39 protein-coding genes are annotated in these 55,812 nt (G+C 56.4%); 19 read left to right on the top strand and 20 right to left on the bottom strand.

Features of this window, described 5'->3' with window-relative positions; all coding sequences use genetic code 11:
* Positions 1–65 precede the first annotated feature (65 nt).
* Positions 66–1,046, top strand: coding sequence for a YdcK family protein (gene ydcK / locus APU11_RS07740; RefSeq protein WP_013096652.1), 981 nt, complete (start codon positions 66–68; stop codon positions 1,044–1,046).
* On the opposite strand, the gene rimL is transcribed toward ydcK, so the two are convergent.
* The 4 genes from rimL to APU11_RS07720 form a co-directional block, all read right to left on the bottom strand.
* Positions 1,041–1,589, bottom strand: coding sequence for a 50S ribosomal protein L7/L12-serine acetyltransferase (gene rimL / locus APU11_RS07735; protein ID WP_045294005.1), 549 nt, complete (start codon positions 1,587–1,589; stop codon positions 1,041–1,043). The two genes, ydcK and rimL, sit on opposite strands and share 6 nt — an antisense overlap.
* A 45-nt stretch (positions 1,590–1,634) precedes the next feature.
* Positions 1,635–3,290, bottom strand: a complete 1,656-nt coding sequence (locus APU11_RS07730; RefSeq protein WP_058651346.1) for a glucan biosynthesis protein — start codon at positions 3,288–3,290, stop codon at positions 1,635–1,637.
* A gap of 243 nt (positions 3,291–3,533) precedes the next feature.
* On the bottom strand, positions 3,534–4,307 hold the full coding sequence (locus APU11_RS07725) for an ABC transporter substrate-binding protein (protein ID WP_014831878.1): 774 nt from the start codon (positions 4,305–4,307) through the stop codon (positions 3,534–3,536).
* Between the two features lie 10 nt (positions 4,308–4,317).
* Positions 4,318–5,487 carry a pyridoxal phosphate-dependent aminotransferase gene (locus tag APU11_RS07720; protein ID WP_040020829.1) on the bottom strand — a complete coding sequence of 390 codons (1,170 nt, stop codon included), beginning with the start codon at positions 5,485–5,487 and terminating at the stop codon, positions 4,318–4,320.
* A 113-nt stretch (positions 5,488–5,600) separates the two neighbouring features.
* On the opposite strand from APU11_RS07720, the gene APU11_RS07715 reads away from it, so the two are divergent.
* Positions 5,601–6,443 (top strand): LysR family transcriptional regulator, encoded by an 843-nt coding sequence (locus tag APU11_RS07715; protein ID WP_058651347.1) that lies wholly within the window; start codon positions 5,601–5,603, stop codon positions 6,441–6,443.
* Here the strand turns inward: APU11_RS07715 and APU11_RS07710 are convergent.
* Both APU11_RS07710 and APU11_RS07705 read right to left on the bottom strand, forming a co-directional pair.
* Positions 6,430–7,935, bottom strand: a complete 1,506-nt coding sequence (locus APU11_RS07710) for a carboxylesterase/lipase family protein (RefSeq protein WP_038980629.1) — start codon at positions 7,933–7,935, stop codon at positions 6,430–6,432. The genes APU11_RS07715 and APU11_RS07710 overlap by 14 nt on opposite strands.
* A 42-nt stretch (positions 7,936–7,977) precedes the next feature.
* Positions 7,978–9,321, bottom strand: coding sequence for a VOC family protein (locus tag APU11_RS07705; RefSeq protein WP_058651348.1), 1,344 nt, complete (start codon positions 9,319–9,321; stop codon positions 7,978–7,980).
* A gap of 528 nt (positions 9,322–9,849) precedes the next feature.
* On the opposite strand from APU11_RS07705, the gene APU11_RS07700 reads away from it, so the two are divergent.
* The 8 genes from APU11_RS07700 to APU11_RS07665 all read left to right on the top strand — a co-directional run bounded on the left by APU11_RS07700 (position 9,850) and on the right by APU11_RS07665 (position 16,381).
* Positions 9,850–10,035 (top strand): general stress protein, encoded by a 186-nt coding sequence (locus APU11_RS07700; RefSeq protein WP_004150795.1) that lies wholly within the window; start codon positions 9,850–9,852, stop codon positions 10,033–10,035.
* A gap of 89 nt (positions 10,036–10,124) precedes the next feature.
* Complete coding sequence (locus APU11_RS07695; RefSeq protein WP_014831873.1) at positions 10,125–10,619, top strand: ferritin-like domain-containing protein; 495 nt, start codon at positions 10,125–10,127, stop codon at positions 10,617–10,619.
* Between the two features lie 23 nt (positions 10,620–10,642).
* Positions 10,643–10,846 carry a hypothetical protein gene (locus APU11_RS07690; RefSeq protein ID WP_013096662.1) on the top strand — a complete coding sequence of 68 codons (204 nt, stop codon included), beginning with the start codon at positions 10,643–10,645 and terminating at the stop codon, positions 10,844–10,846.
* Positions 10,847–10,871: 25 nt separating this feature from the next.
* Positions 10,872–11,378 carry a ferritin-like domain-containing protein gene (locus APU11_RS07685; protein ID WP_013096663.1) on the top strand — a complete coding sequence of 169 codons (507 nt, stop codon included), beginning with the start codon at positions 10,872–10,874 and terminating at the stop codon, positions 11,376–11,378.
* A 15-nt stretch (positions 11,379–11,393) separates the two neighbouring features.
* Positions 11,394–12,266, top strand: coding sequence for a manganese catalase family protein (locus APU11_RS07680; protein WP_020688584.1), 873 nt, complete (start codon positions 11,394–11,396; stop codon positions 12,264–12,266).
* 67 nt (positions 12,267–12,333) lie between these two features.
* A complete protein-coding gene (locus tag APU11_RS07675) occupies positions 12,334–13,737 on the top strand; it encodes a cytochrome ubiquinol oxidase subunit I (protein WP_013096665.1) in 1,404 nt (467 codons plus the stop codon).
* Positions 13,737–14,747: a cytochrome d ubiquinol oxidase subunit II gene (gene cydB / locus APU11_RS07670; RefSeq protein ID WP_029883802.1), complete on the top strand. Its 1,011-nt coding sequence runs from the start codon at positions 13,737–13,739 to the stop codon at positions 14,745–14,747. The genes APU11_RS07675 and cydB overlap by 1 nt, the downstream gene beginning before the upstream one ends.
* Before the next feature lie 8 nt (positions 14,748–14,755).
* Positions 14,756–16,381: an alpha-amylase family protein gene (locus APU11_RS07665; RefSeq protein WP_038419381.1), complete on the top strand. Its 1,626-nt coding sequence runs from the start codon at positions 14,756–14,758 to the stop codon at positions 16,379–16,381.
* Here APU11_RS07665 and APU11_RS07660 read toward each other — a convergent pair whose 3' ends face one another.
* From APU11_RS07660 to APU11_RS07645, 4 genes are read right to left on the bottom strand one after another with little or no spacing between them, the layout of a single operon-like run.
* A complete protein-coding gene (locus APU11_RS07660) occupies positions 16,382–17,368 on the bottom strand; it encodes an SDR family oxidoreductase (protein WP_020688581.1) in 987 nt (328 codons plus the stop codon). It lies immediately after the preceding gene.
* A gap of 17 nt (positions 17,369–17,385) precedes the next feature.
* Entirely contained in the window at positions 17,386–17,892 is a 507-nt protein-coding gene (locus tag APU11_RS07655; RefSeq protein ID WP_028027876.1) for a 2-oxo-tetronate isomerase, read from the bottom strand.
* Between the two features lie 11 nt (positions 17,893–17,903).
* Complete coding sequence (locus tag APU11_RS07650; protein WP_013096670.1) at positions 17,904–18,350, bottom strand: YetF domain-containing protein; 447 nt, start codon at positions 18,348–18,350, stop codon at positions 17,904–17,906.
* Between the two features lie 9 nt (positions 18,351–18,359).
* Entirely contained in the window at positions 18,360–18,863 is a 504-nt protein-coding gene (locus APU11_RS07645; RefSeq protein ID WP_058651349.1) for a hypothetical protein, read from the bottom strand.
* A gap of 138 nt (positions 18,864–19,001) precedes the next feature.
* Between APU11_RS07645 and APU11_RS07640 the strand changes: the two genes are divergently transcribed.
* The 4 genes from APU11_RS07640 (at position 19,002) to APU11_RS07625 (ending at position 24,078) form a co-directional block, all read left to right on the top strand.
* Positions 19,002–19,391: a YdeI family stress tolerance OB fold protein gene (locus tag APU11_RS07640; protein ID WP_013096672.1), complete on the top strand. Its 390-nt coding sequence runs from the start codon at positions 19,002–19,004 to the stop codon at positions 19,389–19,391.
* Between the two features lie 62 nt (positions 19,392–19,453).
* Positions 19,454–20,338: an SDR family oxidoreductase gene (locus tag APU11_RS07635; RefSeq protein ID WP_013096673.1), complete on the top strand. Its 885-nt coding sequence runs from the start codon at positions 19,454–19,456 to the stop codon at positions 20,336–20,338.
* A 165-nt stretch (positions 20,339–20,503) separates the two neighbouring features.
* Positions 20,504–21,427, top strand: coding sequence for a LysR substrate-binding domain-containing protein (locus APU11_RS07630; RefSeq protein ID WP_014831860.1), 924 nt, complete (start codon positions 20,504–20,506; stop codon positions 21,425–21,427).
* Positions 21,428–21,693: 266 nt separating this feature from the next.
* Positions 21,694–24,078, top strand: coding sequence for a glucose/quinate/shikimate family membrane-bound PQQ-dependent dehydrogenase (locus APU11_RS07625; RefSeq protein WP_058651350.1), 2,385 nt, complete (start codon positions 21,694–21,696; stop codon positions 24,076–24,078).
* 81 nt (positions 24,079–24,159) lie between these two features.
* Here the strand turns inward: APU11_RS07625 and APU11_RS07620 are convergent, their stop codons facing one another.
* From APU11_RS07620 to APU11_RS07610, 3 genes are all read right to left on the bottom strand, one after another.
* Positions 24,160–25,851 (bottom strand): methyl-accepting chemotaxis protein, encoded by a 1,692-nt coding sequence (locus tag APU11_RS07620; RefSeq protein ID WP_060578377.1) that lies wholly within the window; start codon positions 25,849–25,851, stop codon positions 24,160–24,162.
* Between the two features lie 160 nt (positions 25,852–26,011).
* Positions 26,012–27,130, bottom strand: coding sequence for an S-(hydroxymethyl)glutathione dehydrogenase/class III alcohol dehydrogenase (locus APU11_RS07615; protein WP_023619503.1), 1,119 nt, complete (start codon positions 27,128–27,130; stop codon positions 26,012–26,014).
* 31 nt (positions 27,131–27,161) lie between these two features.
* Complete coding sequence (locus tag APU11_RS07610; RefSeq protein ID WP_013096678.1) at positions 27,162–27,437, bottom strand: metal/formaldehyde-sensitive transcriptional repressor; 276 nt, start codon at positions 27,435–27,437, stop codon at positions 27,162–27,164.
* 560 nt (positions 27,438–27,997) lie between these two features.
* Here APU11_RS07610 and iraM point away from each other — a divergent pair.
* Positions 27,998–28,381, top strand: a complete 384-nt coding sequence (gene iraM, locus APU11_RS26635; protein WP_306295019.1) for an anti-adapter protein IraM — start codon at positions 27,998–28,000, stop codon at positions 28,379–28,381.
* Positions 28,382–28,628: 247 nt separating this feature from the next.
* Here the strand turns inward: iraM and APU11_RS07600 are convergent, their stop codons facing one another.
* On the bottom strand, positions 28,629–28,916 hold the full coding sequence (locus APU11_RS07600; RefSeq protein WP_058651351.1) for a hypothetical protein: 288 nt from the start codon (positions 28,914–28,916) through the stop codon (positions 28,629–28,631).
* Between the two features lie 72 nt (positions 28,917–28,988).
* Positions 28,989–29,918 (bottom strand): LysR family transcriptional regulator, encoded by a 930-nt coding sequence (locus APU11_RS07595; protein WP_058651352.1) that lies wholly within the window; start codon positions 29,916–29,918, stop codon positions 28,989–28,991.
* Between the two features lie 82 nt (positions 29,919–30,000).
* On the opposite strand from APU11_RS07595, the gene APU11_RS07590 reads away from it, so the two are divergent.
* The 3 genes from APU11_RS07590 to APU11_RS07580 all read left to right on the top strand — a co-directional run bounded on the left by APU11_RS07590 (position 30,001) and on the right by APU11_RS07580 (position 31,608).
* A complete protein-coding gene (locus APU11_RS07590; RefSeq protein ID WP_029883812.1) occupies positions 30,001–30,477 on the top strand; it encodes a GNAT family N-acetyltransferase in 477 nt (158 codons plus the stop codon).
* Positions 30,478–30,560: 83 nt separating this feature from the next.
* A complete protein-coding gene (locus tag APU11_RS07585) occupies positions 30,561–31,229 on the top strand; it encodes an epoxyqueuosine reductase QueH (protein ID WP_058651353.1) in 669 nt (222 codons plus the stop codon).
* A gap of 106 nt (positions 31,230–31,335) precedes the next feature.
* A complete protein-coding gene (locus APU11_RS07580) occupies positions 31,336–31,608 on the top strand; it encodes a CsbD family protein (RefSeq protein WP_060578376.1) in 273 nt (90 codons plus the stop codon).
* 27 nt (positions 31,609–31,635) lie between these two features.
* Here APU11_RS07580 and APU11_RS07575 read toward each other — a convergent pair whose 3' ends face one another.
* On the bottom strand, positions 31,636–33,099 hold the full coding sequence (locus tag APU11_RS07575; protein ID WP_058651354.1) for an EAL domain-containing protein: 1,464 nt from the start codon (positions 33,097–33,099) through the stop codon (positions 31,636–31,638).
* A 327-nt stretch (positions 33,100–33,426) separates the two neighbouring features.
* Between APU11_RS07575 and APU11_RS07570 the strand changes: the two genes are divergently transcribed.
* Positions 33,427–34,311, top strand: coding sequence for a hypothetical protein (locus tag APU11_RS07570; protein WP_060578378.1), 885 nt, complete (start codon positions 33,427–33,429; stop codon positions 34,309–34,311).
* Positions 34,312–34,351: 40 nt separating this feature from the next.
* Here APU11_RS07570 and APU11_RS07565 read toward each other — a convergent pair whose 3' ends face one another.
* The 4 genes from APU11_RS07565 to APU11_RS07550 all read right to left on the bottom strand — a co-directional run bounded on the left by APU11_RS07565 (position 34,352) and on the right by APU11_RS07550 (position 55,443).
* On the bottom strand, positions 34,352–35,527 hold the full coding sequence (locus APU11_RS07565) for an HlyD family type I secretion periplasmic adaptor subunit (protein WP_013096690.1): 1,176 nt from the start codon (positions 35,525–35,527) through the stop codon (positions 34,352–34,354).
* On the bottom strand, positions 35,524–37,704 hold the full coding sequence (locus APU11_RS07560; RefSeq protein WP_060578375.1) for a type I secretion system permease/ATPase: 2,181 nt from the start codon (positions 37,702–37,704) through the stop codon (positions 35,524–35,526). Before APU11_RS07560 ends, APU11_RS07565 begins: the two co-directional genes overlap by 4 nt.
* Positions 37,705–37,775: 71 nt before the next feature.
* Positions 37,776–53,984, bottom strand: coding sequence for an Ig-like domain-containing protein (locus APU11_RS07555; protein WP_060578374.1), 16,209 nt, complete (start codon positions 53,982–53,984; stop codon positions 37,776–37,778).
* Between the two features lie 121 nt (positions 53,985–54,105).
* The gene (locus APU11_RS07550; RefSeq protein WP_058650330.1) at positions 54,106–55,443 is read right to left on the bottom strand and encodes a TolC family outer membrane protein; all 1,338 of its coding nucleotides are present in this window, start codon (positions 55,441–55,443) and stop codon (positions 54,106–54,108) included.
* Positions 55,444–55,812 lie beyond the last annotated feature (369 nt).

Here is a 55,812-nt window from a genome sequence, read left to right as displayed (position 1 = left end):
TGCCAGCACAACGCAAAGCTGAAAGTTTGCTACGTTTAGTGAAGACGCTTACCAGGGATAACACGATGAAAAAGTATCGGCTCAGCGATGAAACCCGGCTCTGGCACTGGAAAAACGGCGAAACGCCCCACTCGGCTACGTTAAAACAGATTATCGCCACGACAGATTTTAATGACGTCGCCGCCGGGACGAAAGGCGGCTGGATTGAAGATGAACGCGCCTTGTCTCAGGAGGGGAACTGCTGGATCTACGACGAAAACAGCGTGGTCTTCGCCGGTGCGACCGTCTCCGGTAATGCCCGTCTGACCCTGCCGTGCGTCGTCAGCGACCATGCCCATATTAGCGGCAACAGCTGGCTGGACGGGGCAAACGTGAGCCATGGGGCGCGAATAAGTGACAACGTCACCATCCAGAACTCCACCGTACGGGGGGAATGCCATATTTTTGGTGATGCCCGGGTGCTGCATAACAGCATGATTATCGCCGCCAAAGGCTTAACCCCAGACCAGGAGCAGATCCTTAAAATCTACGACAACGCGACCGTCAGCCAGTCGCGCGTGGTGCATCAGGCGCAAATCTACGGCGAGGCCATCGTCAATTATGCGTTTATCGAGCACCGTGCCGAGGTGTTCGACAAGGCCATTCTTGAAGGGAACGATATCAATAACGTCTGGGTCTGCGACTGCGCAAAAGTGTACGGCAACGCGCGCCTGATTGCCGGATTCGACGACGATGCCATCCCTACCGTGCGCTACAGCTCTCAGGTGGCTGAGAATGCGGTGGTGGAAGGCAACTGCGTAATTAAGCACCACGTGCTGATTGGCGGTCAGGCGTGGCTACGCGGGGGGCCGATCATGATTGATGATAAGGTCGTGATTCAGGGGCGGGCGCGGATCAGCGGCGACGTACTGATTGAGCACCACGTTGAAATCACCGACGATGCCGTCATTGAGGCTTTCGACGGCGACAGCATTCATCTGCGCGGCGAAAAAGTGGTTAATGGCGAGAGTCGAATCACCCGCACGCCTCTGCTGGGCGCGCTATAGGGGGAAAACTCTGCCGTAAAGGTTCACATCGTCATAACGGCCATTGAGGTATTCCGCTTCCCGCAGGCACCCTTCCAGGGTAAAGCCGTTGCGACGCGCAACGTTGTTGCTGTTCTGATTCGCCACCCGGCACTTGATCACAAAACGGCGGATCTCGCCCCGCTCAACGTAGTAGCGCATAAATGCCTGCAAGGCGCAGGAGAGGATCCCCTTCCCCTGATGCGCTTCATCGAGCCAATAGCCGATGTAGCCCGTTTTATTAACCGGCTCAATGGAATTGAACGACAGCACGCCCACCAGTTCGTCCGCCTGAAAAATAAGAAACATTTTCGCGTAGCCGCGCTGATGTAGCATGTGGTTGCTTTGCACGTTACGTCGGGTGTCTTCTTCCGTTCCCACGTGCTGCGCCCAATCAAACGCGGTTTGCAGAAAGGTGCGGTTTTTGACAACGAGGTTGTGCAGATCGGCGGTGTAGCGCTCTTCGACGGCGCGAAGTTCGATAGCGTCTGATACAGGGATAATTTCGAATTTTGCTGCGGTCATTGCCCCTCACCCTAACCCTCTCCCACAGGGAGAGGGAATCGATCGTTAACGCATTACCCGGTCGTCAACGTAATTACGTTTGTCCGGCGCTGGCGGGAAATACTGATAAAGCCAGGTTTCACTGATGGCATCGCCCTGACAGCGCAGGAACAGGCGCATATCCACCGGCTCCGTCGAATCGGACGTTGGGTACCAGTCAAACAGAATGCGGTATCCGTCAAACGGCTCAACGTAGAGGATTTCCACCTGCTTCGCTTCACCGCTGGAGAGCGTGATCACCGGCTCAATCCCCTTCGGCGCGGCCGCTTTCAGATCGCCGCCGACAAAGTCGATGGCGAAGCGGCGGGCCCACACTTTCGGGTAGTGTTCACCTGGCGCCCAGCCTTCCGGGAAGCCGCCCATACCGGTACGCGTCGCGAAGACGTTGGCCAGCGGGGAACGTACCGGCGGCATGGCGCTCCAGTACAGGCGATATTTGAAGTCCAGCTCATCGCCCGCTTTGACCGCTTTTTCCGGCTGCCAGAAGCAAACCACGTTATCCAGCGTTTCACCTGTGGTCGGGATCTCCATCAGGCCAACCGCACCTTTACCCCAGTCGTTACGCGGCTCCACCCACAGGCTTGGGCGTTTGTTATACCAGCCCATCACGTCCTGATAGTGGGAGAAATCCCGGTCAAGCTGCAGCAAACCAAACCCTTTCGGGTTTTTATCGATAAAGGCATTGAACTGCAATTTCTGCGGGTTGTTCAGCGGACGGCAGATCCACTCGCCGTTACCGCGCCACATGGCCAGACGGTCGGAGTCATGGATCTGCGGATGAATGGTGTCGCACATACGGCGCTCGTTATTGCCGCAGCTGAACATACTGGTCATCGGCGCGATACCGAGCTGTTTGATGTCCTTACGCGCATAGAGATGGTTTTCTACTTCCATGATCACCTGGCTCTTCTCGCAGTGGATCACGAACTTATAGGCACCGGTAATGCTTGGGCTGTCCAGCAGCGTATAGACGGTAAAGGTGGTATCGCCCGGTTTGACGGTTTCAAACCAGAAGGCCGTGAAATCAGGAAACTCTTCCGGCGTGTCGGTAAAGGTGTCCACCGCCAGACCACGCGCCGACAGGCCGTACTGGTAAGTGTCATCTACCGCACGGAAATAGCTCGCGCCGAGGAAAGAGACAATATCGCGACGCGCCAGCTCAGGCGCTTTGAAGGCGCGGAAGCCGGCAAAACCGAGGTCGCTCTGCCCTTCCAGCTGTTTGGTATCTACCCCGGTATCCCCGTAGCTGAAGAGCTCCGGGCGGAAGTGGATCTCACGCGCCTGAGAGGTCGACTGGTCCAGGGAGAACATCCGCACGCGGCGGCGGAAGCCCATCCCCATGTGGAAGAACTGCACGTCAAGCTGACGGCCTTCAATGTTGTTCCACAGGGACTGCTTTTCATCGTACCGGATGGCGTTATAGGCCTGCGGCGTCATGGTTGCCAGCGTTTCCGGCAGCGGACGCGGCGCACCACCCCACGGGGTTTTCGCCAGGTCATGGGCCATGGATTGCAGTACGGAGAAGTCAAAACGACGGCTCTGGCCATCGGCGATGTCAGAGTCAGCGGCATAGGCCGCTCTGGAGAACAGTGAAGCAAGGCCAGAAGTGCCGCTCAGGGCTGCCATTGCCAGCGAACCTTGTAAAAAACGTCTGCGATTCATGCCTGGAAAAACGTCCTTATGGTCGTGTGAATGTGTTTCGCGCTCGGCGAAATGACGGCAAGAAAGAACGCACAGCCTAAACAAAAACGGTTAAGAATCCAATTGTTGGCCGGTGATTATATGAGCAAAGTGAGAAATATTTTCTGTCGACCAGAACGGCCCGAAAGTGGTGTAAAGAAAGCCTGGAAAGTGTGAAGAAAAATGCCCCGGTGCGACATCGACAACCGGGGCGAAATGAGGTGGTTATTTTACGCTGACATCGATACCCGGGAAGTACTTATCAGCGAGTTTTGCGATCGTGCCGTCGGCACGAACTTTATCAATCGCGGCATCAAGCTGCTTTTTGGTGGCCTCATCCCCTTTGCGCAGCCCAAAGCCGATCCCGCTGCCGAGGATGGTATCGTCAGACACCGGTTTGCCGATAAAGCCAAACCCTTTCCCCTGCGGCTTGCTCAGGAACCCTGCCTGCCCGGCCGCGGACATCACCAGCGAGGCGTCGATGCGGCCATTCAGCAAATCGCCCCACGCCATATTCTGATCTTTATACGACACTACCGTGACACCCTGCTTTTCCCAGTGCTCTTTGGCATAGGTTTCCTGAATGGAACCCTGCAACACGCCAATGGTTTTGCCCTTAAGCCCTTCAGGTGTCGCCTCTACTGCGGTTCCGGCCTTGCCGACTAACTGCGAGGGGATGCGGTAGATAGGTTGGGTAAAATCGATACTTTTGCGCCGCTGTTCGGTGATGTTCATCGCCGAGTTGATGGCATCAAATTTTTTCGCCACCAGCCCCGGAATCAACGCATCAAAGGATGTTTCCACCCAGGTGCATTTCAGCGCTGCGGCTTTGCAAATGGCATTCCCCAATTCAACGTCAAACCCTTCCAGCTCGCCGGAGGCATTGCGGCTCTCAAACGGTGGATATTCCGCTTCCAGTCCGTACCGCAGTTCGGTGGCCGCGAATGACGAAAACGTACACAGCAGTCCCATGCCGACAACTAACGCGCGTAATTTCATCTCAAACTCCTTAGCGTGGTTTAACCCGACACAGGGCCTGGGCACCTGCCCGTAACGTCGCCTCATCTTTGGCAAAAGAGAGACGAATCAATTTATTGTCCGTACCATCCGTATAGAAAGCGGACAGCGGAATGGTCGCGACACCGCACTCAACGATCAGCCGTTTCACCATCTCGCTGTCGGGCTCGTCGCTGAACGGGCTGTAATCCGCCAGCAGGAAGAACGAGCCCGCGCTCGGCAGCAGTTTAAACGGCGACTCAGCCAGCAGAGTTTGCAGCAGATCGCGCTTGCGCTGATAAAACGTCGCCAGCGACAGCCAGGTTTGCGGATCGGTCATATGTTCGGCAAACGCATGCTGCATTGGCGTATCGGCAGAAAACATCAAAAATTGATGCACTTTACAAATCTCTTCCATCAGTGCCGCCGGTGCAACACAGTACCCCACGCGCCATCCGGTAACGTGATAGGTTTTTCCGAAGGAAGAGATAATGACGCTACGCTCCGCCAGCTGCGGATGTGTGGCCATACCGTGGTGCGGCTCATCGTCAAAAACGACGTGCTCGTACACTTCGTCAGACAAAATAATGATATCGGTATTGCGCGTCACGGCCACCAGCTGCTGCAGGTCATTCGCGGAGAACACCTGCCCGCTTGGATTATGTGGCGTGTTGATGATGATCATACGCGTTTTGGGGGTGATGGCCGCGCGGACCTCATCCCAGTTCACGGCAAAATCCGGCACCGTGAGTTTGATGGCGACCGGGGTGGCGCCCTGAAGGCGAACAATCGGCGCGTAGCTATCAAATGACGGTTCGAAGTAGATCACCTCATCGCCCGGATGCACCAGCCCGCTGATGGCGGAATAGAGCCCCTGACTGGCACTGGCGGTAACCAGCACCTCGCGCCCCGGGTCATACGTGGTGCCGTAAAGGGTGGCAATTTTCTCCGCGATACGCTCTTTCAAAGGCTGCAGGCCGGTCATCGCGGCATACTGGTTATGCCCTGCCTCCATTGCGCGGGTTACGCCCGCAATCAGTTTCGGGTCGCAGGAAAAATTCGGTGCGCCCTGAGAAAGATTGATGGCGTTGTGCTGAGCAGAAAGCTGGCCGATTACGGTAAAAATGGTGGTACCCACATCCGGTAATTTGGAACGGGTTTGTACCGCGGTCTTCAGGGTCATCATTTATCCTTCTCATGGAGATTGCATAACTATTCAAACAACAACGCCGTTGCCGGGACAATCGAATTGTTGTCATAATAGCCATGAGAAAAATGCATAGCTGAGGTGTTTTTATGTCGCGCCGTTCGCTCCCGCTCAATGCCATCGACGCCTTCCTGGTGACCGCGCGTCACCTGAATCTCACCCATGCCGCCAGAGAGCTTTGTCTGACTCAGGGGGCCGTGAGCCGTAAAATCGCCGCTCTGGAAGCGTGGTTTGGCTTTCCGCTTTTTGAACGCCACGCGCGCGGATTACGCCTCTCTTCCCAGGGTAGCGCCCTGCTGCCGGAGCTACAATCCGCTTTCGAACAGATGCTGAACGTGGCCGATCGGGCCCGCACCCAGCATACGGTGATCCGGCTGAAAGCGCCTACCTGCGCCATGCGCTGGCTGGTGCCGCGCCTGCTGGAGGTAGAGCGCGAGCAGCCCGATCTGCAAATCGCGTTGACCACCACCACCGATCATAACGTCAACTTTAAAACCGAATCCTACGACGCCGCCATCGTGTTTGGCACGCACATGAGCGCGGGCGATCTGCTGTTCGAAGAGGCGTTAACTCCGGTGCTCAGCCCGCTGCGGGCAGCGACCGGACTGGGTTCATTGACCTTTCTTCACCCGACACGGGATAAAACCGACTGGTCACTGTGGCTGGCGAAACAGGATGAGCCGGGCGTTGTTATGCACAAAAATCAACACTTCGACACGATGGATCTCGCCATTACGGCGGCCATTCAGGGGCTGGGCGTCGCCATCGCCGATGAAACGCTGGTGGAAGAGGACATCCGCGCAGGAAGGCTGGTGCGGCCTTTTGCGACCAGTATCAAAACCGGTGCGAGCTACCGGCTGGTGCTGCGCGAAGCGCCAGGCACGGAAAACGGCCTGGCCGCATTTCGTGCCTGTTTGCTTAATCGAGGTTAACGTGGTGCTTCATCACCCGTTTAAAGAGGCTCATGCGGGCGCGCATAAAGCGGTTTTCAAGCTTAAAACCTGCATGCTTATTCACACCAATGCGTAACAGGACGTCACGCCCTTTACGGCAGGCTGGCCAGTGCGTCGGCCCAGGCAGGCTGTCACGATGCCCCGCATCGCGGGCAAAACTCACCCAATAGTCGGCCACGTGGGCGGCGAACTGTAAATCACGCGCGTTCACATACTGCCGTGAAGGTTCCACTTCTCCTAGCGTATCAAACACATACGGCACCTCGTTGCCGTGCCAGGCACCGTTGATATAGGTGGCGTGCTCCGCTTCGGCCACATAGTCAAACCAGTAGCGCCAGCACGGCGCGCCGACGCGCTGCTGGGCCTGCATCACCACATAGCCCATGGTGGTGAACGCCATATCCCGGCACACCTGCCTTCCCAGCTCTTCATCGCCTTTCACGCCTGGATAGAGCAGCTTGATCAGCCCCAGACCAAAGCGCCGCTCCCGGCGGAGCTTCTGAATTTGTCCGGCGAGATCGATGCCAAACACCGCCATTACGCTCGCCTCGTCGCTGTTGGAGCCAATCATGATGGGGACAGGCTGCTGACGGGCGGCGAAGAATACGTCCAGCATCGGCTCCGGGAGAACACAATCTCCGGCAACAGGGGCCGGGGCGATATTCAGCGGTGCCGTTAACGGCCAGAACGACTCAGGTGGAATAGCACGCAACTGCTCCGCTGTCGCGTTCTCCAGCCCAAAATGCGCGGCCAGCGCTTCCCCTTTTCGCAGGGCCTGCTCGCGCGGGGTATCCGGCAAGGTATAGCCACTTTGCACAATCGCTTTATGAAATAACCCTTTCGCCAGCGGCGAGGCCAGCAGCGACAACACGCTGCGTGCGCCAGCTGATTCACCAAACAGCGTGACGTTTTCGGGATTGCCGCCAAACGCGGCGATATTGTCCCGCACCCATTCGAGAGCGGCGATCTGATCCAGCAGGGCAAAATTATGCACCACGCGATCTTCTTCCCCCTCCAGCGCAGGATGGGCGAAAAAGCCGAGATGACCAAGACGGTAATTGAGGGTGACCACCACCACGCCGCGTTCCGCCAGCGCCCTGCCGTTATAGGGCGGTAACCCACCCGCGCCGAGCGTGAACCCACCACCGTGCAGCCAGACCATCACCGGCAGCGGCTCAACGCGGTCAACGGGCGACCACACATTAAGATAAAGACAATCCTCTGAAAACTGTCCGGGATCCCCGCCGCCCAGCTCCTGGCAATATTCGCTGCTTTGCCAGCTTGAGGCGGAAAACGCCGTTGCCGTGCGAACCCCATCCCAGCGTTCGGGCGGTCGCGGTGAGCGCCAGCGCCAGTTGCCAACGGGCGGTGCGGCGTAGGGAATGCCGTACCACGCCTGAACAGTATTATCCGTAAAACCAGCCAGTGCGCCGTAGCGCGTTTCAACCACAGGGGCGGAGGGATATTGCATAACTACCTTCTTTTTCCATCACACCCCTGAAGAGTAACGATTTCAGAGCAAACCGCAACGCTGTTTGCTGCGGGTTTCCGCCTCCTCGTACAGTGCGAACTCGTCATAGACCGGGCAGCCCAGCGCCGCTTCGAAGGCATCCCGGCTGGCGTTACCGTGGCTGCGCGCCTGGGTTTCATTCCCGAGATTGGACTGGAAAATCCCTGCGGCGCTGACCGGCAGGAAATCTTCATAGGTGATCGGCTGGGCAACCACCCACCCGCGTTCAATTAACGGCTGCGGATCGTCGCCCGGACGAAACGCATGACGATGCGCTTCACCCGCTGGCGTCAGGCGATAGCGGAAATACGCCAGCTCCTGTCGGCGCATCATAAGCTCGCTGTCCGGGAAGGCGCTGAACACTTCACGCAGATGAAGCTGATGGGTCAGGTTGTCTTTGCCGGTGCCGGACTCGGCGAGCAAACTGTCATAAAGCTCGCGACCTTTCGGCGTCAACGCCACCCCGCGCTGTTCAATTTCACCAAAGCGCGCGGTATGGGTGCCTTTATGTTCCCCGGCAAACAGCACTGGCTCTTCCAGCGCCTTGAAGCTGGTCTGACGCAATAACACCGGCACCTCGCGGCGCGGCGGCCCTTCAATCAGAATTTTGGGTTCAATGCCGTACTTCGGCATCAGCTCCTGCACCCGGTCAATATCCAGCGTGCGTGGCGTAAGGTGGTTGATGTGGCATCCCGGGAAACAGACCACATCCGCAATCAGGCGATGCTCATTATGCAGCGCCAGATAGGTCTCCTGATCGACCGTCGCATGACGGTGCCAGCGGAAGGTTTCTAACGCTTCCTGAACAAACTCCCGCGCCTGCGCCTCGGTGAACGCCCCTTCTTTTTCATGCAGTTCGATGAGCGCCAGGCAGCGCGGCGTAAAGATGTTGCGGTGAGAGAGGATCTCCGCCGCCCGCTCGCGGAGGGCAACGTTCTCAATCAACTCAAGGCGCAGCAGTGAGGTAAAGATACGAAACGGGTTACGGCACAGCGCCGCATCATCCACCGGGCGAAATGCCGTCGAGTGAACCGGAACGCCCGCCTGAGAGAGATCGTAGTAGCTGACCGGGTACATGCCCATGATGGCAAACATACGACGTAAAGTAGAAAGCTCTTTTGCGGTGCCCACGCGGATAGCCCCGTGACGCTCCACATTCAGGCGCGCCAGCGCATCTGCATTCGCCAGTTGTTCATGTAAGAGTGGATTGTTTTCCAGAACCGCCAGGTTTACGTCCGCGACGAGCTCAAGCAAGGTGCCGTACTGCGGAACTTCCTGCTGGTACATCGCCGACATAGCCTGCGAAAAATGTTCCCGAATATCATCAGCCGTGATGGTGTTCGCCATGGTGTCATGCCTCCAGTGAATATTACCTGGAGTGTAGAGAAACCCGTTCCTTCCGGGGGGAAGAATTTACGATTTGTGATCTTACGACGACAGTGGTCAAACCGTGTGCTGCCCGAACCTGTCGCGGCCGTACCAGGCCCCCTTCCTTTCCCCCCGGCCCGTCGTCCAGGAGTTTCCTTATAATTAATGATTATTCTGTTTTCTAGCTATAAAGGAGTAATTTTGGAGACCATCCCGGCTAAAAATTGAACGAAATTGTGGCGCTACAATTTTTATCCTCACCTTTCAGGTTTTTAGCGGCAACTTAGGATTAATCCGAGCATTTTTTTACAAGTCCTTCCCACTCATCCATATTTTTTCGCCAAACGAAGCGTAAACCCACCAATATTTTTAAATAACGCAACCGTGAATGGCGAAACGCATTTGACGCATGCCGCACAGCGTCTAAAGTTATTACTCGAACGACGAGTGATACGGAATATTTCTGTATCGTACTGACATAACCAATATATGACTATGAGGTTTAATATGGCAGAGCATCGTGGTGGTTCCGGTAATTTCGCTGAAGACCGTGAAAAAGCATCAGAAGCTGGACGTAAAGGCGGCCAGCACAGCGGCGGTAATTTCAAAAACGATCCGCAACGCGCATCTGAAGCAGGTAAGAAAGGGGGTCAGAATAGTCACGGCGGAGGCCGTAAATCTGATAACTCCTGATTTTATTAAGCTGTCTCAGTAATATCAGAGAGCATGCTGCGGGCCGAAAGGCTCGCAGTTCCCTTAACGTTTTAACCGGAGCAAAATATATGAATATGAAAAGTATCGAGGATGTTTTTATTCATCTACTATCTGATACCTACAGCGCGGAAAAACAGCTCACCCGAGCCCTGAGCAAACTCGCCCGTGCCGCCTCCAGTGAAAAGCTCAGCGCGGCCTTCACCGCCCACCTTGAGGAGACGCAGGGTCAGATTGAGCGTATCGACCAGATCATCGAACAGGAAGACGGTATTAAGCTTAAGCGAATGAAATGTGTGGCAATGGAAGGCTTAATTGAAGAGGCCAATGAGGTCATCGAAAGCACAGAAAAGAATGAAGTCCGTGATGCTGCATTAATTGCTGCAGCGCAAAAAGTGGAACATTACGAAATTGCCAGTTACGGTACCCTTGCCACATTAGCAGAACAACTTGGCTATAAAAAAGCCGTTAAACTTCTTGCCGAAACACTGGAAGAAGAAAAAGAAACCGATCTTAAACTCACCGACCTGGCCGTAGGAAATATTAACCAAAAAGCGCAAAAATGACGCTATAACACAGGTTAAATATAATGAGCATCAGTCCCAGGACAATTAAACGGTGCCATTTAACGGCAGCTATAATATGGTTCATCCTTGCTATTCCTTCCGTAATATGGTGGAAGAATAGCGTACTATGGGTCATTATCATCAGTATTTACGCCAATATTGTCGGCCATTTATCTGGCTACAGTGCCGCACGTGCCGATCAGGCTGCTGAAAGTGAGACCAAATAAGCGAACCTATAATGAGGAACGAAATATGAATCACGTAGAACACTACCATGACTGGCTACGCGATGCCCATGCAATGGAAAAGCAAGCCGAATCAATGCTGGAATCGATGGCCAGCCGTATTGAAAATTATCCTGATGTTCGCGCCCGTATTGAGCAGCACCTTAATGAGACAAAACGGCAAATCACATTGCTGGAGGAAATCCTCGATCGTAATGATATTTCTCGTTCGGTTTTAAAAGACTCGATGAGCAAAATGGCTGCGCTCGGCCAGTCCATCGGCGGCATGTTCCCGTCCGATGAGATTGTTAAAGGCTCCATCAGCGGCTATGTTTTCGAACAGTTCGAAATTGCCTGCTACACCTCCCTGCTGGCCGCGGCCAAAAAAGCGGGCGACACCGCCTCTGTACCCGCCATTGAAACCATTCTCGCCGAAGAGCGCGAGATGGCCGACTGGCTAATTCGTCATATTCCGCAAACGACGGAACAGTTCCTGCTGCGTTCTGATGCATCAGGTGTCGAAGCGAAAAAATAAACCACAGGAGAGTGTATGTTTCGACACGTCAAACAGCTGCAATACACGGTTCGCGTTGCTGAACCGAATCCCGGCCTCGCCAATCTTCTGCTGGAACAATTTGGCGGGCCGCAGGGTGAACTGGCGGCCGCCTGCCGCTACTTCACCCAGGGCCTGAGTGATGACGATCCTGGCCGTAAAGATATGCTGATGGATATCGCGACCGAAGAGTTGAGCCACCTCGAAATCATCGGGACGCTGGTCGGCATGCTGAATAAAGGGGCCAAAGGCGCGCTGGCGGAAGGGGTAGAGAACGAAGCCGAGCTGTACCGTTCCATGACCGAAAACGGCAACGACAGCCATATCACCTCCCTGCTCTACGGCGGCGGTACCCCGCTCACCAACTCCGCGGGTGTGCCCTGGACAGCGGCCTATGTTGATACCATTGGTGAACCCACGGCGGATCTGCGCTCGAACGTGGCCGCAGAGGCGCGGGCAAAAATCATCTATGAGCGTCTGATCAACGTGACAGACGATCCCGGGGTGAAAGATGCACTGGCGTTTCTGATGACGCGAGAGGCGGCGCACCAGCTCTCCTTCGAGAAGGCGCTTCAGTCTATTCGCAATAATTTCCCGCCGGGGAAATTGCCGCCAATCGAGGAATTCACCAACAAGTACTACAATATGTCTGAAGGTGGCGAGGTCCGCGGAAGCTGGAACAGCGATAAGCATTTCGACTACGTTGAGGCCCCCCAACCTGCGGTTGACGGTGGAGACGGGAGTGCAAGCGTGACGCTCTCGACCGAACAGGCTACGCTCGTCAAGGCGATGTCTGCTCGCACAAAATCCGATCCGAACGCCGACCCGTTAACAGGTGCCGAGCTAGGCGCCGGTAAGAAAAAACCGTAACCGGTTTTGCCAGGCAGCTCCCGCTGCCTGGTAATTCTCGTGCCCCATCGTTCCAGAGGTACGGACCATGTTCGAACTCGACGCGTTTCATCTGGCGAGAATTCAGTTCGCTTTTACCGTCTCGTTTCATATTCTCTTCCCGGCGATCACCATCGGGCTTGCCAGCTATCTGGTGGTGCTCGAAGGGATGTGGCTGCGTACCAAAAACGACGTCTGGCGCTCCCTGTACCATTTCTGGCTCAAAATATTTGCCGTCAACTTTGGTATGGGCGTTGTGTCCGGGCTGGTCATGGCCTATCAGTTCGGCACCAACTGGAGCGGGTTCTCTCAGTTTGCAGGTAGCATCACCGGGCCATTGCTGACCTACGAGGTATTAACCGCTTTCTTCCTGGAGGCCGGTTTTCTCGGCGTAATGCTGTTCGGCTGGAACAAGGTTGGACCGGGACTGCACTTCTTCGCAACCTGCATGGTGGCGCTGGGTACGCTAATGTCCACCTTCTGGATCCTCGCCTCTAACAGCTGGATGCACACTCCGCAGGGCTTCACCATTGAGAACGGTCAGGTGATCCCTGAAGACTGGCTGGCCGTCATCTTCAACCCCTCTTTCCCGTACCGACTGATTCACATGTCCATCGCCGCGTTCCTGTGCAGCGCACTGTTTGTGGGCGCGTCGGGAGCCTGGCACCTGCTGCGCGGCAACGACACGCCCGCCATTCGCAAAATGTTCTCGATGGCTATGTGGATGGCCCTGCTGGTCGCCCCCATTCAGGCCGTAGTCGGGGATATGCATGGCCTGAACACGCTTGAACATCAGCCTGCCAAAATCGCCGCCATCGAGGGGCACTGGGAAAATCCGCCAGGGGAAGCCACCCCGCTGCTGCTGTTTGGTCTGCCGGATATGGAAGAGGAGCGCACCAAATACGGGCTTGAGATCCCGGCCCTCGGCAGCCTGATCCTGACCCACAGTCTGGATAAACAGGTCCCCGCGCTGAAAGATTTCCCGAAAGAAGATCGCCCTAATTCCACCATCGTCTTCTGGTCGTTCCGCATTATGGTTGGTATGGGGCTGTTGATGATCGCCCTCGGCGTCCTGAGCCTGTGGCTACGCTATCGCCACCGGCTGTATCACTCGCGCCCGTTCCACTGGTTTGCCCTCTGTATGGGGCCAGCCGGTCTGCTGGCGCTGCTCGCAGGCTGGGTGACCACCGAAGTGGGTCGCCAGCCGTGGGTGGTCTACGGCTATCTGCGCACCATCGACGCGGTCTCTCTGCATAGCACGCTGCAGATGAGCATCAGCCTGCTGGCCTTCATCGTCGTTTATTGCTCGGTGTTTGGCGTGGGCTATGTCTACCTTGTGCGTCTGATTAAGAAAGGACCACAGCCGGTGGACACGCTAACCTCAAACACCTCGGGCACCCCCGCCCGTCCGCTGTCTGCCGCTGAGTCTGTTCCGGAAGAGGAGAGAATCTGATGGGCGTCGATATCTCGGTTATCTGGTTTGCCATCATCGTCTTCGCCACCCTGATGTACATCATCATGGATGGCTTTGATTTGGGGATCGGTCTGCTGTTTAACTTCGTGGGCGATGCTAAAGAGCGCGACGTGATGGTGAACAGCGTGGCCCCCGTCTGGGACGGCAACGAAACCTGGCTGGTGCTGGGCGGCGCAGGGCTCTTTGGCGCCTTTCCGCTGGCCTATGCGGTGATCATTGATGCGCTCACCATTCCGCTTACCGCCATGCTGATCGGTCTTATCTTTCGCGGCGTCGCCTTTGAGTTCCGCTTCAAAGCGACGCCCTCTCACCGCCAGTTCTGGGACTACGCCTTTGCCGGAGGCTCGCTACTCGCCACCTTCAGCCAGGGCGTGGTGGTCGGCGCGGTGATCAACGGTTTTGAAGTGGAAGGCCGACGCTACGTGGGGTCTGCCCTCGACTGGCTGACCCCCTTCAACCTGTTCTGCGGTATCGGGCTGGTGGTGGCCTATACGCTGCTGGGCACCACGTGGCTTATCATGAAAAGCGAAGGTGCACTGCAAAACCGCATGCGCGAACTGACCCGCCACGTGCTGCTGGCGCTGATTGTCGTCATCGCGGTGGTGAGCATCTGGACGCCACTCGGCTGGCAGTACGTGGCCGAGCGCTGGTTTACCCTGCCTAACTTCTTCTGGTTCCTGCCGGTGCCTCTGCTGGTGGGCATATTTAGCCTGTGGATCTGGCGCTTGACCCGCAACCCGGCCAGCCACGCGCGTCCGTTCCTGTTGACGCTTGGGCTTATCTTCCTCGGTTTTAGCGGACTGGGCATCAGCCTGTGGCCGAACATTATTCCGCCGCGCATTAGCCTGTGGGATGCCGCGGCCCCGCCCGCCAGCCAGCTCTTTATGCTGGTGGGGACGTTACTGATTATTCCGGTGATCCTGGTGTACACCGCCTGGAGTTACTACGTCTTTCGGGGAAAAGTTTCTGATACAGAAGGTTACCACTGAGGTGCAGGATGGCAGGATGGCATACACGGGCCATTATTTATCAAATTGATACGGCACTGTTTTACGATTTAAACGGCGATGGCTGCGGAGACATCGCCGGAATAACGGCCAAATTGCGATATATACGCCGCATGGGGGCGACAGTAATCTGGATCACTCCGTTTTACCTTACCCCTTTTCTGGACGAAGGGTATGACGTCAGCGACCACCTGCAGGTCGACCCCCGGTTCGGCAAACTGGCGGATATTATCGCTTTTATTGAGCAGGCACGTGAGCTGGGGATGCAGGTCATTATCGAGCTGTTGATCCAGCATACGTCGGACGCCCACCCCTGGTTTCAGGAGGCCCGGCGCAACCCGAAATCCCCCTTTCGCGACTATTATCTGTGGTCAGATAATGACGATGACGATACGCCTCCGATGTTCCCCGGCGTGGAAAAGAGCATCTGGACATGGGATGACGAGGCAGGTCAATACTACCGGCATATGTTTTATCGCCACGAGCCTGATCTCAACCTCACCTCACCTGCGGTAATTAAAGAGATAGAGAACATTATCCTCTTCTGGCTCAAGCTCGGCGTATCGGGATTCCGTCTGGACGCCGCGTCGCATCTCACCACCCAGGCCGGAAGCGGTGACGAGAAAAAGGGGCTGTGGATCCTGGAGCACTTGCGCCGCCTGATTACCCAACATAACCCGCAGGCGATCCTGCTCGGTGAAGTTGACGTAGAGGTGGAAGCCTACAAAGACTATTTCGGCAATAACGACCGCCTTCATCTGGTGCTTAACTTCTGGCTTAATAAATATTTCTACGTGAGCCTGGCCAGGAAAAGCGCCCGCCCGCTGCGCAATGCGGTGAAGAAAATGATCGTCCCGCCGGACTCCTGCTGCTTTGCCAACTGGCTGCGTAACCACGACGAGCTGGATCTGGAGGGGATCGGTAAAAAGGATAAACAGTTCGTCCTCGACACGTTCGCCCCAGATGAAGAGATGAACGTGTACCAGCGTGGGATCCGCCGTCGCCTGGCGCCGATGCTGAATGGCGACCAGAAGCGGCTGGCACTCTGCCACGCCGTGCTGTTCTCCCTGCCCGGGGTGCCCGTTATGCGCTACGGGGATGAAATCGGCATGGGTGATGATCTGGATTTAGAAGAGCGTTACGCCGTGCGTACGCCCATGCAGTGGGCGCCCTCTCAGGGCGGTGGCTTCTCTGACGCAGACCCGCAGAGCTTTATCGCGCCCATCATTGACCATGGGCCCTATCGTTATCAGAAAATTAACGTGGCGGATTCGCTGTTGCACCGCAACTCGCTGCTGCACCGGATTATCGATATCGCCAACACGCGGTCTGAATTCCCGGAGATTGCCGTGGCGCCGTTTCATCTTATCGCCATCGATAATGATGCAGTGCTGGGAATTTACTACGAGGCTGAAGATCGCAGCATTCTTACCTTTGTTAATTTCAGCGATAAACCGGTGACCTTCACCGCCAGAGGGATCCGCCACGCCACATGGACCGCCTGTCTGGCAGACAAACGCTACGAGGATGCGCTGGTCTGCGGCAAAACCGTTGAGCTGGATATAGGCGGCTACGGCTATCGCTGGTTCTGGACAAACCGTAGCGCGCTGCGCTGACTACTTTTTGCGGCCGCGCATCAGGCGTGTGAGCACAATCCCTGCGACGGCCAGGGAGCCCAGCAGCACTTTCCCGGGCGCGCCAGAGGAGACGGCGCTGGCGCGCGTTTTCGCCTCAGCAGAGAAATGGCCGTGGATTTTGTGCAGGTCGTTGACCGGCTGGTCGAGATAATCCCGCCGGTCTTCTGCGTTCAGGGTGTCGGTCATCTGCCCTTCCCAGGCCTTTTTCACCATCAGACGGTCAAGAAAGCCGGGGAAGAGGAACTGGCCGACAATCGACTGGATGGTACTGCTGCCCACCCACAGCTCGCGCACCGGTTTTTGCGCCACCCTGAAAATGGCACTCGCGGCCACTTCCGGCTCAAACACCGGCGGAACCGGGCGCATCGCCCAGGCAAACTTATTCCGTGCCCATTCAAACTGCGGGGTATTCAGCCCCGGCATCTGGACCATGGCGAGCTGCACCCGGCTGTTCTCATGCATCAGCTCGGTACGCACCGCATCGGTAAAGCCCCGGATCGCGGCTTTGGCGCCGCAGTAGGCGGACTGCAGAGGAATGGAGCGGTAGGCCAGCGCGGAGCCAACCTGAATAATCACGCCCCGATCGCGCGGCACCATCAGTTCCAGCGCGGCACGGGTACCGTTCACGTAGCCAAGGTAGGTGACTTCTGTGACGCGGCGAAATTCATCCGGCGTCATGGTCCGAAACGGCGCCAGCACCGCCCCCATGGCATTATTGACCCACACATCTATCGCCCCAAGGCGATACTCAATTTCGTTGGCGGCATCCACCACCGCCTGACTGTCGGCCACATCCGCCTGCACGGCCAACGCATTGACGCCAAAACGGCGTAGCTCTTCCTGGGTCGAGTGAAGGCTTGTCTCCTCGCGCGCAATAATGCCCACATCGTAGCCCGCTTTTGCAAAGTGCAGCGCCGTGGCTTTCCCCACGCCCGCCGTCCCGCCAGTAATGACCATCACAGCCATAAAACCTCCGCGTTATTTCAGCCCGATAATTTCGTCACTAATTCAGCCAGCGAGTAATGCACCGCTTTTTCCACCACGTCCTGGCAGTCGCCGGAAAAGAGCACCCTGCTCGTTTCCGTCTTTCCGCCGATATTCCAGGCGAAGCACACGGTCCCCGCCGCCGTGCCGTCTTCTCCCCCTTCCGGCCCGGCATAGCCGCTGATGGCGATACTGACATCGGCCTGGGCAATGTCGCGGATGCTGGCCGCCATCTCGGTGACGGTCTGTTCACTGACGGCGGTAAACCGCGCGAGGGTTTCCGGGCTTACGCCCAGGATCCTCTCCTTCGCGCTATCGCTGAAGACGACCAGCCCCACGTCATAAAAATCGGCAGTGTTCTCTTCCGCGCAGAGCGCCACCGAAAGCTTCCCGCCGGTGCAGGATTCTGCGGTTGTTAAGCGAAGCCCGGCATCGATTAACCTGCTCGCCAGTTTTTTGGTCAGTTCAGCCACGGTAATGGTGTTGTCGTGGTATAGATTGCTCATCATCAGGCCTCTCATTTTTTCTCAGGAATAATGGAAATATGGCCATTACGTTCCAGAATGGCATATTTGATTTCGCTTAACTTTGTAATACCATTATTCTGCCGGGCCGAAACCAGAATATCATCACATGAAACATCGACCTTTTTGAGTTTATCTGCTAAGGGCACGCCGTTCTCAACCAGAATTACCGGCGTGCCATCCAGAATATTCTCCACCGGCGAAAAATACTTTTTCATCAGTCCAAAAATAATATCCACAACCACCAGCGTGGTGATGGTTATCATTGCACCCGTGACCGAAAAATCCTCCCCCAGCAGGGCCTGCTGGGTTGCTTCGCTGATAATTAACAGGAGAATAAGGTCAAAGCTGGTCATCTGCAGCAACGCACGTCGTCCGGCCACTTTGAAGACCACCACCAGAAACAGGTAAATTGCCAACGCCCTAAAAACCATATCCATGGCAGCCTCCTAAGGGTAAATAAATTGCCAGAAAGGAATATCCGGCAGGTTGTTTACACGAATGACGTTGTGCCATTTACCGCCTCTGGTCGGGGTAATGAACAGCCAGACCGCAAAATGTGGCGATTTTTCAAGATGATTATAGACAAAATAGAGCGTGTTCCCGCGGCTGTACATGCTGTCTGGCTGCGGCCAGACGCTGCCCGGCTCGTAGGCGTCGCTGCTCTCGCTGGTCATGCTCACGGTGTATTTGCCCTCGTTGTTGACCGGAAAGGTCAGCTGAAGTCGCGACTCCGTTTGCCGACGCGCAAAGCGCTCATAGTTGAGGGTCAGGGATTTTGCAGAATTGGTTTTCTCCGTGTCACTCACTATCCCACTTGTAAACAGACCAGCAATCGCCGCGATGATAATACTCAGTAACACAATAAATCCGACCTGGCGAAATGCATATTCAAACCTCAGCAAGCGATAACTCTCATTTATCCCGGGTAACTTTTCATTTTTATCATTCATGGTAGCTATCACCGTTTCGCTTATTTACCAAACGTTCTGTTTTGTATGGCGAATGTTTTTAAGACTTATCACATTTGCCACATAAAGGAATAGCAACAATACTTAATAAGTCAAGACACCTTAAATGAAGGATATCAGATGAAATTATCACTTATTTCCGCTTTTTTAATATTTATGGTGCCAACCGCATGGGCTGATAATAACGGCGGGTTACAAAAGGGTGAAGCACCGCCTCCTCCGCATGCACTGGATAGCGGTTATCGCGGCACGGATGATGCCCGTATTATGACCATCGACCAGGCGAAACAAATGCATGATGGCGCGACCATTTCACTGCGCGGCAACCTTATTGACGGTAGCGGCGATAAGTATGTATTTCAGGATAAATCCGGAAAAATCGACGTTATTATCCCAAAAGCAGTTTTTGACGGCAGAACAGTCAAACCAGACCAGATGATCAGCATTAACGGTTCGCTTGATAAAAAGTCATCGCCTTCCGTGGTGCGTGTCGATCATCTGCAGAAATAACTCAGCGAAGCGTTAACGCTGTATTTTCATCCTAACTCACCTATTGGCTTAAGGAGTCAGCTATGAGTGATACTCAACAACGTACGAACGCTTATCCGCAACCCCCTTTCCCGGAACAGCCGCAGACGCCACCAGGACTGGCTTCTGAGATGCAACCTGTTCCCGATCACGGGGAAACGAGCTATAAAGGCCACGGCCGTCTGGCGGGCAAAAAAGCGCTGATTACCGGCGGTGACTCCGGTATCGGCCGCGCGGTGGCCATTGCCTACGCCCGTGAAGGCGCCGATGTCGCCATTAATTATCTGCCTGAAGAAGAGAAAGACGCCGCAGAGGTTATCGACCTTATCAAGGCCGAAGGACGCAACGCCGTCGCGCTGCCAGGGGATGTCCGGGATGAAACCTTCTGCCAGAACCTGGTGGAAGAAGCGGTGGCTAAACTTGGCGGGCTGGACATTCTGGTGAATAACGCCGGTCGCCAGCAGTATCGGGAATCGCTGGAAGAACTCACTACCGAAGATTTCGATGCCACGTTTAAAACCAACGTTTATGCCCCGTTCTGGATCACCAAAGCGGCGCTTCGCCATCTGAAAGCCCCTGCGGCAATTATTAACACCTCCTCGGTGCAGGCGGTAAAACCCAGCCCTGTCCTGCTGGACTATGCCCAGACCAAAGCCTGTCTGGCGGTGTTTACCAAATCCCTTGCCAAACAACTGGGGCCGAAGGGCATTCGCGTTAATGCCGTGGCTCCCGGGCCTTACTGGACGGTGCTGCAATCCAGCGGCGGCCAGCCGATGGAGAAAGTGAAGCAGTTTGGGGGTGACACACCGCTGGGCCGTCCGGGCCAGCCGGTGGAGATTGCACCTTTATACGTCACGCTGGCGTCAGATGAGTGTTCCTTTACGACCGGCCAGGTATGGTGTTCCGACGGCGGTGATGGCGTGATTTAACGTTTCCCTGCCCGAATGTGCAATAAATGAACAAGGACGTTCAGCTCCCCGCCAAAAACATGTTGTAACTCAAACAGATCAAATGTTAAAAATATTTTGCTATCAAGTTATCAAAATTAAACAACTTAGCTTGTCACCCGCATCGCTCTGTTTTTAACATCGCCTATGGAAAAAAATGGTCTGTTCAGTCAGCGCATTCGCTTGCGCCATTTGCATACATTTGTGGCCGTCGCTCAACAGGGAACGCTGGGGCGTGCGGCTGAAACCCTTAACCTAAGCCAGCCTGCTCTCTCAAAAACGCTTAACGAGCTGGAACAACTGACCGGTGCCCGTCTGTTCGATCGCGGCCGTCTGGGCGCACAACTGACCCTGGTCGGCGAGCAGTTTCTGACCCATGCAGTAAAAGTGCTTGATGCGCTCAATACCGCCGGACAGGCGCTAAACCGTAAAGAAGAGCAGACGCACGAGATTGTCCGTGTGGGTGCCCTGCCCACGGCGGCGCTGGGCATTCTACCGCCGGTGATCGGTCAGTTTCACAAACAGCAAAAACATACGACCCTGCAGGTCGCCACCATGAATAACACCATGCTGCTTGCGGGGCTGAAATCCGGCGAGCTGGATCTGGGTATCGGACGGATGTCAGATCCTGAACTGATGGTGGGTCTGAATTATGAGCTGCTGTTCCTGGAATCCCTGAAGCTGGTGGTACGCCCCAACCATCCTCTGTTGCAGGATACGGTAACCCTAAGCCGGGTGATGGAGTGGCCGGTGGTCGTGTCACCAAAAGGTACGGTTCCACGGCAAAATGCCGAAACGTTACTGCAGATGCAGGGCTGTACGCTGCCGACAGGCTGTATTGAAACCCTGTCCGCCTCCCTGTCACGCCAGCTTACCGTGGATTATGACTACGTCTGGTTCGTCCCCTCCGGTGCGGTCAAAGATGATTTACGCCAGGGCACGCTCACCGCACTGCCGGTGACCTCGCCCGGCGCCGGCGAGCCGATTGGCATTTTAACCCGCGTTGATACGCCGCTCTCCTCAGGTGCACAGACGCTGCTGAGCGCGATACGTAAATCGATGCCTGCCTGATTCCTTTCCCCTTGCCCTGACCCTCTCCCCCCGGGGCGAGGGTCATTCCTGCGTTCTAATCATTTAATGCGAAATCATTTATTAACAATTGCGCAAAACAATTTAACAGTTTTATCATAGCGACGAATTCACCAAATGGTTCGTAAATGTTTTATCAACCCCGAATTCAAGCGTATTAATCATTATTCCCACTGCATTTATTACCCACCTGGTACACTTCCGGCACGTTGTCGTGCTGTGCAGCGGGGGATCTTAAGGAGAAAGAGATGGCATTTGGCAACGCGCCACGTGGGATACCCCGTATCCTGCAGTGGCTCCTTGCCGGACTGATGGCAATCGTCGGTCTGGCCGTTGGCGGGTTGGGTTTTAAACTCGTCACCGTAGGCGGAAGTGGATACTTCCTGATCATGGGCGTGGTAATGGTGATTGCCGCGATCCTGATTTTCATCAACCGCAACAGCGGGATTGTGTTGTATGGCATCGCGTTTATCGCGTCGCTGTTCTGGGCGGTAAGCGATGCCGGCTGGGATTTCTGGCCGCTCTTCTCACGCCTCTTCACCTTTGCGGTGCTGGCATTCCTGTGTGCCCTCGTCTGGCCGTTCCTGCGTGCGGCAAACCGTGCGACTCCGGTGAAAAAAGGCCCGGCTTTTAGCGTGGCGGCGCTGATCGCCGTGGCAATGCTGGTCAGCCTGGGCTGGATGTTTAAACCCCAAACGCTGGTGGCGGCGAATGAGCCGGTGCCGGTGAAACCGGTCGCGGCTGGCGAACAGCAGAAGAACTGGGAACACTGGGGTAACACCACCCACGGGGATCGTTTTGCGGCCCTTGACCAGATTAACAAGCAGAACGTTAACGAGCTGAAAGTCGCGTGGGTTGCCCATACCGGGGATATCCCTCAGAGCAACGGCTCCGGTGCGGAAGACCAGAACACGCCGCTGCAGATTGGCGACACGCTCTACGTCTGTACGCCGTACAGCAAAGTGCTGGCGCTGGATGTAGATTCCGGGAAAGAGAAGTGGCGTTACGACGCCAAAGCCACGGCCCCGAACTGGCAGCGCTGCCGTGGGCTGGGCTATTTTGAAGATTCACAAAACGTGACAACGTCACAGGCTGATGCGCAGCCCGCCGCCTGTCCGCGCCGTCTGTTCCTGCCCACCACCGATGCCCGCCTGATTGCCATCAACGCCGATAACGGTAAAGCCTGCAAAGACTTTGGTGACAAAGGTACCGTGGATCTGAGCGTGGGTATGGGTGAGATTAAACCGGGCTACTATCAGCAAACCTCCACGCCGCTGGTGGCAGGAAACGTGGTGGTAGTCGGCGGACGCGTGGCGGATAACTTCTCCACCGGCGAACCGCCGGGCGTGGTGCGCGCCTATGACGTTCATACCGGTAAACTGGCCTGGGCGTGGGATCCGGGTAATCCGAACCTGACCGGCCTGCCGCCGGAAGGCCAGACCTACACGCGCGGTACACCGAACGTCTGGTCTGCAATGTCCTATGACGCAAAACTGAACCTGATTTACCTGCCAACCGGTAACGCCACGCCAGATTTCTGGGCCGGAGAACGCACCGCGCTGGATGATAAATACAGCTCCTCCATCGTTGCCGTTGACGCCACCACCGGCCAGGTCCGCTGGCATTTCCAGACCACCCATCACGACCTGTGGGACTTCGATCTGCCTTCTCAACCGCTGCTGTACGATCTGCCAGACGGTAAAGGCGGAACCACGCCGGTTCTGGTGCAGACCAGTAAACAGGGCATGATCTTTATGCTCAACCGCGAAACCGGCAAACCGGTGGCGAAAGTGGAAGAACGTCCGGCCCCGGCGGGTAACGTGCAGGGCGAACGCTACTCCCCGACGCAGCCGTATTCCGTCGGTATGCCGATGATTGGCAACCAGACCCTGACCGAATCCGACATGTGGGGCGCGACGCCTGTCGACCTGCTGCTGTGCCGCATCCAGTTTAAAGAGATGCGCCATCAGGGGGTCTTTACCCCGCCGGGTCTCGATCGTTCCCTGCAGTTCCCTGGCTCACTGGGCGGGATGAACTGGGGCAGCGTCTCGGTCGATCCGAACAACGGGCTGATGTTCGTCAACGATATGCGCCTGGGACTGGCCAACTACATGGTACCGCGCGCCAGCGTGGCGAAAGACGCCAGCGGGATTGAGATGGGTATTGTGCCCATGGACGGCACGCCGTTCGGCGCCATGCGCGAGCGTTTCCTGTCACCGCTGGGTATTCCATGCCAGAAACCGCCGTTTGGCACGATGTCCGCGGTTGACCTGAAATCCGGCAAGCTGGTGTGGCAGGTTCCGGTGGGCACCGTGGAAGATACCGGCCCGCTGGGTATTCGCATGCATATGCCGATCCCTATCGGGATGCCAACCCTTGGCGCGTCACTCTCCACCCAGTCTGGCCTGCTGTTCTTTGCCGGCACTCAGGATTTCTACCTGCGCGCGTTCGATACCGCCACCGGAAAAGAGATCTGGAAAGACCGTCTGCCGGTCGGCAGCCAGTCCGGGCCAATGACCTACGTTTCACCGAAAACCGGTAAACAGTACATCGTCATTAACGCTGGCGGCGCCCGCCAGTCACCGGATCGCGGTGATTACGTTATCGCGTATGCGTTACCCGATAAAAAGTAAGCGATGAAAAAAGGGACCGAAAGGTCCCTTTTTATTTGTAGGTCGGGTAAGGCGAAGCCGCCACCCGACACAACACGCCACTCAGAACGTCTCCCAGTTATCCCCGGAAACCGCTGCCGCCGGACGCAGCGGCGCATTCTTCGCCACTGGCGCAGACGTTGCCGCCCGGCCTTGCTTCGCGCCGCTCAGTCGAAATGCACCCACCGCCTCGGTCAGACGCGCGCCCTGTTCTTCCAGCGATGCCGCCGCGGCGGAAGCCTCTTCCACCAGCGAGGCGTTCTGCTGGGTCACTTTATCCATCTCAGAAATCGCCTGGCTCACCTGCTCAATACCACGGCTCTGTTCATCAGACGCGGCGGCGATCTCCAGCATAATGTCCGTGACGCGTTTAACCGCTTCGACGATTTCATTCATGGTATTACCGGCGGCGACGACTTCGCCCGAGCCCTGGTCAATCAGCGAAACGGATTCGTTGATCAGGCTTTCGATCTCTTTGGCGGCATTCGCACTGCGGCTTGCCAGAGTACGAACTTCGCTTGCCACCACAGCAAACCCGCGCCCCTGCTCACCCGCACGCGCTGCTTCTACCGCCGCGTTGAGCGCCAGGATATTGGTCTGGAAGGCGATACTGTTAATCACGGCGGTAATTTCGGAAATCTTCTTCGAACTGGTAGAGATATTGCCCATGGTTTTAACCACCCCGGAGACCATCTGGCCGCCACGGCTGGCTTTACCGGAGGCATCTTCCGCCAGCTTGCTGGCATGGTGCGCGTTATCGGCGTTCTGTTTCACCGTTGCGGTGAGCTGCTCCATGCTGGCTGCCGTCTGCTCAATGGCTGCCGCCTGTTGCTCGGTACGGGAAGAGAGGTCGGTGTTGCCTGCGGAGATTTCGCTGGTGCCACGATAGATCTCTTCCGCCCCCTGACGCACGGTACCGACGGTGTTCTCCAGCGAGTGCTGCATGGTTTGCAGGTCGCGTGTCAGGCGGCCAATTTCGCTGCGTCCGGCCACATCGTCCGGCATGGTGAGGTCGCCTTTGGCGATATTTTCAATGCGTTTCGCGGCGCGCTGCAACGGGGTGATAACCGTGCGACGCAGCACGACAAAGGTCATGGCCGTCAGCACCAGCGCCAGGGCAAACGCGCCCACCATAAACATCAGACCCAGCTGGGTGCGGCTGTGTGCCTTAACCGTCAGGGCGTTCGCGCGCTCGGTGCGGATCTTTATCGCCTTCAGCAGCACGGCGTTGTAGGCATCATCCAGCGGGCGGGCGCTTTCGTTTTCATGGTTAATGATGGCTTCAAACATGCCGTTTTTAGCAAACTTAAGCATCGGCTGCAGGCCTGCGATATAGGCGTCATAGCGTGTTTTCAGATCGGCATCCAGCGCTTCATCCTCAGGCGTACGAACCGGGCGATTGATGTAGGCATTAAACCCTTCCTGAGACTGCTTGATCCGTTTTTCCGCCTCAGCGATGTTTTGCTTCATCGCATCCATTTCCGCGATACGGCTCGCCGCCCCGGCGTGGATCATATTGATACGCGCGGTTCGCAGATGGTTTGAGCTATTCGACAGCCCCATACGCACCTGAATTTCAGACGTGACATCCTGCTGATCGGTGTCGGCCTGTAAAAGGAAATACCCCGCCAGACCTGCGCTCAAGGCAAATAGCAGAATAATGACACCGAGAATGGAGGAAAACAGCGGAACCAGCCTGATGTGATGCAAGAAGCCCAGCTTGCGCTGCGCTGGCATCGAAGTAGTGTTGTCCATGACCGTCGACTCTCTTGTAGGTAAGATGCGTAAAAACACGCCTGTTAAATAGTCATCGGCACGGCTGAGATTTAGATTACGGCTAAAAACGCCGCACTGGTCACACTTTAGAGAAGATTATTAAAGAAACGCCAGCGGCGAAAAACCGCTGGCAGAAGAGTTACTTGTCGCCGAAATGAATAACGGTACGAATGGATTTACCTTCATGCATCAGATCGAACGCCTCGTTGATCTGCTCCAGCGGTAAACGGTGGGTGATGAACGGATCGAGCTGGATTTTCCCGGCCATCGCATCTTCAACCATCCCCGGCAGCTGCGTGCGCCCTTTCACGCCGCCGAACGCTGAGCCACGCCATACGCGCCCGGTTACCAGCTGGAACGGACGAGTTTTGATCTCCTGGCCCGCACCGGCCACGCCGATGATAATGCTCTCGCCCCAGCCCTTGTGGCAGCATTCAAGCGCGGAACGCATCACGTTCACGTTGCCGATACATTCGAAGCTAAAGTCCACGCCGCCGTCGGTCATCTCAACAATGACCTCCTGAATCGGTTTTTCGTGATCTTTCGGGTTCACGAAATCGGTCGCGCCCATTTCACCCGCCAGTTTGAATTTCTCCGGGTTGGTATCCACCGCGATGATCCGCCCGGCCTTCGCCTGGACCGCGCCCTGAATCACCGCCAGACCAATCCCGCCAAGACCGAACACCGCCACGGTGTCGCCCTCTTTCACTTTCGCCGTGTTGTGTACTGCCCCAATCCCGGTGGTGACGCCGCAGCCCAGCAGACAGACTTTATCCAGCGGCGCCTGCGGGTTCACCTTCGCCAGTGAGATCTCCGCGCAAACGGTGTATTCACTGAAGGTGCTGGTGCCCATGTAGTGGTAAACCGGCTCGCCGTTATAGGAGAAACGGGTGGTACCGTCCGGCATCAGCCCCTTGCCCTGAGTGGCGCGAACCGCCTGGCAGAGGTTGGTCTTACCGGATTTACAGAACTTACACTCGCCGCATTCTGCGGTGTACAGCGGGATTACGTGGTCGCCCGGCTTCAGGCTGGTCACGCCTTCGCCCACTTCCACCACCACACCGCCCCCTTCATGGCCGAGCACCGCCGGGAAAACGCCTTCCGGATCGTCGCCCGACAGCGTAAAGGCATCGGTATGGCACACCCCGGTATGGGTAATTTTGATCAGCACTTCGCCCTTCTTCGGCGGTGCAACGTCGATTTCAACGATTTTGAGCGGCTGGCCAGGGCCAAATGCGACGGCTGCGCGAGATTTCATAGTGTCTTCCCTTATTGTGTGGTGTGTGGGTTTATTTTAGATAAGCGCGCAGTAAATGGCCGACTTCTGCCATGCGCACGGCTCGCTGATCCGGCGTGGTTTCCCCCGTTACCAGCTCATCTTTGAGGTGAATTTCAACCATTTCGCCCATCAGGCCATTGGCAGCGCCGCGCACGGCGGCAATTTGCTGCAGGATGGCCAGACAGGGGTCGCCCGACTCCAGCGCACGTTCAAGGGCATCAACCTGGCCCCGAATGCGACGAACGCGAGTGAGGATACGTTTTTTATCTTCGGGTGAGTGCGGCATACGGCCTCCTGATACTATATGGGGGTATGGTACCCTTTAAAGCAACATTATGTAAACAACTGCTTTCATAGGGTTATCAGGCTCTTGAAGCGCATTATCATACATAAGTAATTCTGAATAATTTCTCTTTGAAATGCTGGCCTCAACATTCGAATTAAGCCATTTTCTATGGCTAAGCCAAAAAAAAGCGTCACCAGTACCCTTTATTCGCTGGAATCGATAAGCAGCATTGATAATAATTCAAAAAACCATCTAAACTTTAAACCAGGTAACATGTTGAAATGAAATGGTTTCCGCCATGATTAAATTTTCCTTAATAATAAAGGCTTCTACGAAATCTTATTTTTTTGCGTTCAGAACCTGTAAACGGTCAAAATCAAACCACTCCTCTTTGATGTAAGATATATAATTCAAAATAATTATCGAAACCATATTGCACAAACCATTGTTATATATAGAGAAAAATCACAACACCTTAAAATAACGATCAATATCAATGAGTTACAACATTGATTGATGTCTAATCACGTGCTAAACCTAAATCCAGGTAAAAATATCTTATGGAGAAGAGTATGATGTCGTGGCGAGTATTAAGTTCTGTCATTTGCCCTAACACAGGAATCGTTTATTCGCACATTGTTGGTTTGAAATTATTAAGATTAATAATTTGGTACGAGAGTGACATCTATCTTTTGCCCGGAGACAGAATACATACAACAAAAAATGGAATTTTTGTAAATGGGGTGTTCAACCAAATATCCCTTTATAACGTCTCGCCATACAATGAGAACCTGTGGGACGAAATAAAAAACAAAATGGCCTGTCCTTTTAATAAAAACCTGGATTCTGAAGACTGCTCATACGCTGAGCATTGCAATGCGCGCAAATGCCCACACGGATTTGAGACAACCCCTTTGATAATAAGAGTGCCCCGCGATAGCTAATCATTTAATAAGTTAGCTTTTGGATCCGCTGTCCCCTGTTACAGGGACCGCATGCTTAACATATATTTTACTGAGATACCAACTGAACCCCTATCAGTTACGGCCCCCGCGCGCCTGCCGATGACTTGCGGCAGGCGCGAGGCCATATCTCAGATAACATACGTTATTAATCATTTGGTTTGGTATTATTTATACTTTTTATTCAAACTGGTGGCAGAGGTCTTCTACCACATCTTTTAACTGGATTTTAAATGTTACGCGCGGAGATCTCTGCTTTCGTTAAGCTGTATAGCTCATCTTGTAACCTATTAAGCGCGTTGTTCTCTTCTCGCAGCATTTTGCCGTTATTTTGCAGTATTAAGTCGTTAAAGGACCCTGCCCCTGCGAAAATAGACCTGATACCTAACAAGGCCTGCTCATAATCAGAGTCCAGCTGTTCGCGAAAATAGATGAGTTTCTTTGACCAAACACTTTCATTACATGAAACAAGCAACTCAATGATTTTACTGAGTAAAACATTAACATCTGATTTCATTTCAGTCTCCTGATGATACCGGTCATAGCAGTCGCGCAACGATATGCCCCTTCCTGCCGACTGGCGCTGCGCTTACCCAGCCTTCATTTCTATTGCTAATCTTTGCAACTCTTCTTTCAGCCAGCGGGTTGCGCCCCGCTGACCGCTGCGTTTATGGGAGTAAATTTTCACGTCAAATTTTTGAATGGCGAACGGTAAGGTAAAAATGTTGATATTCACGGCCGCCTTCAGCTTTTCGGCTGCATACCGGGGAATGGCCATCAGCAGATCGCTTTGCGCAACGATAAACGGTGCGCTGAGCATTGACGGGGTTTTGATCGCAATGTGCCGGGTATAGCCCAACTCCTCCAGCCGTAAATCCAGCACGCCCTGCTTCTCATTCCAGGGGGTGACTACCAGATGGCGGGCCGCGAGATAATCCTCAAGCGTCAGACGTGTCCGGCTTGTGTTGCTGATGACCACATACTCATCTTCAAACCAGCTTATCTCCTCCAGTTCAGGATGGCGGATCTCCTCCGCCGTGCTGAAACCGAGCGCCAGATCCACTTCGCCTGCCAGCAGCTCCGTCAGCGCGGGGCTGTGTGGCAGATAGCGCAGTTCAAAACGCAAACCCGGCGCGGCATCCTGCAACTTGTGCATCAGGGCCGGGAATATACAAAGCGCGGTAAAATCTGTAATCGCAATGTGCAGGCTCTCGCTACTTTTGTCCGCTTCAAACTCCGGCTGCGGTGTAAGCTCATGATTAAGAAACGACAAAGCAGAAGCAATGGACGGCGCGAGCTGTGTGGCATACACGCTGGGTGACATGCGATGCCCTTCCCGGAAAAATAGCGGATCATTCAGCGTCGTTCGCAAACGTGACAGCGCATGGCTCAGTGCCGATGTGCTCATCGCTAACTCATCGGCGGCCAGGCGAACCGAACGGTGACGGTAAATGGCGTCGAAAACGGGCAGCAGGTTTAAATCAAGGCGTCTCAGGGCCGGATGCATAATATTCATCATTTGTTGATTTCATTGCACTTAATTCTTCGGACAATACTCCGTATGCTTAGCGCCATCAATCGCAAAACATGCAGGAAATACCATGAGCATTACCATTCGTCAGGCCCGCCCCGAGGATGCGGCGGCCATTTACGCCATGATTTATGAGCTGGCGGTCTATGAAAAAGCACCGGAAGAAGTGATCACCACGCCGGACGAGATCCGCGAAACCCTCTTTGGCGCAGACAGTAAAACCGAAGCGCTGATCGCGGAGTATGAAGGTAAGATCGCTGGGTATGCCGTGTTCTTCACCAGCTATTCAACCTGGCTTGGCCGCAACGGTATCTATATGGAAGACCTGTATGTATCCCCGGATTATCGCGGTAAAGGCGCGGGAAGAGCCTTGCTGAAACATATCGCGCAGCTCGCCGTAAAACGCCAGTGTGGTCGTCTGGAATGGAGCGTACTGGACTGGAACCAGCCGGCAATCGACTTCTATCTGAGCATTGGCGCGCTCCCGCAGTCCGAGTGGGTGCGCTATCGCCTGGATGGAGAAGCGCTGCTGAAATTTGCCGGGTAAACGGCGCGCGCTGTGCAGAGATCCCGGCTGTGCGGGATCTATGCTACAATTCCATAAATTTCATTAACATATTGTTGAATACCATGAGCACAGCCCCCTTCATTCGTCCTCAACTTACCCTGCCAAACGGCGCTGACAAACTGCTGCTGCACTCCTGCTGCGCGCCCTGCTCCGGCGAGGTAATGGAGGCCATTCAGGCCTCAGGCATTGATTACACCATCTTCTTCTATAACCCCAATATCCACCCGCAAAAGGAGTATCTCATCCGTAAGGAAGAGAATATTCGTTTTGCGGAAAAACACGGCGTGCCCTTTGTTGATGCGGATTACGATACGGACAACTGGTTTGAACGCGCAAAAGGGATGGAATGGGAGCCTGAACGTGGGATCCGCTGCACCATGTGTTTCGATATGCGTTTCGAACGCACGGCGTTATACGCGGCGGAAAATGGTTTCAGTGTGATCAGTAGCTCCCTTGGCATCTCGCGCTGGAAGAATATGCAGCAGATCAACGACTGTGGTCAGCGCGCGGCAGCCCACTATCCGGGCATGGTCTACTGGGATTATAACTGGCGCAAGCAAGGCGGATCGTCGCGGATGATTGAGATCAGCAAGCGCGAACAGTTTTATCAGCAGGAGTACTGCGGATGCGTATATTCCCTGCGTGACAGCAACCTTCACCGTAAGTCACAGGGGCGTCCTCTCATCAAAATTGGCAAACTGTTTTACGGCAAAGACGAGTCTGAAGAGTAAGGCGGCGCGAAGGGAGACATATCCTAAAACGCGCCTGAATCCGCATTACGGCTCTCAGATGTTGAAATAGCGGCTATCCTTTAATTATCCACAAAAGGAGGTAACAATGTCTGATTTCGACGCTGATAAAAACGCACAGTATGCTGGTGATAAAGCCAAAAATAAACTCGACGAACTGACGGGCTCTGCTCAGCAGCAGTTTGGTGAATTCGTTGACTCCCCTAAACATCAGGTGAAAGGGGCAGCACGAAAATATGCTGCGCAGGCCAGTGATGCCGTTTCTGATGTCACTGAGGCAGTCAGAAATAACACGTTAACCGGCCTGATTGCGGCTGGTGCAGTGGGTATTGTTCTGGGCCTGTTACTCGGCCGTAAATAATCTCAGGCCCCACGGGGCCTTATTTTATTAGCTAAACAATCTTACCATGCGATCTAACTCCTCCTCTTTCACGGCGCGGGAAAGATAATATCCCTGGAAACTTTTTACGCCTAACGCCACCAGCTTTTCAAATTTCTCTTCGCTATCCACCCCCTCTGCAATACATTCGCTGCCGGTCATGTCACTGTATATCTGAATCGCTTTGATAAGTTTGTAATCATTGTCATTAGCGACAAACTTTCCGACAATATCCCGGTCAAGCTTTAAACCATCAAAATGAACCTGCCTCACCGGAAACATGGTTTGATGGCTGGAGAAGCAATCATCCAGGAATAACCGACACCCCGTACTGCGCAGGCGACGCATGGTTTCTGGGATGGTTTTATCTTTGGTCACATCAATATCTTCAGCAAATTCAAAGACCAGGTTCCCGGCCCACTGGGGTTTGAGCAGCATCTTGATGGCTTTTTTGGCCATCTCGGGCAAGGCATTTCCGGCCGCGAGTTCCGGCGGTATATTCACCGAAAAATAATATTTCCCGTTATATTTGTTGATGCCAGAAACAGCGGCATGCAGCACCAGCGCCGTGATATTCAACCATAGCTCACGATTTTTCACCCCGGTAAGAAAATGGGCAGGCTTGATAATTTTACCGTTCTTGTTCCAGCGTAATAAAATCTCAAACCCAACACCTTTTTTATTTTCATCGGTGATGATTTGATACGCAGGAAATATCTCCCTTTTAAGCAGCGCATTAAAGACATCCACCTCAGTACTGGACAGTGATTCTATTTTGCCCTGCCGTTCCCCACTCCCTGACGCAGAAAAACCCTGAGAATTTTTATACCACAACTGGATTAATTGCAGCTTTCTTAAACCGGCCTTGCGATGTGTATATACCGTTTTATTCGTCAGCCCAAATTTTTTGCACTGTTTATTTACCGACATGCCCCGGTAGAAATTTAATAAGACATCAAGTTCTCTGTTTGTGAGCCCTTTTTGACGGTCTTTAAAGCTACAGTCCGCATGATGATCCTGCAATGAGCGAGATCTGTCCCTGCATGCGTCATTTTTTTTCTGAACACGCGCAATAATATCGCCGCTGTTGGCGATGCGGATCAGAGATAATTTTTGATTGTTATTCAATAAACTACGCAAGGTCCCGTACAGCCAACTGTCAGGTATATTGCCATACAGAGTGACCGGGCGGATGACGGGAAGTGTGTTAAGAAGATCGGCAAGGTGCCTGAGGCTCTGCAAAAGATCCACGATCTCTTCCCCGAGAAAGACCGTAATTTTAGCGTCCTGATTTTTGATAATAGTGTAGACATCTTCCCGATTTGCGACGTCATCCTCAAAACGCACCTGTGACGCCAACCCTCCCTGCTCTTTCAGTAACAGACGGTACCCCTGGAACGTAAAACTGCAGGCTGAAATAACAAATTCCTGTGCATGACAATCATGATTATTGTGAGAATTGTTTTGAATCATAATGCGCTCCTGGGTACAAAAACACCGTTGCCCTGGTCAATAATGACCAGCACATCGAGACTAAAAACATGCGGAAATGTCACAAGCCTGAATATAACCTGCGTAACAGGTTAATTTTATCTTACCCCCGTAGGTTAATAAACCGTTATCAACGTCTCGCCCTGCAACATCTTTGCGTTAATCACCGCCTGGATCCATATGCTGTGCAAATATAACAATCTTTGCAAATAACGACGGAAAATGTTTTCCCTGCAAGGTATAATGAAAATTCCGAAAAAGAAGTCTGGACACTTCATTACGTCGGCTTGCTCAAAAAGAGAAAATGCTATGGATAATCATATCTCATCCAGGGCCTTGCTACATCGAAGGGATGTTATTAAGAACAACCCGCGGTTTAGCGAGGCAATAATAGAACACTACAAAATCAATGACAGCATCTATAAAAAACAACCCTTGTTCTACAAAACAATGCTCCAGGAATCACGGTTCAATATTATTCTTGCCATGTGTTGTTTTATATTCGGCAATCAGGCCGAATCTGTTTCAGAGATAAAAGCATTATTTTCGCGATACAAAATCGCCAGTCCCAACAGCGTTATTGCTATCATCACCTTACTGAGAACTACCGGGCGGATTAAGACCTGGCGCTGTATGGAGGATCGCCGAAAGACGCGCATCGCCCCCACGCAAAAAGGACTGGATGAACTAAAACGTTACATGAGCGGCGCATTTATACCCGTCAGTATTCTTTACCCGACATTTAACATCGACCTTAACCTGTTAGATAACGATATTCTGAGAAATAACTTTTTCCGCCGGGCGGCTGAGTATCTGTTTCGCGGATTAACCTTCAAAGCCGTGTTACCGGAAGTGGGGTTATTTATTGATAAAGATGGAGGGCGAATGATTATGCTGTATTTATATTTGCAGGCTATTAAAAACAAAACTGCACATGGCGCGATAATTGATTATTCGCCCGGCACGCTGGCGAAAGCGTTTTTTGTCTCACGTATCCACGTGGCGCGCATAATTAAATCCGCGCAAGAGGCAGGTTATCTTAAAGACAGAGGGGATGGCCGAATGACCATTTATCCTGCATTTATGCAGCTCGTCGAAAATTATGCCGGGTTATATTTTGCCTATGTCACGCATTACATCAACGTGGTTCCGAAGGAGCGACGCCAGGGTGGGGATGTAATCTCCCCGGTATAATCCTGGGGCGTTCGGTTTCCCGAGCGCCCTTTTCTGTTCGTCAGCGTTCCCGCAACGCCTCTTTCGCCTTGTTCAGCGGTTTCAGCAGATAATCCAGAATGGATTTACTGCCCGTTTTAATATCCACCGTCGCAATCATCCCCGGAAACACCGGAAATTCCTTGCCCTGTTTATTGGTCAGGTGGTTACTGTCAGTACGGATATAGACGCGGTAGTAGTACACGTCTCTTTTGACCTCATCCTGAAGGGTATCGGGTGAAATCATGGTCACCTCACCCGTCAGTCCACCATAAATCGAGTAGTCATAGGCGGTGATTTTCACCAGCGCTTTTTGTCCGGGGTGGATAAACGCCACATCACGCGGTGAAATTTTCGCTTCAACCACCATCTGATCGTCAAGAGGCACCAGGCTCATCAGTTTCCCATTGGGGGGGATAACGCCGCCGACGGTGGTAACGTCGATGTCCTTCACAATCCCGCGCACCGGCGCGTTGAAGGTCAAACGGGTCAGGGAATCCTCGCGCCCTTTCATGACCGAGCGCTGGGCTTCGATCTCCGCATTCGCTTTCGCCAGCTCTTCACGGGCGCGCACGTAATACTGGTTTTTCATTTCGGTGATTTTGTTCTCAAGCTCGTTTTTTTGCCGCTCCAGACGTAACACCTCCACCTTGCTCGCCGCCCCCTGAGTGACCAGCGGACGGGTTAACGACAGCTCGCGCTGGACCAGTTCAGCCCCCTGACGCAAACCGGCCAGCCCTTTTTCCAGGCTTTCGCGACGGGACTGGAAGAGCGCCGTTTCCTGTTTGACCAGTTCAACGTCGTCATCCAGCTCTTGCGGAAACGTCAGTTCCGTGTCGTTGACTTCCGCTTTCAGGCGCGCAGCCGTGGCCAGCGCGGCATTCAGACGAGACTCACTTTCCAGCACGCTGGATTCTGTTTTGGTGCGGTCAAGCTGAGCCAGCCGCTGCCCACGTTCAACGATGTCACCTTCGCGCACCAGCAGGCTATGGATAATGCCCCCCTCCAGCGACTGAATGACCTGCTCGTGAGAAGACGGGATCACTTTGCCGTTGCCGGTGGTGACTTCATCAAGCTGAAACAGACTCGCCCAGGCGATAAACGCCGCAAGCAGCGCGAACAGCGACCAGGCCACCCACGTTGAGCGCGGCAGGCGCGGCTCTTTCAGGCGGCTGTTATAGCGGGATAGATCATTCATGCCATTCCCTCCTCGGACACGGCCGCCGGTTTCATGGTCACGGTACGCTGCGCTGCCTTTTGCGGCGCCATACCGTGCTGACGCAGGATCGCGTCGCGCGGGCCATCCATCACCACCTTGCCGTTTTCCAGCACGATGATGCGGTCAACCAGATCCAGAATCGGCAGCCGGTGTGTTGCCACCACCAGCGTCCGGCGCTTGCCCAGCCATTGCTGTAAGTGCTGAATGAACTGCTTTTCGCTCATCTCATCCAGCCAGGCGGTAGGCTCGTCCAGCAGAAGAATATTGGGCGACGTGATCAGGGCGCGCGCCAGCAACAGCGCCTGTCGCTGGCCGCCGGATAACCCGGCCCCCCCTTCATTGATGAGGTAGTTCAGCCCCATTTTCTGCTTACGCACGAACTCCAGCGCACCGCTGTTAACCAGCGCCTGATGGATCTCCTCGTCGGTAGCAAGCGGGTTGCCCATCAGGATATTGTCGCGCACAGAGCCAAAGAACAGCCGCGCCTGCTGGCTGAGCAGCTGCATATCCCGGCGCACATCGGCGGTGTCGAGATGATTTAAGGCAATATCATCCAGCAGAATGCTTCCCTGCTGCGGTTCCTGCATCCCGGCCAGAAGCTGCAGCAAGGTACTTTTGCCGGAGCCGTTGCGCCCCAGCACCGCCACCCGTTCGCCGGCGCGGATCTGCAATTTGCTGATGTGCAGCACGGTCAGTTTTTCCTCGTCGTCGTACCAGAATCCCACGTCGTCGAGGGTATAGTTCCCGCGCAGATGGGCTTTATGCACCTTTTTACCCTGCTGAGGATCGTCAATCGGGCGCTGCATCAGGTCGTCCAGACCCTTTCTCGCCACCTTCGCCGACTGCCAGCGGGACAGCACGCCCGAAATCTGTGAGAGCGGCGCGATGGTGCGCGAGGCCAGAATCGAGGTCCCCACCAGCGCACCGGTGGTCATGTCACCGCTGATGACCAGATAGCACCCCACCAGCAACACTACCGCGTAAACTATGGACTGTACCTCCTGCGTCCAGGTCAGGAGCAGCCCGGTCAGCCAGCGCTGTTTCATTCCGACGGTGGCCGCCACATCGTTGGTGTTGTTCCACTGATTCTGAAAACGCTGTTCGGCGCGCATCAGCTTGATGTCCTCAATGCCCTGTACCGCCTCCACCAGGGTGGCGTTACGAATGGCGGATTCGCGCATCCCTTCGCTGGAGAGTTTTCCCAACGGGCGCTGTACCAGCAGGCCCGGGATCAGCAGCAGCGGCACGGCAAGCAGAACCACCAGCACCAGCGGACCGCCAATCATCCACAGAATGAACACAAACAGCAGGAAGAACGGCAGATCGGAAATCGCCGCAATGGTGGTGGAGGTAATCAGCTCGCGCACCGACTCCAGCTCGCGGATCTGGGCGATAAACGACCAGGTCGATTTAGAGCGGGCGCTGTTTTTGATCCGCAGCGCGTGAGCAAACACCCGCTCGGAGATCCGCAGATCCGCTCGCTTACCTACCACATCCGAAATATGCACGCGCAGCATGCGCATAATGAATTCGAACACGATGGCGAGCATGACGCCGCCAAACAGCACCCACAGCGTGGCTTCAGACTGCGAGGGCACCACCCTGTCGTACACCTGCATGGAGAAGACCATGCCGGAGAGCGCCAGCACGTTCGCGACCAGCGCCACCAGCATGATGTCGCTGTAGCGTCGCCAGTCTTTCAGCGCCAGCTGCCAGAACCAGTTTTTCTCATAGGGTTTGATGTAATCATCCACGCGGGCATCCGGCGTGGATTCGAGCGGGCGCAACACCAGCAGTGTTTTCAGCCGTGCGCCGAGCGCTTCCCGCGTTAATGTTGTCTCCAGCCCGCCATCGCCGCTGAACTGCAGGCTGACGTTGCCGTCGTTGTCCATGCGGTTAATAACCGCGATCTGTCCGCCAGTGAACTCCGCCAGCAGCGGTAAACGCCACGGGTCGAGGGAGACGGCGTCTGCTTCCACCTTACGCATCCCAAGCCCAAGCTGGCGCGCCATCTCCTCCAGCACCAGCTGGCGCGGGGACTGGCTTTCATGGTTAATCGTGACCCGAACATGCTCCGCCGAAAAATCCAGCCGATAGTGCTTCGCGATGGTGAGCATGCCCTGCAACCAGGGTTCGTACTGTGGATGTGTCTTCATAATCTCCGGGTTAACGCAAGTCGTCTAAAGAAACGCAAAAGGCCGCGGGGATCGCTCCCCGCGGCAGGGTTTTACGCAATTAACAGTTGATGATTGGCCAGCAGCGTCGCCAGATCCGTCTGGACGCCGTTCAGGGTCACCAGCGTGGTAGGCGAGAACTGACCGCCCGTACCGTCGAGGTCAACCTGGATTTCGGTATTGCTGCCGTTTTGCACCACGCGGATGTAATCGGTGATGTTCCCCGCGCTGCTGTCCAGCGTTGCCACCCCGTTCACATAGCTCGCCGAACCCGTGCCGGTATAACCGCTGTCGGAGAGCAGATCGCGCAGGTCGATACGGTCCGTATCCGCCGTGCCTTCCCAGGTGCCGACGGTAAAGCCGTTCACCACATCGTGACCGTTACCACCCGTGGCATCCGACGCGTTGATGAGCTTATAGAGCAACGTGTCGTGGCCGCCGCTGCCGATATTGAAGGTGTCGTTTCCGCCCCGGCCTTCGAACTGGTTATCACCGCTGTTGCCGGTAATGACATCGTCGAAGTCCGAGCCGTTGATCCCTTCAATGTTCAACAACCGCGTGGTGCCAAACCCGGTGTCCTGCGCCGTGGAGAGGCGTAAATCAACGGTAATGCCGGACGTCGCGTTACGGTAATCCACCACGTCCATCCCACCGGTGTTGCTCCAGGTGTCATAGTCGGAATGGGTATTCCAGCCGCCGGAACCGTTATAGGTATAGGTGCCATCCTCTGCGATAAAGGTGTCGTTATACCCGGTGCCGGTAATCGTTCCGCTGTGGCCGCCGGTGGCCGCTTCGGCAGTGAGAACGTAGCCCTCCTTACCGTTGCCCGCCTCCAGGCCGCTCCAGGTGACGTTATCCGACACGCCATTAGTGATCTTGACGATCTCGGCCGAGTAGGTCTCATTCGGATCCAGCCCGTAGAAACTCACCAGCGCAGAGGTATCGTTCGAGCCGATACCGGACTGGGCGTTGATGATCTGCGAGGCCACCAGCACACCCGCGGCGTTATACAGATTGACCGTGTTGCCGTAGTAAGCGTTGATACCCTCACTGTCGACAATGTGCAGGTGCATCGCGGTGCCGTCGGCAATGGTTTTGCTGTTTTGCACCAGCACCACCTTACCGTTCTGCTGCGACACCAGCAGATCCTGTGCGCCGTCCCAGTTGTAATCCACCGCAGCCACGCCGGTGACGTTGGCAAGCCCAGACGCCAGCTGGCTCGAGGTCCAGGTGGAACCGTAACCGTTGTTGGTGAACAGGGTTGCGGTTTGTGACGCGCCGTAGGTGCTGAGCTTGATGATGTCCATCTGCCCGTCACCGTTCCAGTCCACCGCCACCGACAGATACCCCGCCGTGGCGTTAGAAGCTTCTACCGCGCTCTTGGTCGTGGACAGCTGCCCTGCACCGTTGTTGTAGTAGATCACCCCGCCGGTGTTGTTGTAGCTGCTGCCCAGGTACAGATCCATGTAGCCATCGCCGTTGAAGTCCGCCCACGTCATGGAGGCTGCCGTGGTGGTATTCGAGGCGTTCGCGACAAACACGTTGGTCAGGTTCTGGCCGATGGAGAGCGTGCCGTTACCGTTGTTATTAATCACCGTTAACGAGTACGCACTGCTGCGGTTGGTATGCTGCACAATGTCTACGGTGCCGTCGTTGTTCAGGTCGACGCCGGAGATTTCACGCATGGTGGTGAATTGTCCCCAGAAGCCTGCCCCGCCGTTGGTACCGTCTGGTGTCAGCACGCCATTGTTGTTAATCAGATAGGTTATGGAGTCCGCACCCGCATCGCCGTATGCCAGATCCAGATAACCATCCCCGTTTTTGTCGTACGCCACCACGCCGCCGTACCAGATGGTGGTCCCCATCGCCAGCTGGCTGGCGTTATAGGTGCTGCCATCGTAGGTCCACATGACCTGCGTGGAGCCTGCGTAGCCGGTTTCAGTACCGAACACATCCTGTGTGCCGTTTCGGTCAAAGTCTGCGGCCGTCTGGCTGACCACGTAGTAGGAACGCGTGTTGGTCAGCGCATTACCCGCATAAGTGGAGCTATCGCTGCTGGAGTAAGACTGGCCGTTAGCAATGATATTCCACAGGCCGCTGCTGTTCGTGCCGACGGTCATAGTCGAGTTATTGCTGTTCCCCGCCGTGGTCGCCCAGTCGGTATTCACGGTGGTGGTATCAATCACCAGGCTGCCGTTGGCAATACCGGTGGTATTACCGTTGCCCGCACTGCTCTTCACCTGAGCGGTGACGTTATAGCTCGCCACGCCCAGCGCATCGCTGTCCGGGATCTGCAGATACCAGGTGTTGTGATCCGGGTCGACCACTACCGCACCGCCGGTCTGGGAGGTGTAGGTTTTCCCGTTCACCGTCACCACCAGGTATTCACCGTTCACCAGGTCTGCGGATACCGTACCGCTGACAATCGGCGTGGTATCGGAGGTGGTCTGGGCGGTAATTGCCGCCGTGGTGGTCGGCACGCTGGTATCGACGTTCAGCACAAACCCGTCCGATTCCGTGTAGTTACCGGCTTTGTCGGTGACACGCACAATGTAGGTGTGGTTGCCATCGCTCAGGCCGTTGTCCTGGAAGGACCAGCTGGCGCTGCCGTTCATGGTTACCTGACCAAGCAGAATGCCGTCACGATAGAGCTGCACAATTTCGCCGTCGTCCGGGGCGCGGTTCAGCGTGCCGTTGATCAGCGGTGAGGTATCATCCGTCGCCACCGACGTACCGTAAGTGCCCTGACGCTCGCCTTCACCGTCGGTGTAGCTCACCACGGTACCCACGGTGGTTGGCGGCGTAGTATCGACCGTCACCACCTGCGACGCGGTGGAGCCAACGTTACCCGCCTGGTCGATAATCCGCACCTGGTAGGTGTAGTTCCCGTCATCCAGATCGCGGGTATCGGTGTAGCTCCAGCGCTGGTTGGTGACCGTGGTGTCAACCCACGTATTCCCGCCGTCGAGGCTGATCTGCACGCGCTCGTCGTCTGCCAGCGCGCTACCGAGCGAACCGTTAATGGTCAGCGTGGTGTCCATGGTGATGAAATCACTGCCGGACTGTCCGGTATCGTCGCTGATGCTGTCGATAGTGACGCCGTACTGCGGCGCCTGCGTATCCACCGTTACCACCTGCGACGTGGTAGCCCCGACGTTCCCCGCCTGGTCGACAACACGTACCTGGTAACTGTAGCTATCGTCGGTCAGCGTGCGCGTGTCGTTATAGCTCCACTGCGTGCCGCTCACGGTGGCGTAGACCCAGGTGGTGCCGCCATCCATGCTCACCTGAACGTACTCACCCGCCCCCAGTTCAGCACCGAGCGTGCCGTGCAGGGTGTAGGATGTCGAGCTGGTCAGGAAGTCGTTATTGTCGAAGCCGGTATCCACGGTGATGTTATCCACGCTCACCGTGATCGCCGCATCCGGGGCCACCGTGTCAACGGTGACCTGCTGATGGGCGCTGGCACCCACGTTACCTGCGGCATCCACCACGCGAACGTAGTAGTCGTAGGTCTGGTTAGCCAGCGTGCGGCCATCCACGTAGTACCAGTTGTTGCCAGTGACAATCACGTTCTGCCAGGTCACGCCGCCGTCAATACTGATCTGGGCATATTCCCCGTCGGCCAGCGTCGCGCCGAGCGAGCCGTGCAGCGTCAGCGAGGTATCGCTGGTGATAAAGTCGCTGTTGCTCAGGCCAGTGTCATCGCTGATGCTGTCGATGGCGATCGTTTTGCTGGCGTCCGGCACAACGGTATCGATGGTCACTACCTGGCTTACGGTAGCGCTGATATTCCCCGCATCATCAATGACGCGCAGCTGGTAGTTATAATCCCCGTCGGTCAGCGTACGGCCATCCACATAGGTCCAGTTCAAACCGCTGACGCTAACATCGGTCCAGTTCTGGCCGCCGTCGAGGCTGATCTGGACGTGGTCACCGCTGCCCAGCGCCGCGCCCAGCGTCCCTTTCAGGCTGATCTGCGTATCGCTGGTAATAAAGTCGCTGTCGGACAGACCGGTATCCTGGGAGATGGAGTCAACCGTAATGCTCGTTGCCACAGGCGCGGTCAGATCAATCACCACGTCCTGGCTGTCCGTTGCCCCCACGTTGCCCGCGTTATCGATCACCCGCACCTGGTACTGGTACGTATCGTCCGTCAGAGTGCGGCTATCGGTGTAGCGCCAGGTCGTGCCGGTGACGCTCAGATCACTCCACGTGGCCCCGCCGTCCAGGCTGATCTGCGCCTTCTCGTTGTTGCCGAGCTGCGCGGTCAGGGAACCGTTGATGATAATCTGGCTGTCGTTGGTGATGAAATCACTCGCGCTCAGACCGGTGTCGTTTTGCAGGGAATCAATGCTGATCCCCATCGACGGCGCAGTCAGATCCACGGTAACGGTATGGTTGTCGCTGGCGCTGTTACCGATGGTGTTGCTCACCTGCGCGTTAATGACATACGCGCCGCCGTCTGCCAGCGCGGAAACATCTGCGCTGCCGAGCGTATAGCTCCAGCTGCCGTCAATCTGCACGGCCGTCGTATAGGACTTGCCGTTCAGGGTCACCGTCACCGTCTGGCCCGCTGGCGCGTCGGTAGTGCCGCTGATCACCAGCGGCGTACCGTGTTCAGCGGCGCTGACGATGTCGTCCTGGGCAAAGGTGTTAATAACGATCGTCGGTACATCGCCGTTCAGCGTCACGTCGTGCGTGGCGCTGCCCGGGTTGCCCGCCTTATCGCTCACCGAGGCGGTAAGGGTGTAATCCCCGTCGCTCAGGCCAAGGAAATCACGGCCCGGCACGAAGACCGACCACGTACCGTCTGCCGCGACGGTCGCCTGATAGCTGTGGCCGTTAAAGGAGACGGTCACTGTCTGGCCCTGTTCCGCCGTGGTGGTGCCGCGGATGGTCTGGCCGGCCAGCTGCTCGGCGTTGTTGACAATATCGTCATCGGCCACGGTGCTGATGGTGACGGTCGGCGCAACGGTGTCCACCGTTAAGGTGTGCGTGGTCTGGCCGTTATTACCAGCGTTGTCATTGACCGACGCGGTCACCGTCAGCGCGCCCTGGCTGAGTGCAGCCAGGTCAGTGGCTGGAACATCCAGCGTCCAGGTGCCGTCATTCGCCACGGTGGCAGTGTAGGTTTTTCCGCCCAGCGTCACGGTGACGGTCTGGCCCGCCTCTGCACTGGAGGAGCCGTGCACGGTCAGCGGCTGCTGCGCTTCCGCTGCGTTCAGCACGTCATCGCCCGACAGCGTTGCAATGCTCACCACCGGCGCAGTGGTGTCCACGCTGATGCTGTGCGTTGCCGAAGCGCTGTTGCCCGCGCTGTCCTGCGCCGAAACCGCTACCTGATAGTTCGCGCCATCGGCCAGCGCACCCACATCGGCTGCCGGTACGGTGGTGCTCCAGCTGCCGTCGCTCTGAATGGTGGCCGTATAGCTCTTGCCGTTCAGGGTCACGGTCACCACCGTGCCGCTGGCAAACTGGGCACTGGAGCCGTTAATCACCAGAGACGTAGCGGCTTCTGCTGCGTTGATTACGTCATCGCCACTGAGGGTATTAACCGTCAGCGCCACGGAGGCGGTGTTAACCACCACGTCGTGGGTCTGGGTGCTGCTGTTGCCCGCGCTGTCGGTGATGGTTGCGCTGAGGGTCACGGTGCCGTCATTGAGCGCAGAAATCACGCTCGCCGGTACGCCCACGCTCCAGTTACCGCTGGCATCAACGGTGGTAGTGTACTGGTTTGAACCCAAGGTGATGACGACCTTATCGCCTACGTTCGCGCCGGTGGACGTGCCGCTGACGATCTGCGCCTGCGCATGTTCCACGCTGTTGATGACATCATCGCCCGCCACCACGTTAAAGCTGACGGTCGGCGGTGTGGTATCCAGCGTAATCGCTTTGTTCGCGCTGCCCGGGTTACCCGCCGTATCGCTGACGCTCACCTGCACCGTATAGCCATTATCAGCCAGTGCGGACAGATCGGCGGAAGGTACGTTGACGCTCCAGGTGCCATCCGGTTGTACCTGGGCGGTATAGCTGTTGCCGCCCAGCGTCACGGTAACCGTCTGCCCGGTTTCTGCCGTGGTCGTGCCGGAGACAGTCACACCAGCGGATGCTTCGCTGCCGTTAATAACGTTATCGCCTGCAACCGTATCAATGGTGACGCCTGGCGCGGTGGCATCCACGCTGTACTCACGCCCTGCGGACGCGCTGTTGCCGTGCGCGTTGGTGACGCTCACCTGCACGCTGGCATCGCCGTCTTTCAGGCCCGCGAGATCCGCGGACGGCACGGTGGCGGTCCAGTTGCCGTCGGCATCGACGGTGGCGGTATAAGACTTGCCGCCAAAGGTGACGGTAACGGTCTGGTTTTCTTCCACGTTGCTGGTGCTACCGGAGAGCACCAGATCCGCACCTTTCTCCGCCGCGTTAATCACGTCGTCAGCGGCGATGGTGTCAATGCTGATGGCGACCGCGGTCAGATCGACCGTGACGTCATGGCTGATGGTCACCGGGTTGCCTGCTGCGCTCTGGCCTGCAACGGTGACGGTGACCGTACCAGCAGCCAGCGCCCCGACGTCTGCGGCCGGGATCGCCGCGCTCCACGTACCATCTGCCAGCACGTAAGCCGCATAAGTTTTGCCATTCAGGGTCACGGTGAGCGTTGTGCCCGCCGCCAGCCCGTCGCTGGAGCCGGTGACAATCAGGTTCTGACCATGTTCGATGCTATTGATCACATCGTCGCCCGCCACGGTGTCCACACGCAGACCCGGCAGGTTGGCGTCGATGGTGATATCGCGTTCGCCCGTACCGGTGTTGCCGTGGCCGTTGGTAACGGTCGCTGATACCGTTAAATCGCCGTTGCCCAGCGCGGTCAGGACCGACTCCGGCACGCTCACGGACCAGCTCAGATCGCTCTGCACCGTCGCGGTGTAGCTGTTGCCGCCAATCGTCACGGTTACGGTGTTGCCCGCTTCGGCATTCGCCACGCTGCCGCTGATAGTCTGGCCTGCCGCCACTTCTGCTGCGTTAATCACGTTGTCGCCCGCCACGGTATTAATGGTGACGGTCGGCAGTGCGGTGTCGACCAGCAGGTTCGCCGTATTGCTCACGCTGTTGCCCACGCCGTTGGTGGCGGTCGCGTTCAGGGTGTAGTTCGCCTGTCCCAGCCCCGCCAGGTCGGCGGCCGGAACCGTCAGGCTCCAGGTACCGTCTGCCGCCGTGGTGGCCGTGTAGTTTTTACCGTTCAGGGTCACGGTCACCACGGTGCCTTCTGCCAGGTTGGCGCTGGTGCCGCTGACGTTCAGATCCTGGCCTTTCTCCACCGCATTCAGGACGTTGTCATCGCTGATGGCGTTGAAATTAACCGAAGGCAGACCGGTATCGACGGTCACACTATGGGTGCCGGTGCCGGTATTGCCCGCCGCGTCAGTGACTGACGCAGTGACGGTCACGCTGCCGTCGCTGAGGCCGGAAATGACGCTGGCCGGTACCCCCACGCTCCAGTTGCCCGCCGCGTCCAGCACGGTGGTGTAGCTCTGGCCGCCAATCGTCACGGTGACCTTATCACCCGCCGCCGCGTCGGTGGCAATGCCGCTGATGATTTGTGCCTGGCCGTGTTCTGCGATGTTAATGACGTCATCGCCCGCGATGGTGCTGATGGTCACCTGAGGCACGGTCATGTCCACCGTCAGATTGTGATCAACCGACGCCGGGTTACCCGCCTTGTCGCTGACCGATGCGGTGACGGTCACGCTGCCGTCGGCTAAACCTGCCAAATCCGCCGCCGGGACGTTCAGCGTCCAGTGACCGTCTGAACCGACCGTTGCGGTGTAGTCCTTGCCGTTCAGGCTCACGGTCACCGTCTGGCCCGCTTCCGCGGTGCTGGTACCGGAGACGGTCAGGTCGGCCTGTGCTTCTGCCGCATTAAGAATGTCGTCCGCTGCAAGGGTGTTGATGGTCACGGACGGCGCGCTGGCGTCCACGCTGTACTCGCGACCTGCGGACGCGCTGTTGCCGTTGACGTTGGTGACGCTCACCTGCACGCTGGCGTCGCCGTCTTTCAGACCGGCAAGATCCGCCGCTGGCACGGTGGCGGTCCATTTACCGTCTGTCCCCACGGTGGCAGTGTAGCTCTTGCCGCCGAAGGTAATCGTGACGGTCTGGTTCGCTTCCACGTTCGAGGTGCTGCCGGAGAGCACCAGATCCGCGCCCTTCTCGGCCGCATTAATCACGTCGTCGGTGGCAATGGCGTCAATGCTGATGGCGACGCTTGCCAGATCCACCGTGACATCGTGGCTGATGGAGACCGGGTTACCCGCGCTGCTCTGACCTTCAACGGTCACAGTGACCGTGCCTGCAGCCAGCGCCCCGACGTCCGCCGCCGGAACCGCTGCGCTCCAGGAGCCGTCGGCCAGCACCGTCGCCGGGTAGGTTTTGCCGTTCACGGTGACGGTTAATCCCGTACCCGGCGTCAGACCGTCGCTGGAGCCGGTGATAATCAGGTTCTGCCCGTGCTCGATGGTGTTGATCACATCATCGCCCGCCACGGTGTCCACACGCAGGCCCGGCAGATTGGCGTCGATAGCAATATCGCGCTCAGCGGAGCCGCTGTTGCCCACATTGTTGGTTACGCTGGCGCTCACCGTCAGTTCGCCGTTGCCCAGCGCCGTCAGATCGGATTCCGGTACGTTGACAGACCAGGTGAGATCGCTCTGCACCGTGGCCGTGTACGTGTTGCCACCTAACGTCACGGTCACGGTATTGCCCGCTTCGGCATTCACCACGGTACCGCTGATGGTCTGCCCGGTTGCCAGCTCTGCCGCGTTAATGACGTCGTCACCCGCGACGGTATTGATGATCACCCCCGGCAGAACGGATTCCACGTTCACGGTGTGCGAGGTACTGGCACTGTTGCCGACGCTGTCCGTGGCTGACGCGGTGACGCTGTAAAGCGCTTCACCCAGTTGCCCCACCTCGCTCGCCGGAACGGTGGTGCTCCAGAGACCGTTATCATCCACCGTCGCGCTATACGCTTTGCCGTTGAGCATCACGGTAACAACCGCACCTGCCGTCAGGCCGGTGGCCGTACCGGTAATGGTCAGATCCTGCGTTTTCTCGGTGCTGTTGATCACATCATCACCGGACACGGTATCGATGGTCAGCACCGGGGCGGTCAGGTTCACCTCCACGTCATGGGTCGCGCTATTGCTGTTACCGGCTTTATCGGTCAACGCGGCGGTGATGGTGTAATCGCCCGCGGTCAGCGCACTGACGTCCGCCGCAGGTACCCCCACGCTCCAGTTGCCTGAGGCATCCACGGTGGCGGTATACGATTTGTTGTTAATGGTGACGGTAACCACATCGCCCGCTTCGGCGCCGGTCACGGAACCGGTCACCATCAGGGCCTGCGCATGCTCGGCACTGTTGATCACGTCGTCGTCGGACACGGTGTTAATGGTCAACTGCGGAACCGTGATATCCACCAGCACGTCGCGATCCGCAGAGGCCGGGTTGCCCGCTTTATCGGAGACGGCGGCACTGATGGTGTAGTTGCCGTCCACCATGCTGCCCAGGTCCGCAGACGGCACGGTGACGCTCCAGCTGCCGTTGGCCTGTACGGTGGTGGTGTAATCCACGCCGTTCAGGGTCACGGTGACGGTCTGGCCCGCTTCGGCGTTGGTCACGCCGTTGATGTCCAGATCCTGCTGCGCTTCAAGCGCGTTGATGATGTTGTTATCGCTGACAATCTCAATAGAAACCGTCGGCGCGGTAGCGTCCACGCTATATTCGCGGCCTGCCGACGCGCTGTTGCCATTGACGTTGGTGACGCTCACCTGCACGCTGGCGTCGCCATCTTTCAGGCTACCCAAATCAGCCGATGGTACGGTGGCGGTCCAGTTGCCGCTGGCATCCACGGTGGCGGTGTAAGACTTACCGCCGAAGGTGATGTAAACCGTCTGGTTTTCTTCCACGTTAGTGGTGGAGCCGGAGAGCACCAGATCCGCCCCTTTTTCTGCCGCATTGATCACGTCGTCGGTGGCGATGGCGTCAATACTGATAGCCACGGTCGCCAGATCCACAGTCACGTCATGGCTGATAGTCACCGGGTTACCGGCGCTGCTCTGGCCATCAACGGTCACGGTGACCGTGCCCGCATTCAGCGCGCTGACGTCTGCGGCAGGGATCGCTGCCGTCCAGGTGCCGTCTGCCAGCACCGTGGCCGCGTAGGTTTTACCGTTGACGGTGACCGTCAGCGCCGAGCCAGCGCTCAGCCCCTCGCTGGTACCGGTGATAATCAGGTTCTGCCCGTGCTCGATGCTGTTAATCACATCGTCGCCCGCCACGGTGTCCACACGCAGGCCCGGCAGGTTGGCATCAATGGTGATGTCACGCGCGCCATAAGCGGTGTTGCCGTGGCCGTTGGTGACGCTGGCCGTCACGGTCAGGTCCCCGTTGCCGATGGCGGTTAACACGTCAGACGGCACATTCACCGACCAGCTTAAATCGTCCTGAACGGTTGTCGTATAGTTGTTGCCGCCAATGGAAAGCGTGACAGTGTCACCGCTCGCGGCACCGCTCACTTTCCCGCTCAGCGTCTGGCCAGACGCCACTTCCGCAGCGTTAATGATGTCGTCGGTGGCAACCGCATTAATGGTGACAACCGGCAGCGCGCTGTCCACCAGCACGTTATGACTTGCGCTCGCGCTGTTGCCTGCCGTATCGGTCACGCTCGCCGTCACGGTGTAGCTGGCTTCACCCAGCGCCGAGACGTTGGCTGCCGGAACGGTCACGCTCCAGTTGCCGCTGGCGTCGGTGGTGGCGGTATAACTGATACCATTCAGGGTTACGGTGATGGTGGTGCCGTCCGGCTGATTGCTGGTGCCGGAGAGCAGCAGATCGTCGCCCTTTTCGATCGCGTTAATCACGTCATCGCCCGCAAGGGTGTTGATGGCGATAACCGGCGCGGTCAGGGAGACCGTAACATCATGCGTGGCGGTGGTGCTGTTACCCGCTTTATCGGTGAGTGTTGCCGAGAGGGTCTGATCGCCGCTTACCAGCGCGCCGACGTCCGTGGCCGGAATGCCGGTGCTCCAGTTCCCGGAGGCGTCCAGCATGGCGGTGTAGTCTTTGCCGTTGAGGGTGACGGTAATCACGTCTCCCGCCTGGGCACCCGTGACCTTACCGGAGACGATCAGCGCCTGGCCGTGTTCGGCTATATTCAGGATGTCATCACCCGCCACAACGTCAAACACGATCTGCGGCACGGTGGTATCCACCAGCACGGCCGCATCGGTGCTCGCCGGGTTGCCGGCTTTATCAGAAACGGATGCCGTGACCGTGGCATTACCGTCGGCGATGCCCGCCAGATCGGCCGCCGGGACGTCGAGCGTCCAGCTGCCGTCTGCCTGCACCTGCGCGGTATAGGTGTTGCCATTGAAGGCCACGGTCACCGTCTGGCCCGCTTCGGCGGTGGAGGTACCGCTGAGGGTCAGATCCTGCACCGCCTCTGCCGCATTCAGGATGTTGTCACCGCTGATGGTATTGAGGGTGACCGTCGGCGCGGTGGTATCCACGCTGTACTCGCGCCCCGCCGATGCGCTGTTGCCGTTAACGTTGGTCACGCTCACCTGCACGCTGGCATCGCCGTCCTTCAGGCTGCTCAGATCCGCTGCCGGAACGGTGGTGGTCCAGTCGCCGTTGGCGTCTACCGTCGCCGTATACGTTTTCCCGCCCAGGGTAACGATCACGGTCTGTCCCGCCTCAACGTTGGCCGAGGTGCCGCTGAGCACCAGGTCTTCGCCTTTTTCCGTCGCGTTCAGCACGTTGTCAGCGGTCACGCTGTTAATGCTAATGGCGACCGGGCTGAGATCCACATCAACGACGGTGCCTATCGTGACCGGGTTGCCGGAGGTGTCCTGCGCGCTGGCGCTGATGGTCAGTGAACCGTCAGCCCATTGGGAGACGTCCGCCGCAGGCACGGCCGCCTGCCAGGTGCCGTCTGCCAGTACCGAGGCGGAATAATCCTTGCCGTTAATGGTGACGGTAACGGTGCTGCCTGCCGCCAGATCGGTGCTGGTTCCCGACACAATCAGGTTCTGACCGTGCTCGATGATATTGATGACGTCATCGCCTGCGACCGTATCAATACGCAGGCCCGGCAGCTGGGCGTCGATGGTGAAGTTCAGCGAGGAAGAGCCGGTGTTGCCGTGCACGTTGGTGACGCTGGCCGATACGGTCAGTTCGCCGTTGCCAAGCGCGGTTAACTGGCTCTGGGTTAACGGCAGGCTCCAGGTGAGATCGTCCTGAACCGTGGTGGTGTAGGTCTGGCCGCCGAGCATAATGGTGACAGTGTCACCTGAAACAGCATTCGTAACCTTACCGGTCAACGTCTGCCCCGTGGCCACTTCCACCGCGTTAACGATGTTATCGCCCGCCAGCGCGTTGATGGTCACAACCGGCAGCGAGCTGTCCACCAGCACATCGTGCGTGGTTGAGGCGCTGTTGCCCACGCTGTCGGTGACGCTGGCAGTCACGGTGTAATGCGCTTCGCCCAGCGCGCTGACCGCAGAGGCAGGTACGGTGACGCTCCAGCTGCCGCTGGCGTCGGTGGTCGCGGTGTAGGTGATGCCGTTAAGGCGAACGGTAATCGTCGTCCCTTCCGGCTGGTTGCTGGTTCCGGAAAGCAGCAGATCCTCGCCTTTCTCAGTCGCATTGATCACATCATCCGCCGCCAGGGTATTGATAGCGATTTCCGGCGTCACGGTGTTGACCACTACGTCCACTGCGCTACTGCCGGTATTACCGGAGCGATCGGTCACCGAGACGTTAACGGTCCAGGTCCCGTCTGTCAGACCCTGTACAACGGAGGCTGGCAGGCCGAGGCTCCAGTTCCCCGCCGCATCCACCACGGTGGTGTACTCCACGTTATTCAGGGTGATGGTCACCAGGTCACCCGCTGCCGCACCGGTGACCGACCCGCTCAGGATCTGCGCCTGTGAATGTGCGAGCTGGTTAACGGTATTGGTGTCGGTGACAAAGTCGTTAATGGTTACCTGCGGGACGGTCGCATCCACCAGCCCAACGCGGTCTGCGCTGCTGCTGTTGCCTGCCACGTCACTCACGGTTGCCGTCACCGTGACGGTGCCGTCCGTCAGCGCGCCGAGATCCTCAGCCGGTACGTTCACCGTCCAGGTCCCGTCACTCTGGACCGTGGTCTGATAGTGCTTGCCGTTCAGCGTAACGGTAACCGTCTGTCCCGCCTCAGCATTGCTGCTGCCGCTTAAGATCAGATCCTGCTGCGCTTCGGCCGCATTAATGATGTTGTCGTCGGTCAGGTTATCGATCGTAATGGACGGCGGTAAGGTATCCACGGTCACCACGCGCGACGCGTCGGCGCTGTTGCCGCTGACGTTCGTCACGCTGACGCTGACCTGCGCGCGTCCGTCAATCAGCGTCTCCATGGCGCTGGCCGGCACGGTCAGGCTCCAGGAGCCATCCTGCTGCACCTGCGCGGTAAAGGTCTGGTCGGCGAATTTCACCACCACGGTCTGCCCGGCCTCTACCCCCTGCGTCTGGCCCGACAGCACAAGATCGGCACCTTTTTCAGCCGCATTCAGCATGTCATCGCTGCTGACGGTATCGATGGTCACCGCCACGGCGTTCAGATCCAGCTCGATGGGGTGCTCAGCTGAAACGGTATTTCCCCAGGCATCTGTCGCGCTGACGTGAACGGTGATATCTCCGGCCGTCCAGCCCTGCAGATCGGACGCCGGGACGCCGATTTGCCAGCTGCCATTGGCGTTGACCACGGCGGCATACTCGACGCCGTTGATGGTGACGGTGACGTGCGTGCCCGCTGCCAGGTGGGTGCTGGAGCCGGTCACGGTCAGATCCTGCTGCTGCTCGATGGCGTTGATTACGTCATCGCCAGAAATGGTATTTACCCGCAGGCCAGGGAGCTCGGCGTTGATGTTGATATCACGCTCGCCGCTGCCGGTGTTGCCGTGGGCGTTGGTGACAGAAGCGGTAAAGGTTAACGCCCCGTCGCCAAAGGCCTTCAGATCGGCTGACGAAATGGTCACGCTCCAGGTCAGATCGCTGCCTACTGTAGCGGTGTAGCTCTTGCCGCCCACTGAAACAGAGACCGTGTCGCCCGCTGCCGCACCGGTGACGCGCCCGCTCAGGGTTTGATCCACCGCCACTTCAGCGTTGTTGACCAGGTTGTCACCGGCGAAGGTATTGATAATCACCTGCGGCAGTACGGTATCCACCAGCAGCGTCGCTTCGGTGGAGCCGCTGTTACCGGCGGCATCGGTGCCGCTCACGCTGACGGTGTACAGGGTGTTTGCCAGGTTCAGAACGTCAGACACCGGCACCTGAACTGACCAGATGCCGTTATTAACGGTGGCCTGATAGCTCACGTTATTCAGCGTGACGTTTACCACGCTGCCGTCTGGCAGGTTGCTGGTGCCGCTCAGGCTCAGCGGCTGCATCGCCTCCTGCGCGTTCAGCACGTTATCCTGGCTGATGGCATTCAAGGTGAATTCCGGTGGGTTGCCGCTCAGGGTAATGCCGTGGGTGGCGTTACCGGTATTGCCCGCCGCATCGGTCACCGAAACCGCAATGCTGTGGTTACCTTCCCCCAGCGCGCCAATGACTGACGCCGGTACGCCTACGCTCCAGCTGCCATTCGCCTGCACCACGCCGGTAAAGCTCTGGCCGCCAACGGTTACGGTGACCACATCACCTGCTACGGCTCCGGTCGCCTGGCCGGAAATAATCTGCGCCTGGCCCTGCTCGCTGGTGTTGAGAATATCGTCGCCCGCGACGGTATTGATGGTCACGACCGGGGCGACAGCATCCACGGTGAAATGAGCCTGGGTGGATGACCCGTTCCCGGCTTTATCGCTGACGTTCACCGTCAGGGTGTGTTCACCATTCGCCAGCGACTGCACCTCGCTGGCTGGCAGCGTGACGGACCAGGTACCGTCGCTGCCCACCGTGGCGGTATGGTTTTTACCGTTCACTGTCACCGTGACAATCTGACCGGCTTCCGCCGTGGTTTTCCCGCTCAGCGTCAGCGGCTGATGGTGTTCAGCGGCATTGATAATATTGTCCTGCGCGACAGTATCGACCGCGATGGTCGGTGCCGCAGTATCCACGCCAATCGTCTGACTGCCGTTCACGGTATTGCCCGCCGCGTCCTTGCCGCTGACGTTCACCGTCCAGGTGCCGTCGCCCAGCGCCTGCGCATCCGCCGCAGGCACCTTCACGCTCCATGCGCCGTTTGCACCCACCTCAGCCGTATAGGATTTGCCGTTCAGCGTAACGGTCAGCTCTGTTCCCTGCGCCAGGTTCTTGCTGGCACCAGAAAGCGTAAAGCCTGTGGACTGCTCGCTGGCGTTGATGACGTTATCCCCCGCCGTGGTTGCCAGCGTCACGCTCGCCACGGCAGTATCAACGGTCACGGTGATGCTGCCTGCGGAGGTCGTTTTACTGCCGTCGATCTGCACGACTGACCAGGTATGTTCCCCGTCTGTCTGGGTCGGCAGTTTTACCGTCCAGGTGCCGTCTTTACTGACCATCGCGCTGGCAAGCGTATTGCCGCTGCTGTCTTTGATCTGAATGGTCGCGCCCGGTTGCCCGGTACCGCTAAAGGTTGGCGTGTTATCGTCGGTGATCGCATTTGCACTCAGCACGCCCTGCTTGTCTCCCGCAAGATCGGTGAGCATGAAGGTTGGCGTTGCGCTCTCAACTTCTTTCGTATTATCAATAACTTTTGTTTTTGTTTCGCCGTCGCCACCGTGAGCCAGCAGTGCCCCAATAGCACCGCCGCCTAACGCCGCCCCCGCAATCCAGCCCCATGGCGCATCGCTCAATATGCTCTCCTGGGTCAGGAAAGGTTCAATGCTGCTAATCGGTGTGGCTTGCGAGGTTAATTCAGTAACGGCTGCGCCTGACGCTTCCCCGGCATCGGCAAAAGAGATATGTGTTAATTCCTGATTATCGTTAAATACCAGTTCAGACTGGTTATGGGTTTCAGGATCTTCAACGAAATAGTTATTGCAGCGAATAACGCTGCCATCTTTCATATAAATGAGAAGGTCTTTCCCCTGGCGGACGTAACGCACCACGTCCTGTGCAGAACCCTGGATTTCAATCACGCTCGGAGAGGAAATGGAGACCGACAGATTTCCTTCGCCGGTTAATTTCGTTTTCTCCGCTGTCTTGCGAATGATGACATCTACAACTTTTACGTTACTCATATTTCTCTCCTTGCAGGTGCTCGGATTCCTGTGGATATGTCCACCAGATGGATGTAGCTATCCCTGGGAAATTTCACCCATTATTTTCAGATTTATTTCGCGCAGAAAGGCGCGGCTTTTTTCAACTCAAATCGGGTAATTTTGCGGCAGCGTTTTTTTCTACTCCAATAAGCGTCATGAGATTATCAACAGCAGAGGCGTAATTAATTGCCGCGCTCCAGCCATCATATTCGGCCATTATTTTGGCAGACGTGGCCTGCCAGACATCCTGTTCTACGCTGAGCAAATCATTAATGCTCCGCTTGCTCAGGGTGTATTCGTTTTTGTAGACCGCGCGGGCACGTAATGCGTTTTCAAGCTGTAAGCTTCCGGCGGCCATTCTTCCACGCGCGCCGGTCCAGTCTGCCTGCGCGACGGAGGCTTTTTGCAACACATCAAACCGCGCCTGATCGACCTGAGAGGAGGCCATCGCCCTGGTGCCTTCAGCCTGACGAACGCGTGCCGAAACGGCGCCGCCCTGATACAGCGGTGCATCGATATTGAGCTGGATCTGGTCATCCCAGTAAGCGCGGTTATCCGACTCATAGCGCGTGCGGCCTCCTTTCAGGCTTAACGTTGGCCAGTGCTGAGATTTTGCGGTTTCCACCCCATACTGGGCTGAACGCTCCATATTCTGCGCGGCCATGACCGCCGGTATCAGCGAGTAATCGATCTGGTTGACGGCATTCTGCTCTACGGCAAGCTTCTCAGGGACCGGTGAATAGGCTTCAGCCTGCATGCCCGTCAACACCGCGAGCCTTGCGCGGGCGCTGTTGAGCGCGGCGTTGTACTGCTCAACCGTCGCCTGCATACCGGCGATTCGCGTGCGGGTCTGCAGCTCATCGGAGGTTGAGCTTACGCCTGCATCCGCGCGCAGTTTCGCCAGCTGCTCCACATTTTTGAGGGCCTGCACATTCTCTTTAGCCGCCTGCAACAGATCGCTATAACGTCTGACCTCCACGTAGCTCAGCGCGGTTTTTTCCGCCACGGCGGTGAGCGTCTCCATCAGCTGATAACGATAGCTATCGCGTCGCGCTGAAGACTGGCTGATGCTGTTATTCGTCTTGCCAAAGTCATAAATGAGCTGCGTAAGGCTTAATCCCCATGCCGCTGAATTTCTCAGTGAACCGCTGGAATCGGTGGTTTGGCTATGGCCCGTACTGCCGTTCAGCGATATTTGCGGCATCCATCCGCTACGTGCTTCATCTATTTGCGCCTGACCAATCCCCAATTGTGCCGCCTGCTGGCTGACCGACGGATCGCGATCGATGGCAAAAAGAATACTTTCTTTTAATGTTGTCGTCGGCACCGTGGCAAAACCCAACGCGCCGCTATTGGCATAGGTCGTATTAATCCATGCCGAAATTAACACCAGCACTGCGGATAATCGAACCCACTTATAATTTCGCTCTCTCATCATTTATATCTCCCTGAGTCTGCGAATGGTTTAACCCTTTACCCAAAAAGAGGTATAGATAATCAGAAAAATATTATTAATCCCCCGTACTGAATTTCGGGTAATAGCTCCCCATACCCATTTCCATTGGAGATGAGAGCCGACCTTAGCCTAATATGAATTAAGAATTTGCTTACTTCTTAACTGATTCGCAGCATAACAAAATGTGGTATAGGCAACTACACCCACAATGTTAATGTGGTGTTACAATTAAGAAAAATCATGGGGTTTCTGGACAAACTCTTAAAAATGGCCTTTCAAATGAAACTAATAAAGTCATTGTTATTTAAGTGAAATTTAAAAATACCCGGATGTACATTTTTGCGTTAATTT

The organism is Enterobacter sp. 50793107 (assembly GCF_001463365.1).
Classification (GTDB): domain Bacteria; phylum Pseudomonadota; class Gammaproteobacteria; order Enterobacterales; family Enterobacteriaceae; genus Enterobacter; species Enterobacter cloacae.
Note: the sequence above shows the minus strand (reverse complement) of the source record. Positions and strands in the feature narration are given on the sequence as shown.

Coding starts and splice junctions, on each gene's coding strand:
- ydcK (WP_013096652.1), top strand. CDS start 66: ATGAAAAAGTATCGGCTCAGCGATGAAACCCGGCTCTGGCACTGGAAA.
- rimL (WP_045294005.1), bottom strand. CDS start 1,589: ATGACCGCAGCAAAATTCGAAATTATCCCTGTATCAGACGCTATCGAA.
- APU11_RS07730 (WP_058651346.1), bottom strand. CDS start 3,290: ATGAATCGCAGACGTTTTTTACAAGGTTCGCTGGCAATGGCAGCCCTG.
- APU11_RS07725 (WP_014831878.1), bottom strand. CDS start 4,307: ATGAAATTACGCGCGTTAGTTGTCGGCATGGGACTGCTGTGTACGTTT.
- APU11_RS07720 (WP_040020829.1), bottom strand. CDS start 5,487: ATGACCCTGAAGACCGCGGTACAAACCCGTTCCAAATTACCGGATGTG.
- APU11_RS07715 (WP_058651347.1), top strand. CDS start 5,601: ATGTCGCGCCGTTCGCTCCCGCTCAATGCCATCGACGCCTTCCTGGTG.
- APU11_RS07710 (WP_038980629.1), bottom strand. CDS start 7,935: ATGCAATATCCCTCCGCCCCTGTGGTTGAAACGCGCTACGGCGCACTG.
- APU11_RS07705 (WP_058651348.1), bottom strand. CDS start 9,321: ATGGCGAACACCATCACGGCTGATGATATTCGGGAACATTTTTCGCAG.
- APU11_RS07700 (WP_004150795.1), top strand. CDS start 9,850: ATGGCAGAGCATCGTGGTGGTTCCGGTAATTTCGCTGAAGACCGTGAA.
- APU11_RS07695 (WP_014831873.1), top strand. CDS start 10,125: ATGAATATGAAAAGTATCGAGGATGTTTTTATTCATCTACTATCTGAT.
- APU11_RS07690 (WP_013096662.1), top strand. CDS start 10,643: ATGAGCATCAGTCCCAGGACAATTAAACGGTGCCATTTAACGGCAGCT.
- APU11_RS07685 (WP_013096663.1), top strand. CDS start 10,872: ATGAATCACGTAGAACACTACCATGACTGGCTACGCGATGCCCATGCA.
- APU11_RS07680 (WP_020688584.1), top strand. CDS start 11,394: ATGTTTCGACACGTCAAACAGCTGCAATACACGGTTCGCGTTGCTGAA.
- APU11_RS07675 (WP_013096665.1), top strand. CDS start 12,334: ATGTTCGAACTCGACGCGTTTCATCTGGCGAGAATTCAGTTCGCTTTT.
- cydB (WP_029883802.1), top strand. CDS start 13,737: ATGGGCGTCGATATCTCGGTTATCTGGTTTGCCATCATCGTCTTCGCC.
- APU11_RS07665 (WP_038419381.1), top strand. CDS start 14,756: ATGGCAGGATGGCATACACGGGCCATTATTTATCAAATTGATACGGCA.
- APU11_RS07660 (WP_020688581.1), bottom strand. CDS start 17,368: ATGGCTGTGATGGTCATTACTGGCGGGACGGCGGGCGTGGGGAAAGCC.
- APU11_RS07655 (WP_028027876.1), bottom strand. CDS start 17,892: ATGAGCAATCTATACCACGACAACACCATTACCGTGGCTGAACTGACC.
- APU11_RS07650 (WP_013096670.1), bottom strand. CDS start 18,350: ATGGATATGGTTTTTAGGGCGTTGGCAATTTACCTGTTTCTGGTGGTG.
- APU11_RS07645 (WP_058651349.1), bottom strand. CDS start 18,863: ATGAATGATAAAAATGAAAAGTTACCCGGGATAAATGAGAGTTATCGC.
- APU11_RS07640 (WP_013096672.1), top strand. CDS start 19,002: ATGAAATTATCACTTATTTCCGCTTTTTTAATATTTATGGTGCCAACC.
- APU11_RS07635 (WP_013096673.1), top strand. CDS start 19,454: ATGAGTGATACTCAACAACGTACGAACGCTTATCCGCAACCCCCTTTC.
- APU11_RS07630 (WP_014831860.1), top strand. CDS start 20,504: ATGGAAAAAAATGGTCTGTTCAGTCAGCGCATTCGCTTGCGCCATTTG.
- APU11_RS07625 (WP_058651350.1), top strand. CDS start 21,694: ATGGCATTTGGCAACGCGCCACGTGGGATACCCCGTATCCTGCAGTGG.
- APU11_RS07620 (WP_060578377.1), bottom strand. CDS start 25,851: ATGGACAACACTACTTCGATGCCAGCGCAGCGCAAGCTGGGCTTCTTG.
- APU11_RS07615 (WP_023619503.1), bottom strand. CDS start 27,130: ATGAAATCTCGCGCAGCCGTCGCATTTGGCCCTGGCCAGCCGCTCAAA.
- APU11_RS07610 (WP_013096678.1), bottom strand. CDS start 27,437: ATGCCGCACTCACCCGAAGATAAAAAACGTATCCTCACTCGCGTTCGT.
- iraM (WP_306295019.1), top strand. CDS start 27,998: ATGGAGAAGAGTATGATGTCGTGGCGAGTATTAAGTTCTGTCATTTGC.
- APU11_RS07600 (WP_058651351.1), bottom strand. CDS start 28,916: ATGAAATCAGATGTTAATGTTTTACTCAGTAAAATCATTGAGTTGCTT.
- APU11_RS07595 (WP_058651352.1), bottom strand. CDS start 29,918: ATGATGAATATTATGCATCCGGCCCTGAGACGCCTTGATTTAAACCTG.
- APU11_RS07590 (WP_029883812.1), top strand. CDS start 30,001: ATGAGCATTACCATTCGTCAGGCCCGCCCCGAGGATGCGGCGGCCATT.
- APU11_RS07585 (WP_058651353.1), top strand. CDS start 30,561: ATGAGCACAGCCCCCTTCATTCGTCCTCAACTTACCCTGCCAAACGGC.
- APU11_RS07580 (WP_060578376.1), top strand. CDS start 31,336: ATGTCTGATTTCGACGCTGATAAAAACGCACAGTATGCTGGTGATAAA.
- APU11_RS07575 (WP_058651354.1), bottom strand. CDS start 33,099: ATGATTCAAAACAATTCTCACAATAATCATGATTGTCATGCACAGGAA.
- APU11_RS07570 (WP_060578378.1), top strand. CDS start 33,427: ATGGATAATCATATCTCATCCAGGGCCTTGCTACATCGAAGGGATGTT.
- APU11_RS07565 (WP_013096690.1), bottom strand. CDS start 35,527: ATGAATGATCTATCCCGCTATAACAGCCGCCTGAAAGAGCCGCGCCTG.
- APU11_RS07560 (WP_060578375.1), bottom strand. CDS start 37,704: ATGAAGACACATCCACAGTACGAACCCTGGTTGCAGGGCATGCTCACC.
- APU11_RS07555 (WP_060578374.1), bottom strand. CDS start 53,984: ATGAGTAACGTAAAAGTTGTAGATGTCATCATTCGCAAGACAGCGGAG.
- APU11_RS07550 (WP_058650330.1), bottom strand. CDS start 55,443: ATGATGAGAGAGCGAAATTATAAGTGGGTTCGATTATCCGCAGTGCTG.